General features: G+C 28.7%; 48 protein-coding genes and 1 pseudogene (2 of these 49 only partly in view). 44 read left to right on the top strand and 5 right to left on the bottom strand.

Features of this window, described 5'->3' with window-relative positions; all coding sequences use genetic code 11:
- The 4 genes from I2A66_RS06935 to I2A66_RS06920 all read right to left on the bottom strand — a co-directional run.
- Positions 1-361: the start of an NADH-quinone oxidoreductase subunit NuoF gene (locus tag I2A66_RS06935; protein ID WP_147516668.1), read on the bottom strand. 1,520 nt of this gene lie to the left of the window's left edge; only the first 361 of its 1,881 coding nucleotides appear in the window; its start codon is at positions 359-361; its stop codon lies off the left edge, out of view.
- Between the two features lie 13 nt (positions 362-374).
- Positions 375-872 (bottom strand): NADH-quinone oxidoreductase subunit NuoE family protein, encoded by a 498-nt coding sequence (locus tag I2A66_RS06930; protein WP_147516667.1) that lies wholly within the window; start codon positions 870-872, stop codon positions 375-377.
- Between the two features lie 346 nt (positions 873-1,218).
- A complete protein-coding gene (gene cls, locus I2A66_RS06925; protein ID WP_243238678.1) occupies positions 1,219-2,703 on the bottom strand; it encodes a cardiolipin synthase in 1,485 nt (494 codons plus the stop codon).
- 146 nt (positions 2,704-2,849) lie between these two features.
- Positions 2,850-3,716, bottom strand: a complete 867-nt coding sequence (locus I2A66_RS06920; protein WP_122638902.1) for a formate/nitrite transporter family protein — start codon at positions 3,714-3,716, stop codon at positions 2,850-2,852.
- 300 nt (positions 3,717-4,016) lie between these two features.
- Between I2A66_RS06920 and I2A66_RS06915 the strand changes: the two genes are divergently transcribed.
- The 44 genes and pseudogenes from I2A66_RS06915 to htrA all read left to right on the top strand — a co-directional run bounded on the left by I2A66_RS06915 (position 4,017) and on the right by htrA (position 55,965).
- Complete coding sequence (locus I2A66_RS06915) at positions 4,017-4,811, top strand: formate/nitrite transporter family protein (RefSeq protein WP_122638903.1); 795 nt, start codon at positions 4,017-4,019, stop codon at positions 4,809-4,811.
- 171 nt (positions 4,812-4,982) lie between these two features.
- The gene (gene murB, locus I2A66_RS06910; RefSeq protein ID WP_122638904.1) at positions 4,983-5,897 is read left to right on the top strand and encodes a UDP-N-acetylmuramate dehydrogenase; all 915 of its coding nucleotides are present in this window, start codon (positions 4,983-4,985) and stop codon (positions 5,895-5,897) included.
- A 2-nt stretch (positions 5,898-5,899) separates the two neighbouring features.
- Positions 5,900-6,613: a PHP domain-containing protein gene (locus tag I2A66_RS06905; protein ID WP_122638905.1), complete on the top strand. Its 714-nt coding sequence runs from the start codon at positions 5,900-5,902 to the stop codon at positions 6,611-6,613.
- Between the two features lie 17 nt (positions 6,614-6,630).
- Positions 6,631-7,488, top strand: a complete 858-nt coding sequence (gene rapZ / locus I2A66_RS06900; protein ID WP_122638906.1) for an RNase adapter RapZ — start codon at positions 6,631-6,633, stop codon at positions 7,486-7,488.
- A 13-nt stretch (positions 7,489-7,501) separates the two neighbouring features.
- A complete protein-coding gene (locus I2A66_RS06895) occupies positions 7,502-8,611 on the top strand; it encodes a gluconeogenesis factor YvcK family protein (protein WP_122638907.1) in 1,110 nt (369 codons plus the stop codon).
- A gap of 65 nt (positions 8,612-8,676) precedes the next feature.
- Positions 8,677-9,102, top strand: a complete 426-nt coding sequence (locus I2A66_RS06890; protein ID WP_122638908.1) for an NUDIX hydrolase — start codon at positions 8,677-8,679, stop codon at positions 9,100-9,102.
- A 15-nt stretch (positions 9,103-9,117) separates the two neighbouring features.
- The gene (gene whiA / locus I2A66_RS06885; RefSeq protein ID WP_147516665.1) at positions 9,118-10,071 is read left to right on the top strand and encodes a DNA-binding protein WhiA; all 954 of its coding nucleotides are present in this window, start codon (positions 9,118-9,120) and stop codon (positions 10,069-10,071) included.
- 83 nt (positions 10,072-10,154) lie between these two features.
- Positions 10,155-13,670: a DNA polymerase III subunit alpha gene (locus I2A66_RS06880; protein ID WP_122638910.1), complete on the top strand. Its 3,516-nt coding sequence runs from the start codon at positions 10,155-10,157 to the stop codon at positions 13,668-13,670.
- Between the two features lie 177 nt (positions 13,671-13,847).
- A complete protein-coding gene (gene pfkA, locus I2A66_RS06875; RefSeq protein ID WP_122638911.1) occupies positions 13,848-14,807 on the top strand; it encodes a 6-phosphofructokinase in 960 nt (319 codons plus the stop codon).
- Between the two features lie 17 nt (positions 14,808-14,824).
- Positions 14,825-16,585: a pyruvate kinase gene (gene pyk, locus I2A66_RS06870; protein WP_122638912.1), complete on the top strand. Its 1,761-nt coding sequence runs from the start codon at positions 14,825-14,827 to the stop codon at positions 16,583-16,585.
- 186 nt (positions 16,586-16,771) lie between these two features.
- The gene (locus I2A66_RS06865; RefSeq protein ID WP_122638913.1) at positions 16,772-18,337 is read left to right on the top strand and encodes a sodium-dependent transporter; all 1,566 of its coding nucleotides are present in this window, start codon (positions 16,772-16,774) and stop codon (positions 18,335-18,337) included.
- Positions 18,338-18,513: 176 nt separating this feature from the next.
- On the top strand, positions 18,514-19,209 hold the full coding sequence (locus tag I2A66_RS06860; RefSeq protein ID WP_122638914.1) for a hypothetical protein: 696 nt from the start codon (positions 18,514-18,516) through the stop codon (positions 19,207-19,209).
- Between the two features lie 225 nt (positions 19,210-19,434).
- Positions 19,435-20,793, top strand: coding sequence for a 23S rRNA (uracil(1939)-C(5))-methyltransferase RlmD (gene rlmD, locus I2A66_RS06855; RefSeq protein WP_122638915.1), 1,359 nt, complete (start codon positions 19,435-19,437; stop codon positions 20,791-20,793).
- A 200-nt stretch (positions 20,794-20,993) separates the two neighbouring features.
- Positions 20,994-22,049: a lysylphosphatidylglycerol synthase transmembrane domain-containing protein gene (locus tag I2A66_RS06850; RefSeq protein WP_122638916.1), complete on the top strand. Its 1,056-nt coding sequence runs from the start codon at positions 20,994-20,996 to the stop codon at positions 22,047-22,049.
- Between the two features lie 286 nt (positions 22,050-22,335).
- Positions 22,336-24,479: pseudogene (fdhF, locus tag I2A66_RS06845) on the top strand (formate dehydrogenase subunit alpha).
- Between the two features lie 23 nt (positions 24,480-24,502).
- The gene (gene fdhD, locus I2A66_RS06840) at positions 24,503-25,246 is read left to right on the top strand and encodes a formate dehydrogenase accessory sulfurtransferase FdhD (RefSeq protein WP_243238677.1); all 744 of its coding nucleotides are present in this window, start codon (positions 24,503-24,505) and stop codon (positions 25,244-25,246) included.
- Between the two features lie 33 nt (positions 25,247-25,279).
- On the top strand, positions 25,280-25,831 hold the full coding sequence (locus tag I2A66_RS06835) for a 4Fe-4S dicluster domain-containing protein (protein ID WP_122638918.1): 552 nt from the start codon (positions 25,280-25,282) through the stop codon (positions 25,829-25,831).
- A 20-nt stretch (positions 25,832-25,851) separates the two neighbouring features.
- A complete protein-coding gene (locus I2A66_RS06830; RefSeq protein WP_195251296.1) occupies positions 25,852-27,228 on the top strand; it encodes a [FeFe] hydrogenase, group A in 1,377 nt (458 codons plus the stop codon).
- Positions 27,229-27,747: a 4Fe-4S dicluster domain-containing protein gene (locus I2A66_RS06825; protein ID WP_195251294.1), complete on the top strand. Its 519-nt coding sequence runs from the start codon at positions 27,229-27,231 to the stop codon at positions 27,745-27,747.
- 93 nt (positions 27,748-27,840) lie between these two features.
- Positions 27,841-28,260, top strand: coding sequence for a DUF3783 domain-containing protein (locus I2A66_RS06820; protein WP_147516659.1), 420 nt, complete (start codon positions 27,841-27,843; stop codon positions 28,258-28,260).
- A gap of 180 nt (positions 28,261-28,440) precedes the next feature.
- Complete coding sequence (gene ligA, locus I2A66_RS06815) at positions 28,441-30,435, top strand: NAD-dependent DNA ligase LigA (protein WP_147516658.1); 1,995 nt, start codon at positions 28,441-28,443, stop codon at positions 30,433-30,435.
- Positions 30,436-30,780: 345 nt separating this feature from the next.
- Entirely contained in the window at positions 30,781-32,130 is a 1,350-nt protein-coding gene (gene rph / locus I2A66_RS06810; protein WP_195251292.1) for a ribonuclease PH, read from the top strand.
- Positions 32,130-32,600, top strand: coding sequence for a metallophosphoesterase family protein (locus I2A66_RS06805; RefSeq protein ID WP_122638924.1), 471 nt, complete (start codon positions 32,130-32,132; stop codon positions 32,598-32,600). The genes rph and I2A66_RS06805 overlap by 1 nt, the downstream gene beginning before the upstream one ends.
- A 141-nt stretch (positions 32,601-32,741) precedes the next feature.
- On the top strand, positions 32,742-34,028 hold the full coding sequence (tig, locus tag I2A66_RS06800; protein ID WP_122638925.1) for a trigger factor: 1,287 nt from the start codon (positions 32,742-32,744) through the stop codon (positions 34,026-34,028).
- A gap of 88 nt (positions 34,029-34,116) precedes the next feature.
- Entirely contained in the window at positions 34,117-34,707 is a 591-nt protein-coding gene (clpP, locus tag I2A66_RS06795) for an ATP-dependent Clp endopeptidase proteolytic subunit ClpP (RefSeq protein WP_122638926.1), read from the top strand.
- Between the two features lie 19 nt (positions 34,708-34,726).
- The gene (gene clpX, locus I2A66_RS06790; RefSeq protein ID WP_147516656.1) at positions 34,727-35,974 is read left to right on the top strand and encodes an ATP-dependent Clp protease ATP-binding subunit ClpX; all 1,248 of its coding nucleotides are present in this window, start codon (positions 34,727-34,729) and stop codon (positions 35,972-35,974) included.
- 292 nt (positions 35,975-36,266) lie between these two features.
- Positions 36,267-38,615 (top strand): endopeptidase La, encoded by a 2,349-nt coding sequence (gene lon, locus I2A66_RS06785; RefSeq protein WP_122638928.1) that lies wholly within the window; start codon positions 36,267-36,269, stop codon positions 38,613-38,615.
- Positions 38,615-39,226 carry a ribosome biogenesis GTP-binding protein YihA/YsxC gene (gene yihA, locus I2A66_RS06780; RefSeq protein ID WP_122638929.1) on the top strand — a complete coding sequence of 204 codons (612 nt, stop codon included), beginning with the start codon at positions 38,615-38,617 and terminating at the stop codon, positions 39,224-39,226. Before lon ends, yihA begins: the two co-directional genes overlap by 1 nt.
- 216 nt (positions 39,227-39,442) lie before the next feature.
- On the top strand, positions 39,443-40,795 hold the full coding sequence (locus I2A66_RS06775) for an APC family permease (RefSeq protein ID WP_122638930.1): 1,353 nt from the start codon (positions 39,443-39,445) through the stop codon (positions 40,793-40,795).
- A gap of 107 nt (positions 40,796-40,902) precedes the next feature.
- Positions 40,903-41,991, top strand: coding sequence for a PRK06851 family protein (locus I2A66_RS06770; protein ID WP_147516654.1), 1,089 nt, complete (start codon positions 40,903-40,905; stop codon positions 41,989-41,991).
- A gap of 164 nt (positions 41,992-42,155) precedes the next feature.
- Positions 42,156-42,836 (top strand): DUF881 domain-containing protein, encoded by a 681-nt coding sequence (locus I2A66_RS06765; RefSeq protein WP_122638932.1) that lies wholly within the window; start codon positions 42,156-42,158, stop codon positions 42,834-42,836.
- Between the two features lie 3 nt (positions 42,837-42,839).
- The gene (locus tag I2A66_RS06760; protein WP_147516653.1) at positions 42,840-44,210 is read left to right on the top strand and encodes a GspE/PulE family protein; all 1,371 of its coding nucleotides are present in this window, start codon (positions 42,840-42,842) and stop codon (positions 44,208-44,210) included.
- Positions 44,211-44,221: 11 nt separating this feature from the next.
- A complete protein-coding gene (locus tag I2A66_RS06755) occupies positions 44,222-45,409 on the top strand; it encodes a type II secretion system F family protein (RefSeq protein WP_330615453.1) in 1,188 nt (395 codons plus the stop codon).
- A gap of 28 nt (positions 45,410-45,437) precedes the next feature.
- Complete coding sequence (locus I2A66_RS06750) at positions 45,438-45,857, top strand: type II secretion system protein (protein ID WP_195251291.1); 420 nt, start codon at positions 45,438-45,440, stop codon at positions 45,855-45,857.
- Positions 45,858-45,864: 7 nt separating this feature from the next.
- Positions 45,865-46,704 (top strand): hypothetical protein, encoded by an 840-nt coding sequence (locus I2A66_RS06745; RefSeq protein WP_207734741.1) that lies wholly within the window; start codon positions 45,865-45,867, stop codon positions 46,702-46,704.
- Entirely contained in the window at positions 46,701-47,138 is a 438-nt protein-coding gene (locus tag I2A66_RS06740) for a hypothetical protein (protein WP_122638936.1), read from the top strand. The genes I2A66_RS06745 and I2A66_RS06740 overlap by 4 nt, the downstream gene beginning before the upstream one ends.
- Before the next feature lie 2 nt (positions 47,139-47,140).
- Positions 47,141-47,602, top strand: a complete 462-nt coding sequence (locus tag I2A66_RS06735; RefSeq protein WP_195251288.1) for a hypothetical protein — start codon at positions 47,141-47,143, stop codon at positions 47,600-47,602.
- Positions 47,603-47,759: 157 nt separating this feature from the next.
- The gene (locus I2A66_RS17600) at positions 47,760-48,794 is read left to right on the top strand and encodes a YecA family protein (protein ID WP_195251287.1); all 1,035 of its coding nucleotides are present in this window, start codon (positions 47,760-47,762) and stop codon (positions 48,792-48,794) included.
- A 207-nt stretch (positions 48,795-49,001) separates the two neighbouring features.
- Positions 49,002-49,379, top strand: a complete 378-nt coding sequence (locus I2A66_RS06725) for a hypothetical protein (protein ID WP_122638939.1) — start codon at positions 49,002-49,004, stop codon at positions 49,377-49,379.
- A gap of 5 nt (positions 49,380-49,384) precedes the next feature.
- Positions 49,385-49,705 carry a hypothetical protein gene (locus I2A66_RS06720; RefSeq protein WP_122638940.1) on the top strand — a complete coding sequence of 107 codons (321 nt, stop codon included), beginning with the start codon at positions 49,385-49,387 and terminating at the stop codon, positions 49,703-49,705.
- Positions 49,706-49,757: 52 nt separating this feature from the next.
- Positions 49,758-51,353, top strand: a complete 1,596-nt coding sequence (locus I2A66_RS06715; RefSeq protein WP_147516648.1) for an NAD(P)/FAD-dependent oxidoreductase — start codon at positions 49,758-49,760, stop codon at positions 51,351-51,353.
- Positions 51,354-51,520: 167 nt separating this feature from the next.
- Positions 51,521-53,149: a Na/Pi cotransporter family protein gene (locus tag I2A66_RS06710; RefSeq protein WP_122638942.1), complete on the top strand. Its 1,629-nt coding sequence runs from the start codon at positions 51,521-51,523 to the stop codon at positions 53,147-53,149.
- 207 nt (positions 53,150-53,356) lie between these two features.
- The gene (locus I2A66_RS06705; protein WP_122638943.1) at positions 53,357-54,709 is read left to right on the top strand and encodes a glucose-6-phosphate isomerase; all 1,353 of its coding nucleotides are present in this window, start codon (positions 53,357-53,359) and stop codon (positions 54,707-54,709) included.
- 173 nt (positions 54,710-54,882) lie between these two features.
- Positions 54,883-55,965, top strand: a complete 1,083-nt coding sequence (gene htrA, locus I2A66_RS06700) for a serine protease HtrA (protein WP_195251321.1) — start codon at positions 54,883-54,885, stop codon at positions 55,963-55,965.
- A gap of 56 nt (positions 55,966-56,021) precedes the next feature.
- Here the strand turns inward: htrA and feoB are convergent, their stop codons facing one another.
- Positions 56,022-57,671, bottom strand: partial view of a ferrous iron transport protein B gene (feoB, locus tag I2A66_RS06695; protein WP_195251286.1) — the 3' portion only. Its footprint extends 318 nt past the window's final position; only the last 1,650 of its 1,968 coding nucleotides appear in the window; the start codon falls outside the window, past its right edge — the gene reads right to left on this strand; it ends in the stop codon at positions 56,022-56,024.

Here is a 57,671-nt window from a genome sequence, read left to right as displayed (position 1 = left end):
ATCTTTCAACAACCCTATGATTAAGAATATGTTCTTGAACGATCTCTTTAGCATCTTCTGGTTTAACTTGAACATAGAAAACGTTATCAGGATAAACCTTAACTATTGGGCCTTTAGCACAGAAACCAAAACATCCAGTTAATTGAACATCTGCATGGTTAGAAAGGCCGGATTTTTCTAATTCTGATTTTAAATTTTCTATTATATCCATACTATCTGAAGATGAACATCCAGTACCACCACAGACTAATATATCTCTTTTAACTAAATTATCTTTTGTGAAATGTTCTCTTAATTGAAGAGATGGTTTATATTCACTAACTGCTTTTTTTAATTCATCAAATGATTTTATTTTACTCATTTTTTTATCCCCCTTAACAACTTAACTCTAGTTCTCTATAGTGATCTAATATCTCAGTGACTTGATCAGGTGTTGCATGTCCATGAACTTTGCCATTTACAACAACAACTGGAGCAAGGCCGCATGCACCAACACATCTTAAGCCTTCTAGAGTAAACTTAAGGTCTTTAGTAGTTTCACCAGCTTTTATGCCTAATTGTTTTTCGAATTCAGCTATTATTTTATCTGAGCCTTTAACAAAACAAACAGTACCTAGACAAACGCTAATTTTATATTCTCCGATTGGCTCGGTAGTAAAGTAAGAATAGAAACTTACAACTCCATAAACTTTAGCAGGAGAAACATCTAATTTTTTAGCTATGTGAAGTTGAACTTCTTTTGGAAGATATCCAAAAATTCCTTGGGCAGTGTGTAAAACTTGAATTAAAGCTCCTTTTTTTGATGGAAGAGATTCGATAAAGGTATCTAACTCTTCAAACAAATTTTTGTTTTTAGAAACAAAATCGCACATAAAAATCCCCCTTTTTCAATTTAAAGTTATTATATAAAATAATTAACTGGCTAAATAAAGTAAAAAATAAATTGATTTAAAATTTTGAGAATTAAACGAAGTTGATGAGTTTTATGAAATGCAAAGATGAGTTAAATTCTTTTGAGAAACTATATTTTCATTATAGTATAAAAGTGATTTTAATAGTTAAGATAATTAATAAAAAATTAATATAAATAAAATAAAAACTTAGATTTAAATTAATTAAATATATACTCTACAACTCATTATAATAAAAAATACTCTTAAATGCATTAAATATAATGATAATTAAGAGTATTTTTATTTTATTACATATTAAAAATATTTATAGAAGAGGAGATAATAGTCTTGAAACTGCTTCTTTAATTATTATTAGCTTAGGTCTAGAGTTGTACATATCTATTGTCATTTGTTTAGAATTAGTAATATCTTTTTCAAAAATATTTCTTTGTTTTATAGAAACTTCTTTAGAGTAAATAAATGCATTTACTTCAAAGTTTAGTTCAAAACTTCGAATATCCATGTTTGCAGTACCAATAGAGCATACTGCATCATCTATAACAATTGTCTTAGCATGTAAAAATGCATTCTCACCATAAGTGTATATTTTAGCGCCAAATTTTAATAGTTCACCTGCATATGAGCAAGATGCCCAATATACAAATGGATGGTCTGGCTTAGAAGGAATCATTATTCGAACATCTACACCAGATAAACATGCAATTTTTAGTGAGTCAATTAAAGTTCTATCTAATATAAGATATGGAGTTTGGATATAGATATATTTTCTAGCTTTTTGAATCATTTTTATATAGCCATATTTTATTTCATCTAGTTCAGTTATATCAGGACCACTAGAAACTATTTGTATACCAACGTTATTCGATGATTTATTATAGTATATATTAGAACCTTGGGATTTAGTAAAATACTTAGATAAATCTAGATTTTCTTGCGTTGTATATCTCCAATCTAGTATGAACCTAGTATTTAAATCTACTATGCAATCTCCAGTAAGCTTTAAATGTGTATCTCTCCATTCACCAAATTTAGGGTCTTTACCCAAATATTCATCACCAATGTTATTTCCACCAACATAAGCAATATTACCGTCAATAACTACTATTTTACGGTGATTTCTATAATTTAAATTAAAGTTTACAATTTTCATTAAAGATGGGAAGAAAGCCCCTGTTTTAACTCCGCTTTTTTTTAGTTTAAGTAATGTTTTTTCAGATAGTAATCTACTACCAACAGCATCATATATAAGCCTAACCTCTACGCCACTTTTTGCTTTTTCACAAAGAATATCAATTATCTCGCTTCCAATAACGTCATCTTTAAAAATATAAAATTGTATATTAATATAATTTTTAGCATTTTTTAATTCATATAAAAGAGAATCAAAGAAATCTCGTGATTTGTCGAATATATCGACACTATTATTATTAGTATAATGAGCATTATTTGAATTAGTAAGAGCATCTATCATATCTATATTATCTCTTAGATTTTCGTCTAACATAGAACTACATTTTAACCTAGCTTTAGTTTCTGCTATATTTTTTTTGATGATTTTATCTTCTTGTTCCTTAATTTTAAACATATTATCTTTACGTACACCTCTACCTACTAGTATGTACATTACAATACCTACAGCAGGGAGTGTGGTAAGTACTGCTGTCCAAGCTACTATTGTTTCGATACTACGTTTTTCTCTAAATATTAAGTTTAAAATAATTAAGAAATTGATTATATATATGGATGTTGCAATTATTTCATAAGCTGAATTTTGTAAAAATGATAACAATAAAGCACCTCCTAAAAATACATTTATTACCATTATATAAAATAAGTGGACAATAAAAAAGAATAATTTATAATCATAGAATAAACAATAAACAAAAAGAGATTGAACTATCTTGTATAGAACAATCTCTTTATTATATATTTCAATTAAGCAGCTTTATTTTCAGAAGCTACATTTTTATCTTCTTTTATATATAAGAAGTAGTATACACCAGCTACAAATATAGCTCCACCTAATATATTACCTATAGTAACAGGTATTAAGTTGTTCATGAACATACTAGGTATATTTAACTTAGCAGCTTCTTCTGCAGTTTTATGAGCAGCTTCTAAGTATACAGGGTTAGATTTAGCAAATAACCCAGCAAAGAAGTAAGCCATGTTTGCAACACAGTGTTCAAATCCAGTACATACGAATAAGAATATACCGAAGAATCCAGTTAAAACTTTTCCAGTAACATCTTTAGCACCATAAGTCATCCAAACAGTAGCACATACTATCCAGTTACATAATATACCAGAAGCTATAGCAGCACCCCAGCTGAATCCTAATTTACCGATAGCATTTTTAACTATAACACCACCGTATAAACCAGCACTCCAATCAAATACACCAGATAGACTTACTAACCAAGCAACTAGTGCTCCACCAATTAAGTTACCTATCCAAACTAAAGCCCAGTTCTTGAATGCTTGTCCCCAAGTAACTCTTTTCTTTAGAGCAGCTAAAGTTATAAGTATGTTACCTGTAAATAAATCCGCACCAGCTATTAAAACAAATATAAGACCTGCTGGGAACATAAGACCTGCTAAAGCTTTCCCTAATCCGTAAGTTGCAGGGTTTGCTAATAAATTGTAAGCTGCAGCTACTGAACCTAAAGCACCAAAAGCTATATATGCTCCTGCCATGAAAGCAGATGCTAAAACTTTTTTAGTAGGTGTAGTTGCTTTTTTTACACCAGCTTCAATAGTATATTGAGCTATTTCTGCTGGAGCTAACATCATTTTTGACATTATAATTCCTCCTAAATATTTTATTTTTTATAAATTTTTATAAATTTCTACTTGAATATATTTAATTTTACACAACTTTAATTATTATACAATAAAAGATATATTTTGTATACATTAAACAATGCATTATTTGTGTTTATAGATAAGGAAACTTTTTCAAATAAAGAAGTAGGAAAATGATTATATATGTAAAATGAAAATAATGTATACATGATTTGAATTTTAATATAATATAAAAACTAATGATATAATTAAAATGTATTAAAAATATGCCTAAGCTAAATAAAAGGGGGGAATTTTATGGACAAAAAATTCTTAACACCCGGGGAAGTAGCTAAAGCAACAATTAATGCAGGGGTAAAAAAGGCAAATCTTTCAACTAAGTCAACGATTCTTTTAGGTATGTTAGCAGGTTTTTTTATAGGCCTAGGAGGTTTAGCGAATATAATAATAAGTCAATCTATAACAGATATAGGAATAGCGAAATTTCTAGGCGCTGCTGTGTTCCCTGTTGGACTTATGCTTGTTGTGATTTGTGGTGCAGAACTATTTACAGGAAATAACTTAATGACATTAGCTGTTATGGACAAAAAAATAACATTAGGAAGAATGTTTAGAAATTGGGGACTTGTATGGTGTGCGAACCTTATAGGATCGTTAGTTTTAGTAGTACTGGTTTATTATTCTAATACATTAACTGGAGATGCAGCAACTAAAGCAATAGCTATTAGTGAAACAAAAGCAAATTTACCGTTGATAGATGCATTTTTAAGAGGGATATTATGTAATATAGTTGTTGTATTAGCAGTATGGTTTGCTACAGCAGGTCAAGACATAATATCAAAAATATTTGCATGTTGGTTTCCTATAATGCTATTTGTTTTATGTGGATTTGAGCATAGTGTAGCAAATATGTTTTTTGTACCGATGGGAATGGTTTTGGGGGCAAATATAAGTATACAAAGTTTTATTATAACTTTAATTATTGTAACTTTGGGTAATATCGTTGGAGGTGCCTTAATAATTCCATTAACATACTATAACTGTTATATAAAAAATAATGACCAAAAAGCAGTAGGCAATTTTATAAAATAAAATATAGAAAGTTTGGGCAATATCCTTGGATATATGCCCTTTTTTATTATTTTTACTTCTTTAATATATATTGTTATTTTTTTTTTAATACATTATTATATTAAATATATAAATTTAATATAGTTAAATATAGAAAAGATGAATAAATAGTGTAAACTAGGAGGAAATATAATGAATAAGCAGCATATATACGAAAGTTTATTAAATATAATAGATAAAAATAATATAAAGGTCGATGAACCTATGAAAAAACACATATCATTTAGAGTAGGTGGCCCAGCTGATATATTAGTTAAACCACAATCTGAAGAAGAATTAAGTGCTGTAGTTAAATTAATAAAAGAAGAGAATATACCATACCTAATAATTGGAAATGGTTCAAATCTTTTAGTTAAAGATGGTGGAATAAGAGGTATAGTTATAGAATTATCTGACAACTTTAATGATTTTGAAATAAATGGTAACTTAGTTAATATTCAGTCTGGTGCATTACTTTCAATAGTAGGTAAAGCTGTTTTAAGGGAAGAATTAAAAGGATTTGAATTTGCAGCAGGTATACCAGGGACTTTAGGTGGAGCATTAGCAATGAATGCTGGAGCTTATGGTGGAGAGATGAAGAATATAGTTAAGTCTGTTAGACTTATGGATATGGATGGAAATATACATGAGTTTTCAAATGAAGATATGGAATTCGAATATAGAAAAAGTATTTTATCAAGAGAAAGCTATATAGTTTTATCAGCAATAATAGAATTAGAAAAAGGTAATTATGATGATATAAAGAATACAATGGCTGATTTTACGCAAAGAAGAGTAACAAAACAACCACTAAGCTTACCTAGCGCAGGAAGTACTTTTAAAAGACCAACTGGATATTTTGCAGGAAAATTAATAGAAGATAGTGGACTGAGAGGGCTTACGTTAAGGGGTGCTCAGGTATCTGAAAAGCATTGTGGATTTGTTGTCAATCTAGGAAATGCAACAGCAAAAGATATTTTAGACTTAATGTATGTTGTTAAGAGTACAGTAAATTCAAAATATGGGGTAATGTTAGAGGAAGAAGTCAAAATACTTGGAGAGGATTAAAAATGCAAATACTAGCAGATTACCATACTCATACAATTTATAGTCATGGGAAAGGAACTATAGAAGATAATGTTAAGGTAGCTATATCAAAGGGAATTAAAACTATAGGTATATCTGATCATGGATATAAGCATTTAGCTTATGGCGTTAAATTAAATGATATAGCTAAAATGAGAGATGAGATAGATAAATTGAATGAAAAGTATAAAGATATAAATATTCTTTTAGGAATGGAATGTAATATACTAGATGATAAAGGAAATATAGATCTTAGCGATAAGTTTGAGAATAAATTGGATTATGTAATGGCTGGATATCATTTTGGATCAACACCTAGAGATTTAAGAGGTATGATTAATCATTGTGATAACTATATAATAAAAAGTGAAAAAGCTAAAGAACATAATACGAAATCAATTATAGAAGCTATGAGAAATAACAATATTTTTATAATTACTCATCCTGGAGATAAAGGGGATGTTTATATAGAAGAAATTGCAAAGGCAGCAAATCAGACTAATACTAGATTAGAGGTTAATAGTAGTCATGGTTATTTAAATGTAGAGCAGTTAAAGTTAATAAAACATTTAAAAAATAAACTGATAATTGGATCTGATGCTCATGTGTCTAATAATGTAGGTAATTTTAAATTAGCAATTGATATTCTAGAGAAAGCAGAAATAGATATGTCATTAGTGGAAAATATTAGATTGTGATAGGGGGAAGAATCAGCATGAAATTTGTAATAGTAACAGGTCTTTCTGGATCTGGAAAAAGTGAAGCAATGAGAGCATTAGAAGATATGGGATTTTATTGTGTAGATAATTTACCTCCTGCATTAATAACTAAATTTGCAGAATTATGTTATCAGCCAAACTCAAGCATCGATAAGGTAGCCTTAGGAATTGATATAAGGGGAAGAAAGTTTTTTGAAGCTCTTCATGAAAGTTTAAATTATTTACGCAGCGCAAATTATAAATATGAAATGATGTATTTAGATTGTTCTGATAGTGTTTTATTAAGAAGATATAAGATGACTAGGAGAAATCATCCATTAGCTAAAAATACTCAAATTCCAGATGGAATAAAAATGGAAAGAACTATAATGGAGCCATTAAAGGAAATTTCAGATTGTATAATAGATACATCTAATATGAAGCCAAAGGATTTAAAAGAAGAAATAGGTAAGATATATTGCGATGGTGATAACAATCAAAATTTAACTATATCTGTAGTTTCATTTGGATTTAAACATGGAATTCCTGCTGATTGTGATTTGGTATTTGATGTTAGATTCCTACCAAATCCATATTATATAGAAGAACTAAGACCGAAAACTGGTGATGATCAAGACGTAAGAGATTATGTAATGAATTCTAAGGTTAGTGAAGAATTCTACACTAAACTTTTAGACATGATAAACTTCTTAGTTCCTCAATATGTAGAAGAAGGAAAGCATCACTTAGTAATAGGTATTGGTTGTACAGGAGGAAGACACAGATCAGTAACTATATCAAATTTAATATATGATGATTTATTGAACAAAGGATATAGAGTAATTAAAAAACATAGAGATTCTATGCTTAGATAATTTGGAGGAGTTTATGGAAACCATAATAATGATAATAGGTATTATCGGATGGATTTGTCTATTTGTGTCTCTATATCTATATAAAAAGTTAAAAAAAGAAAAATATAAATTATTAAAATCGTCTGTTGAAGAAAGTAAAGGACCTAAAGTAGTTGTTATTGGAGGTGGAACAGGCCAATCTATTTTTTTGAGAGGCCTAAAACAATATACTCAAAATATTACTGCAATAGTAACTGTTGCAGATGATGGTGGAGGTTCAGGTGTTTTAAGAGAGGATTTAGGCATGTTGCCTCCTGGGGATATAAGAAACTGCCTACTAGCACTTGCAAATATAGAGCCAACAATGAATGAGGTTATGCAATATAGATTCACTGAAGGTAACTTAAAGGGACAAAGCTTTGGAAATTTATTTATTGCAGCGATGAATGGGTTATATGGAAATTTTGAAACAGCCGTATACAAAATGAGTGAGATATTTGCTATAACAGGACGTGTTCTTCCTGTTACCTTGCAAGATGTAAATTTGACAGCTAAATTAAAAAATGGAAGTGTAGTAAAAGGAGAGTCTAGAATACCGATAGAGGTTAAATCTCAAAAATCTGGTATAGAAAAGATAACCCTAGATCCACTGGATGTGACTCCTTTAGAAGAGGTAATAACATCTATAAATAATGCGGACATAATTGTTATGGGGCCAGGCAGTTTATACACAAGTATAATTCCAAATTTGCTCGTGAAAGATGTAGTTAAAGCTATAAAAAAATCTAGTGCACCCAAAATTTATATATCAAATGTCATGACACAACCTGGTGAAACTGAAGGTTATAATGTGTTAGATCATATCAATGCTATAGTTAAGCATACAGGTAAAAATCTAATAGATTATGTAATTGTTAATAATGAAATACTTCCAGATGATATTTTTAAAAAATATAAAAAAGATGGGGCAGAACAAGTTTTATTAGATGAAAATCAGATAAAGCAATTAGATGAAATGAGTATAAAAATTATAGAAGATAATTTGGTTGAAGTTAAGAAAAATTATATTAGACATGATGCACATCATATTGCTAATATAATTGTTGACTTGGCACTAAGTCATAATTATGACAATGATAAGTAAAAAAGGATTTTAAACGTTTATGTAGAAATCCTTATTATTATGTTAGTTTTAAGGAGTGAACATCTATGAGAGAAGAGGTTAGTGCCGGTGGAGTAGTATTGTTTGGAAATGCCATTCTTTTACTGAGGAAGTTTAATGGAGATTGGGTTTTACCTAAAGGAAAAGTAGAAGAAGGCGAAAATAAACAAGAGGCAGCACTAAGAGAAGTTTTAGAAGAAACAGGCGTTAAGGCAGATATATTAAAATATTTGGGTGAAATACATTACACTTTTAAAGAAAATTGGGATGAGAATAGAGCGGTTCACAAAACAGTTTTCTGGTACTTAATGAAAGCTAGAAATATGGATACTATACCACAAAAAGAAGAAGGATTTATTGATGCTAAATTTATTCATTTAGATAGAGTTGTTGATTTAGCTAGATATGATGATGAAAAAGAAATAATAAAGGTAGCCTTACAAGAAATAAAAAAAAGGTTAAAGAATGGATAATTTATAGGTGATGATATGTCATTTTCAACTGAAACAAAAAATGAATTAGCGAGAATAATGCCTGAGAATAAAGAATGTAGCTTATGTGAATTATCAGCTATAGTTAAATTAGCAGGTACCATACAGATTGTTGGCTATAAAAAGTTAAATATAAAAGTGATCACAGAACTAAATTCTATAGCAAGAAAAGTATTTAAATTATTAAAACAAAATTTTGCTATTAATACCACTATAAGTGTTAATAAAAATCAAATGCTAAAAAGAAATAATAGTTATGTTCTTGTTGTAAAAAATGAAATGGGATCTGAGAAGCTATTAAGAGAATTAGGTATTTTGCCATTAGAAGATGCCTTTTATCCAACAGATAAGGTTCCAGAACATCTTCTAAAGAATGATGAATGCATAAGAGCATTTTTAAGAGGAGCATTTTTAGGAGGAGGATCTATAAGTGATCCTGAAAAAAATTATCATATGGAGTTTGTAACTAATAGTGAAGAATTTGCAAGTTCTTTAAAAGATATTATAAACTCTCTAGGTTTTAACTCGAAAATAGTATCAAGAAAAAATAACTACGTGGTATATCTTAAAGAAAGTGAGCAAATATCTGATTTATTAAGTGTAATAGGAGCTCATAATGCACTTTTAAGTTTACAAAATACAAAAATAGTAAAAGAAATGAGAAATAATGTAAATAGAATTGTTAATTGTGAAACAGCAAATTTATCAAAAACAGTTAATGCAGCAGTCAGACAAGTGGAGAATATTAGATTTATACAGGAAACTATAGGAATAAATAGTTTACCAGAAAATTTACAAGAAATAGCAAGAATCAGAGAAGAATATGAGGATATGACATTGAAAGAATTAGGGGAAATGTTAAATCCACCTATAGGAAAGTCAGGAGTCAATCATAGACTTAGAAAAATTGAAGAGATAGCAAATAAGTTAAGAGAAAACACTTATAAATAAGGGGTTATATTTTATATAGCCTCTTTTTGTTTTAATAATAAGGATTTATGGTAAAATTAAAATTATCAGCGGGAGGTGATATAATGAGCAATAAATTTGTTCATCTTCATGTTCATACAGAATATAGCTTACTTGATGGTTTTTCAAGACTAAAGAAACTTATAAAAAGATGTAAAGAACTTAATATGGATGCAATAGCAATAACAGACCATGGATGTATGTTTGGGGCTATAGATTTTTATAAAGCTGCAAAAAAGGAAGGTATAAAACCTATAATAGGTTGTGAGGTTTATACAGCCGCTCGTAGCTTAAATGATAAAGATCCAAATTATGATAAGTCACAAGGACATCTAGTTTTATTAGCTGAGAATATGACAGGTTATCAAAATTTAATAAAGATGGTTTCAAAGTCATATGTAGAAGGATTTTATTATAAACCAAGAGTAGACATGGAGGAGCTTAGACAACACAGTGAAGGAATTATAGCATTATCAGCATGTTTAGCAGGAGATGTTTCTCAAGCTCTTATGGATAGAAACTATGAAAAAGCTAAAAAGCTTACACTTGAATATAGAGATATATTTGGAAAAGATAATTATTTTTTAGAAATACAGGATCATAACTTACCAGAGCAGAAAGAAGTAAATGCTGGAATTATAAAATTATCTAGAGAATTAGATATACCATTAGTTGCAACTAATGATTTACATTATGTAAATAAAGAAGACTCTAAAATACACGATATACTTATGTGTATTCAAATGGGGAAAACTGTAGATGATCCAACCAGAATGAGATTTGGTAGCGATGAATTTTATCTTAAGTCTAGAGAAGAGATGGAGGAAATATTCCCATATGCAATAGATGCACTGGATAATACAGTTAAAATAGCACAAAGGTGTAATGTAGAGTTTGACTTTAATACTATACACCTTCCTAATTATGATGTACCAGAAGGTTATACAACACACAGTTATTTAAGAGAGCTTTGCTTTAAAGGTCTAAAAGAAAGATATGATAACCCAAATGAAGAAGTAATTGAAAGATTAAATTATGAACTTGGTGTTATAGAAAAAATGGGATATGTTGAATATTTCTTAATAACTTGGGATTTTATAAATTATGCAAAAGAAAATAACATAATGGTTGGTCCAGGTCGTGGTAGTGCGGCTGGTTCCATTGTTGCATATACTTTGAAAATAACAGATATAGATCCAATTAAATACTCATTACTTTTTGAACGCTTCTTAAACCCAGAGCGTGTATCTATGCCAGATATAGATATAGACTTCTGTTATGAAAGAAGAGAAGAAGTTATAGATTATGTTAAAAGAAAATATGGAGAAGATCATGTTGCACAGATAATTACATTTGGAACAATGGGTGCAAAAGCAGCTATAAGGGATGTTGGTAGAGTATTAGATATACCTTATAATAAGGTTGATAGGATTGCAAAAGAAATACCTTTTGCACTAGGTATGACTATAGATAAGGCATTGGATACAAATCCAAATTTAAGGGAAATGTATGAAGGTGATGCAGAAACAAAAGAAATAATTGATATTTCAAAATCAATAGAAGGAATGCTAAGACATGCATCTACACATGCAGCAGGAGTTGTTATATCTAAAAAACCAGTTGATGAATATGTTCCACTATACAAACATCAAGATGCAATAACTACACAATTTACAATGACTACATTAGAAGAATTAGGTCTATTAAAGATGGACTTTCTTGGGCTTAGAACTTTAACAGTTATAAGAGATGCATTAGATTTAATAGAAAAAAACTATGGAAGAAAAATTGATTTTTCAAAAATGGATTATGATGACCCTAAAGTTTATGAGCTTTTATCATCAGGTAATACATTAGGAGTATTCCAGTTAGAAAGTGCTGGTATGAGAAGTTTCATGAAACAACTTAAGCCAGATAACTTTGAAGATATAGTTGCCGGAATTTCATTATATAGACCAGGTCCTATGGATTCTATACCAACATATATAGAAAATAAAAATAATCCAGATAAAGTAACGTATATTCATGAATCATTAAGGCCTATAATGGAGGTAACTTATGGATGTTTAGTTTATCAAGAGCAAGTAATGCAGGTTGTTAGAGATTTAGGTGGTTATACTTATGGTCGTAGTGACTTGGTTAGAAGAGCCATGGGTAAAAAGAAAATGGATGTAATGGAAGAGGAAAGACAATATTTTATTTACGGAAAGAAAGATGATAATGGAGAAACTGAGATAACTGGATGTATAGCAAATGGTATTCCAGAAGATGTAGCTAATAAAATATTTGATGATATGATAGATTTTGCAAAATATGCATTTAATAAGTCTCATGCTGCTGCTTATGGCGTATTATCTTATGAAACCGCATATCTAAAAGCTCATTATCCAGTAGAGTTTATGGCTGCATTAATAACAAGTGTTATGGGAAATACTGATAAAGTTGTTGAATATATAAGAGAGTGTAATGCTTTAGGAATAGAAGTTTTAAAGCCTGATATAAATAAAAGTTTTGGAAAATTTTCAGTTGAAGGTAATAATATTAGATTTGGATTAGCAGCAGTAAAAAATGTTGGGGTTAACGTAATAAATAACATAATAAATGAAAGAGAAATAAATGGTATATTCGGAGACTTTGTAGATTTAGTAAAAAGGTTAGACTCAAAAGATACAAATAAAAGAGTACTAGAAAGTTTAATTAAATGTGGAGCTTTTGATAATATAAGTCAAAATAGAGCGAGTTTAATGGCGGGGTATGAAAGTTTATTAGATAGTATTTCTATGGATAGAAAGAAAAACGTTCAAGGTCAAATATCTTTATTTGATGCATTTGGATCAAGTGAAGAGACTGAACAATTTCAGGAAATATATACTATGCCAAAGTATGATGAATATGAAGAAAGAGAGAAGTTAAGCTTAGAAAAAGAAGTTTTAGGTATGTATGTAAGTGGACATCCTTTATCTCAATATAAAAAAGAATTAGAAAGAAATACATCAATGGACAATGGAAAATTAAATTCTTTAAAAGAAGATGAAGAAACTTATTTTAGCTTAGACGAAAGAGAAGTTATAATGGGTGGAATGGTAGTGAACAAAACTATTAAAACTACTAAACGTAACGATATTATGGCATTTATAGAATTGGAAGATTTATATGGAACAATAGAAATAATAGTATTTCCTCAGATTTTACAAAAATATAATACTATGCTAAATGAAGATAATATAATATATGTCAAAGGACGATTAAGTATAAAAGAAGGGGAAAATGCGAAAATTATTGCTAAAGACTTTAAAGATATAAATGATAAAAGTAACTTTGCAGAAGATGGAAATTATAGAGCAAAAAAATCAACAAAAACAGGATTATATTTGAAAGTTGATAGTTTTAACAATAAAATATTAGTAGATAATATATTATCTGTAGTGGATAATTATAAAGGCAATGAATCCGTATACCTATATGCAGAAGATACAAAGCAACTATATAAGTGGAATGGCGTATTTGTAAATATAAATAAAAATGTAATAGATAAGTTAGAAAACTTACTATCGAAAGAAAATGTAAAGGTAAAAATGTAAGTAAAAAAATAAAAAAAAATAAATGCTTACAATAGTATAAAAAAATAATAAAGATATGGTATAATATCAAAAAATAGATATTTTTTGGAGATTTTTAATTTTTTTACTCATGATGGGATAAAAAAAGAAAATAGGGACATGTAATGTCCCTGTAAAAAGTAATCGGGAGGAAATACTATGAAAACTATAGGGATTTTAACAAGTGGAGGAGATGCTCCAGGAATGAATGCAGCTATAAGAGCTGTAGTAAGATCAGCTATATATTATGGTTGTAAGGTATATGGTATAAACAGAGGATATAAAGGATTATTAGAAGAAGACTTATTTGAAATGAATTTATCTTCTGTTGGTGATATCATACATAGAGGAGGTACTATCCTAAAATCTTCTAGATGTGAAGAATTTAGAACAGAAGAAGGAAGATTAAAAGGTGTTAAAGTACTTAAAAAATATAAAATAGATTGTTTAGTTGTAATAGGTGGAGATGGATCATTTAATGGAGCTCAAAAAGTAAGTGATTTAGGATTCCCTGCAATAGGTATACCTGGAACAATAGACAATGATTTAGCTTATACAGACTATACTATAGGGTTTGATACTGCTATGAATACAATAGCAGATGCTATAAGTAAAATAAGAGATACATCTTCTTCTCATGAAAGGGTTAACATAGTTGAAGTAATGGGTAGACATTGTGGAGACTTAGCTTTATACTCTGGGCTTGCAGGTGGAGCAGAAACTATAATAGTTCCAGAAGTAGATTTTAAAGTAGAAGATATATGTAATAGATTAAGAACTACACAAAAAAGAGGCAAAAGACATAGTATAATAGTTTTAGCTGAAGGTGTAGGAAATGCTAATGACTTAGGTAAAGAAATAATAAAAGAGACAGGTGCAGATTTAAGAGTAACTGTTTTAGGACACGTACAAAGAGGAGGATGTCCATCTGTATTCGATAGAATTCTTGCAAGTAGAATGGGAGTAAGAGCAGTTGAATTACTATTAGATGGAAAATCAGCTAGAGTTGTAGGTATAAGAGATAATAAAATTATAGATATGGACATAAATGAAGCGCTTTCAATGAGTAGAGAATTTGATAAAGATACTTATGAGATGGCTAAAATACTGTCTATATAATAATAGGAGGAATATATATGCTTAAGGATGTAAAAAGAACTAAAATAGTTTGTACACTAGGACCAGCTTCAGATTCTGAGGAAACATTAACACAGCTTGTAGAGAATGGGTTAAACGTTTGTAGATTTAACTTTTCTCATGGTTCACATGAAGAACATAAAGCAAGACTAGATGTAGCTAAAAAAGTTAGGGAAAAGCTAAATAAGCCAGTTGCTTTATTATTAGATACAAAGGGTCCTGAAATAAGAACAGGTCAATTTGCAGATCCAGAGGTTTTATTAGAAGAAGGAGATAAGTTTACTATAACAATGAAAGATGTTGTAGGAACTAAGGAAATGTGTACAGTAAGCTACAAGGACCTTGTTAAAGATGTTACTGTAGGTGATATGATATTAATAGATGATGGCCTTGTTGGGCTTAGGGTTCAAGAAATAAACGGAGATGATATAGTTTGTTTAGTTGAGAACTCTGGAATAGTTAAAAATCATAAAGGGGTAAATGTACCAGGTGTAAAAATAAACTTACCAGCGATAACTCCAAAAGATATAAGTGATATAGAATTTGGTATAAGTCAAGGTATAGATTTTATAGCTGCATCTTTTGTAAGAAAAGCATCTGACGTATTAGCTATAAGAGAAATATTAGAAAAAAATAACGCTACATATATACAAATAATATCTAAGATAGAAAATCAAGAGGGGGTAGACAACTTAGATGAAATATTAAAAGTGTCTGATGGTATAATGGTAGCTAGAGGAGACCTTGGAGTTGAAATACCAACTGAAGAAATGCCTATAGTTCAAAAAATGATGATAAAGAAATGTAAAGAATTAGCTAAGCCAGTTATAACTGCTACTCAAATGCTTGATTCTATGATAAGAAATCCAAGACCAACAAGAGCAGAAGTAACTGATGTTGCAAATGCAATATATGATGGAACTGATGCTATAATGTTATCAGGGGAAACTGCTGCAGGTAAATATCCAATAGAAGCAGTAAAAACTATGGCTACAATAGCTAAAAGAACAGAACAAACTTTAGAATATTCAAAGTTATTAAAAGAAAATGCAACTAATCATGAAACAGTTACAGATGCAATAAGTTATGCAACTTGTTCTACAGCAGTTTCATTAAATGCATCAGCAATAGTTACAGCTACATCTTCTGGATATACAGCAAGAATGGTATCTAAATTTAGACCTCAATCTCCAATAATAGCTGCAACTGCAGATGATAGAGTTATGAGACAATTAAATCTTAGTTGGGGAGTATACCCAGTTAAATCAGAATTAGCATCAAATACAGATGAGGTTATAGAAAACTCTATAGCTGCAGCTAAAGATGCTAAGTATGTAAATGATGGTGAATTAGTTGTAGTAACTGCTGGTGTACCAGTTGGTGTAAGTGGAACTACTAATTTAATTAAAGTTCATGTAATGAGTGAAGAAATAGTTCAAGGAATCGGTGTAGGTAACAAAACTATTGAAGGTAATGTTCGTATAGTAAAATCAGGTGAAGCTTGTGAAGAGTTTAATGAAGGTGATATATTAGTAACAACTATGACTGATATAGAAATGAATCCTTATATAGAAAAAGCTGGAGCAATAGTTACTGAAGAGGGTGGAATGACATCTCATGCAGCTATAGTTGGATTAAACCTAAATAAAGCTGTAGTTGTATCTGCATTTAATATACTTAAATTAGTTGAAAATGGTGAGGTTGTTACTGTAGATGCTTCAAGAGGAGTTATATACAGAGGTTCTACAAGAGTTTTATAGAGTTAACGGAATTGTCAGAAAATACTTGAAATAAATAGTAAATAATGGTAATATATATTTAAGTTGTTTAAGCCACTAGGTTGATAGTTAACTTAGTGGCTATTTTATACAAGTAATTTACAGAAAATTTAGAAAAATAAAAACAATTTTATTGTATACAAATAGTTTAAAAAGGAGGGATATATAATGACCGAAAGTAGAGAGAACTGGGGTTCAAAAATAGGTCTTATATTAGCAATGGCAGGTAATGCTGTTGGGTTAGGGAATTTCTGGAGATTTCCGTATGTAGCTGCTTCAAATGGTGGCGGAGCATTTATGATACCATATTTTTTCGCATTAATAGTTATAGGAATACCTGTAATGTTAGTAGAGTGGAGTATAGGTCGCTATGGAGGTAAACATGGCCATGGTACATTGGGGCCAATGATGTATATACAAGCAAAACAAGCAATGTCACCTAAGAAGGCAATTATAGTTGGTTCTTTATGTGGAATGATAGCATTTGCAGTAACAATATTAGTTAACTCTTATTATAATCATATAATAGGTTGGTCACTAGGATTTGCAGTACATTCATTACTTGGTACATATAAATCAGACCCGGGAGCATTCTTTGGGGCATATGTACAAGATCCAAAGATGTTAGTATTTTGGGTAATTTCATTATCAATACTAGCAATAGCAGTAATGAAAGGAATACAAGATGGTATAGAATCATGGGCAAAAATAATGATGCCAGTTCTTTATATATTTGGTATTATATTGGGGATAAGAGCTTTAACATTAGGATCACCAGTTAACCCTGACTGGAGTTCTTTAAAAGGTCTAAACTTCGTTTGGAATCCTGATTTTAGCCAACTATCATGGAGCTCAGCAATAGCTGCTGCAGGTCAGATATTCTTTACATTATCATTAGGAATGGGTATTATACAAAATTATGCATCATATTTAAAACCAGATGAAGATATAATAACAGCATCTGTAGCAACAGTATCATTAAATGAGTTTGCAGAAGTTGTATTAGGTGGTACAGCAGTTATTCCTATAGCATATGCATTTTTAGGTCCAGAAGGAATAAAGGGGAGTATAGGTTTAGCATTTATGGCATTACCGAATGTATTTAGTACAATGACTGGTGGAGGAATATTTGGAGCATTATGGTTCTTACTGTTATTCTTCGCTGGAATAACATCTGCAATAGCAATGTATAATTATTTAGTTGCATTATTAGAAGAAGATGCAGGTATAAATAGAAAAAAAGGTGCTTGGATAGTTTTCATTGGATACTTAATAGTTGGAACACCAATAGCTTTAGAATCGGTTTTAACTAAGAGTGCAAATCTAATGTACTTTACAGAAGTTGATAACTGGATAGGAAACTATTTATTAATAGTTTTAGGTTTAATAGAGATTATAATTATCGGATGGTGTGTAAAAGATACTGCATTAGAAGAAATGAATAGAGGTGGATTATGGAAGGTACCAAAGTGGTTCTTTAGGTTATTCCATCAGTTCTTAACACCACTAACAATAATAGCATTCTTATTCTTCTTTACAGTTGATTATGCAAAAGCTGGTAATTTTAATGTGATACCATCATATGTTGCGTCAACACCAGAGTTTATTCCTTGGGTAAACTTAGGGCGTGTAGTTGTATTTGTTGTTTTAGTAATAGGTTTTATTCAATCATATAAATCAATAAAAAGCAAATACACTAAAGAAATAGAAAGTAATAAAGCAACTAATTTATAAGGAGATGATAGATATGACTAGTTCAGCATGGCTATTTATGGGATGTATATGGGCTGCTGTATTTACATCAATAGGAATATCAATGAGAAGGATAATAAAAAATCAATAAAATAGTTAGGGGTGTATTTATAATACACTCCTTTTAATTATCAAATGATATTTAGGAGGTGGGTTTATTGAAGACAAATTTAATTTTAAGCACAATAAATCAATTACTAGAAGAGATAAATAAAACAAACATATTAAAATCAAAAAGTATCAAAAAGTATACTAAAGACTTAATAAAAGTAAAATCAAAATATGAGGTTTTAGAGATAGATGAAAAGCATAAAACTCAGTATAATAAAATGAATTCAAAGGGTATTGAATTATTAAAAGAAATGACAAATTCTAAAAATAAAGTAAATGATATAGAGAAAAATTTAGAGGTATACATAAGATATTTAAATGCATCATTATATGATTTCCAAGAAAAAACTTTATATTTAAGGAAATATATAACAAGTTTTTTATTTTGCTCAATACTATTTTTAGCATTATCACCGCAGTTTTATGGATTTATTCTTCCGGTATTATTCTTCTTACCTATATATATGGGATTAAAGGGTGTAAAGCAAAGATCTATGACTGGATTTTATATGACAATGAGTGTTGTACCAATGGGTATAATGACGGCTGTGACATGGATAAGGTATGGAATAAATGCAAAATCAAATTATGATGAATTTGTACAACTAATAGTTAATGATGGTGTATCTATAGAATTAGCAAGAAATTTAGTTTGGATAGGTCCTGTATTAGGAGTTTTATTATTAGGATTTTCTTTATTACAGATGTATAGAGGATTTAAAGCTAAAAATTTATTTATATAAGATATTACAATGTTTTTAGGTTAGGGATAAATCAAAAGTCACTAAAATAAATTTTAGTGACTTTTATATATATAAATTAATTTATATATAATGATTTGATTGTATTTATATATACAAAGGTATTAAAAGTAAAGATTTATTTATATAAGGGCTTTATAAGCCTTTGTTTTTTTGGTAAAATAAATTCTTGTAGTTTCTTAAATAATATGTACGGAGGATTAACCTATGTTGGCAAAAAATAAAGAGTATGTAGTAGATATAGTAGATATAGGTCAAGGCGGCGTTGGAATAGGTAAATACGATGGATTTACAGTATTTGTAGATGGCGGGCTAGTAAAAGATAAAGTAAGGGTAAAAATCAACAAATCAAAGAAAAATTATGCAGTTGGAGATATAGTTGAGATAATAGAAGCATCTCCATACAGAGTAAAAAGAAGATGCAATGATAATTTAAAAGAATGTGGAGGATGCCAAATTCAAGAGTTAGATTATCAAAAGCAACTTGATATAAAAACAAATGAAGTAAAACAAGTTATAAGTAGAATCGGAAAATTAGAAAATGTAGAAATTCATAACACTTTAGGTATGGAAAATCCAATAAGGTATAGAAATAAAGCTCAATTTCCTATTCAGAAGGTGGACTCGAATCCATTAATAGGTTTTTACAAAAAAAAGAGTCATGATATAATACCTACGGATAAATGTATAATACAGCATGAAATAAATGATAAGATTATGAAAATAATAAAAACATATATAAATGCTTACAATGTTAGTGTTTATGATGAAAAAACTCATACTGGAGTTTTAAGACATTTAGTAACTAAAGTAGGATTTACAACAAATGAAGTTATGGTGGTGTTAGTTGCAAATGGAAGAAAGTTACCATATTTAAAAGAATTAGCATCAGTATTATTAGAGAATGTTCCTGGTTTTAAAACATTAGTTGTAAATGTAAATAGAGAGAAAACTAATGTTATATTAGGAAAAGAAAACATAGTAATTTATGGAGATGGAAAAATAAATGATTACATCGGTGATTTAGTTTTCGAAATATCACCATTATCATTTTTCCAAGTGAATCCTATTCAAACGGAAGTTTTATATAATAAAGCATTAGAGTATGCGGACTTAAAAGAAAATGATACGGTATTTGATATATATTGTGGAATAGGAACTATATCTTTATTCTTAGCTCAAAAAGCTAAGAAAGTATATGGTATAGAAATAGTAGAAGATGCTATTAAAGATGCGAAAATAAATGCTAATTTAAATAAATTAGATAATGTTGAATTCTATGTTGGAAAAGCTGAAGAGGTTGTTCCTAAAATGTACAAAGATGGAAAGACTGCTAATGTAGTAGTAGTAGACCCCCCAAGAAAAGGATGCGATGAGAAAGTTCTTGATACTATAGTATCAATGGAGCCTGACAGAGTGGTTTATGTTTCGTGTAACCCATCAACTTTAGCTAGGGATTTAGCCTATTTAGATGAAAGAGGGTATAAGTGTGTAGAAGTACAACCTGTAGATATGTTCCCTCATACAATGCATGTTGAAAGTGTAGCAAAATTAATAAAAAAATAAATTTATAAAAAGCTATCTAAACATATTTAGATAGCTTTTTTACTTAGTTAAATAAATTATTAGAAATAAATATAAATAAAATATATATTGAAAATATAACGAAATTGTAAGGATATTTGTAAGATAAATTTAAGATTTATAGTGTATACTTAATCTATAATAGACGTAATAAATTATAAAAAATAGGTTAGGGGATTAAAATGAAGAATAATAAAACTAAGACCTTATTACAATATGTATTTTTAATTTTACTAATAGGAATAACAACTAGTATAGTTTTTAAGACTTTAGATATAAAATTACTATCCAGTGTTTTAAATATGGTAGATGAAAAGTATTTAGTCATAGGAGCTTTAGCTATATTTATAAATATAGGATTAGAGGGATTAGTAATTAGGATATTAATTGATGGAACGCATAAGGTTAAAGTAAAATTTAGAGGATTAAAATTAGCTACTATAGGATTTTATTATAATTTAGTTACACCATTTGCATCTGGAAGCCAACCAATGCAAATATATGTGTTAACTAAATATAAAATGCCATTAAGTAAAGCGGGAGCGATTATAACTAATAAATCAATACTTTATCAGTTTGTGGTAACTATGTATTGTTTAATATTAATGATTTTAAATTTTAAAGTAATAAAAAATCAAATGAGTACACTCTTACCTTTAGTTTCTATTGGTATAGCTATGAATTTATTCACTATATTTATGGCTTTATTAGTAATATTAAATCCTATTAAAGTAAAACAGTACATTAGAATAATTATAAATTACCTTTGTAGATTTAAAGTTTTTAAATTTATTGATGGAAAAATAGATAGTATTGATAGATTTATAGATGACTATAGTGAATCTATACAATTTTTTATTAAAAATAAAAAGTTAATGATAACGACAATTATGCTTACGATTGTTCAAATTAGTTTTTATTTTAGTATATCGTTCTGGATATATAAAGCATTTAATTTACAAGGTCATACTTATTTAAATATATTAACTTTACAAGTTCTTTTATATATGGCAATATCTCCAATTCCTACTCCTGGTAATGTTGGAGCTAATGAATTAGCATTCTTTACAATATTTAAAGGTGTATTTCCATCATATTTAATGGGGTATGCAGTATTTTTATATGGTGGATTTATGTATTATTTAATTTTAATTGGAAGCGGTATATTTACTATAATCACTCATCATAGAATGAAAGATAGTAGTGTAAATAAAATAAATTTAGTTACAAATGAATAATAGCAAAAAGGCTTATTTAAACTTATAATTTATATATATTTAAGTTTAAATAAGCTTTATTTATTAATTTAACAAAATAAAACAAGGGAAACTTAATATAGTATTGAATTAAAGTATATAAATAATCATTTCAAAAGAACATATCAAAATAACTTATATAGTACTCATAATTTAAATCAAATATAAATTTTATATCTTATAAGAATAAATCATAAAACTCATAATATTTATTTAGTAGGCACTTTTTAATATTTACCATGGAAGAAAATTTTAAGGGGAGATGAATATGGAAAAAAAAGTATTAACGGTGTGCCCTTACTGTGGAGCTGGATGTCAGTTAAATCTTGTAGTTGATAATAATAAGATTTTAAGAGCAGAACCAGCACAAGGCAGAACAAATGAGGGTAACTTATGTTTAAAAGGTCATTATGGATGGGATTTTTTAATGATCCAAAGATATTAACACCAAGATTAAGAAAACCAATGATAAGAAAAAATGGGAAGTTAGAAGAAGTAGAATGGAATGAAGCTATTGAATATACAGCTTCAAGGTTAAGTGATATAAAAGCAAAATATGGACCAGATTCTATTATGGGGACTGGATCAGCAAGAGGACCTGGAAATGAAGCTAACTATGTTATGCAAAAATTTATGAGAGCAACAATTGGAACTAATAATGTAGATCATTGTGCCCGCGTTTGACATGCACCATCTGTAGCCGGTTTGGCTTACTCACTAGGTAGTGGGGCAATGTCTAACTCTATACCAGAGATAGAGAATGCAAGTTTATTATTTGTATTTGGATACAATGGAGCAGATTCACATCCGATAGTTGCAAGAAGAATAGTCAGAGCAAAAGAAAAAGGAGCTAAAATAATAACTATAGATCCTAGGATTACTGAAACTGCTAGAATATCTGATATGCACTTAGCGTTAAAGGGTGGAACTAATATGATATTAGTTAATGCTTTTGGAAACGTTTTAATAGAAGAAAAATTATATGATGAAGAGTTTGTAAGAGAGCATACCCAAGGATTTAAAGAATACAAAGAAATAGTAAAAATATATACACCCGAGTATGCAGAAAAATATACAGGTGTGCAAGCTAATATGATAAGAAAATCAATGAGAGAATATGCAAAAGCAAAAGATGCGATGATACTTTATGGAATGGGAGTCTGTCAATTTGGTCAAGCTGTTGATGTTGTTAAAGGGTTAGCGTCACTAGCATTACTAACAGGAAACTTTGGTAGACCTAATGTAGGGATAGGCCCAGTTCGTGGTCAAAATAATGTTCAAGGAGCATGCGATATGGGAGCACTTCCTAATGTATTCCCAGGATATCAAAGTGTTACAGATCCTAAAATGAAGGAAAAATTTGAAAGAGCATGGGGAGTTAAATTATCAGATCATAATGGATATAGCTTAACAGAGGTACCACATTTAGTTTTAAAGGATAAGAAACTTAAAGCATATTACATATTTGGAGAAGACCCTGTACAAAGTGATCCGGATGCAACTGAGGTAAGAGAAGCTTTAGATGAATTAGATTTTGTAATTGTTCAAGATATATTTATGAATAAAACAGCACTTCATGCAGATGTAATTTTACCAGCAACTTCATGGGGAGAACATGATGGTATTTATAGTAGTGCGGATAGAGGATTCCAAATAATGAGAAAAGCAGTAGAACCAAAAGGTGATGTTAAAACTGATTGGCAAATAATAAGCGAAATATCAACTGCTATGGGTTATCCTATGGAATATAAAAATACAAAAGAGATATGGGATGAAATGAGAAGTTTAACTCCAAATTTTGCTGGAGCAACTTATGAAAAAATAGAAAAACAAGGTTGCGTTCAATGGCCTTGTAAAAGTGAATCTGCTGAAGATAAAGGAACAATGTATCTTCATAAAGGTGGTATATTTTCAACTCCAACGGGAAAGGGTAATCTATTTGCTACAGAGTGGAGACCCCCTATGGAATTAGAAGATGATGAATATCCATTTAGTTTATGTACAGTAAGAGAAGTGGGGCATTACTCTGTTAGAACTATGACAGGTAACTGTAGAACTCTTGCTAAACTTGAAGACGAACCAGGATATCTTCAAGTAAATGAAGAAGATGCACAAAATTTAGGTATAAAAGATAAAGAATTAATTAAGGTAAGTTCAAGAAGAGGAAGTGTGCTTACTAGAGCGTTGGTTACAGATAGAGTAAAACCAGGAGCAACTTATATGACGTATCAATGGTGGGTAGGAGCATGTAATGAACTTACGATTGCTAATCTAGATCCTATATCTAAAACACCAGAATATAAATACTGTGCTATTAAGATTGAAAAAATTGAAAACCAAGAACTTGCAGAAAAACAATTAAAAAAAGAATACCAAGATATAAAAGAAAAGATGTTATTAAAAAATATATAAATATTAAAAGGGGATATTCTCATATGAATACTTTAGATCATAATGATGAAATGAAAGCATATAGAAATACATTTAAGGTTCCTATAATAAAATTAGATGAGTTTAGTTATAGACACACCGAGGATACAATAATAGCAGAATATCCTCTTAGTCTTGTTTTAAATGGTAAATTTGAAAATACATTTTTATGTACTCCAACTAATTTAAAAGAATTGATAATAGGTTATTTATTAACTAAAGGTTGTATTACAAGTAAAGAAGATTTAATTAGTATGGTAATAGATAAAGAAAATAAAGTTGTGGATGTAAATATAAAAGATATTGAAAATATAAACTTAGATTATAATTCAATAAATTCTAAATCACATATATATGTAGATCATGTTTATGAAATCATGGAGTCAAGCCTAAATCATTCAAAATTATTTAAAGATACTGGAGGAGTACACAGTGTAGCTATTTTTGAAGGGAATAAAGAAACTATAAGTTACGAAGATGTTGCTAGACATAATGCTATGGATAAAGCAATAGGACACTGTATATTACACAATATTAATTTTGATAATAAAGCTATTGCAGTAAGTGGAAGAATATCATATGAAATGCTTTTAAAAGTAGCTAAAGCTAAAATACCGATAGTTATTTCTAAATCAGCTCCAACCAATTTATCTGTGGAATTAGCAAAAAAATCAAATATAACGCTTATAGGATTTGTTAGGGGAAAAAGAATGAATATTTATACTCATTCTTATAGAGTAAAGATATAAAATATACAAATAAAATTATAAAGGTGGAGGAATATGAGTAATAATTTAGGATCTTTTGTAATTGCAGATTCAAGCAAATGTACAGGATGTAGAGCTTGTGAACTTGCTTGTTTTACAAAACATAACAAAGATAATAATGTTGGTTATACTGTAGGGACTGTTGAAGTTCCAGTAATACCTAGATTATATTTAGTTAAAGATGAAGATGTATGTATGCCTATTCAATGTAGACATTGTGAAGATGCACCATGCTTAAATACCTGTCCAGTAAAAGCTATATCAAGAGAAGATGGAGTTATGGTAGTAGATAATGATAAATGTATCGGATGTAAAACTTGTTTATTAGCATGCCCATTTGGCGCCATAGATTTACAGACTCAATATAAAAATGGAAAAGAGGTTGAGCAAAGGGGAATAGATGAAAGTAATAAAGTAGCATACAAATGTGATTTATGTAAAGAAGATATCACAATTGCATGTATTAATGCTTGTCCTAATGAAGCTCTAAAGCTTATATCACCTATAGAAGATAAAAAATCTAAAAATATAAAAGCTGCACTTAGTTTATTATTAACTAATAAATAAATGTGAAAGGGGGAGCAATAATGATAATAAATATAGATAAAGATTTATGTACAGGATGTCAAGAATGTGTAAAAGTCTGTCCTACATCTGCAATTGAAGGAAATAAAGGAGAGCCACAAGAAATTAATTCACAAAAATGTGTAATGTGTGGACAGTGTGTTCAAGTCTGTAAATCATATGCATCCTTAATTGATAATGGTTATGAATTTATAGATGAAAAAAGAAAAGAAAGAAATCTACCTAAATCAATAAAAGAGCCAATATTTGCAGCTCATAATGTATGTGATGTAGAGAAAGTAAAAGAAGCCTTAGATGATCCTAATAAATTTACAATAGTACAATGTGCACCAGCAGTTAGAGTAGCTATAGGGGAAGAATTTGGATTAAGTTTAGGGTCTTTAACTCCTGGTAAAATGGCTGCAGCGCTTAAGAATTTGAATTTTGATAGGGTATATGATACAAATTTTCCAGCGGATTTGACTATAATGGAAGAAGGGAGCGAACTAATAACTAGAGTTACAAACGGTGGGACACTACCTATGTTTACATCATGTTGTCCTGCAGGGGTAAAATTTTTAGAAGATAATTATCCAGAATTAACAGACCACCTTTCTTCATGTAAATCACCTCAACAAATGGGGGGAGCAGTTTTTAAAACATATGGAGCACAAATAAACAATGTAGATCCATCAAAAATATATAGTGTATCTATAATGCCTTGTACATGTAAGAAATATGAAGCAGGTAGAGATGAGATGAATTCAAGTGGATATAAAGATGTTGATGTAGTTTTAACTACAAGAGAGCTTGCTTATTTGATAAAAGATATGGGGATAGATTTTAACAATTTAGATGATGAGAAGTTCGAGTCTCCATTAGGAACATATACTGGTGCTGGAACTATATTTGGGGTAACTGGCGGTGTTATGGAAGCGGCATTAAGAACTGGATATGAGCTAATAACTAAGGAAAGTATACCAAGCATAGATGTAAATGAAGTTAGAGGAAGTGAAGGTTTTAGAAGATTAGACATAACTGTTGGAAACTTAAATCTAAAGGTAGGAGTAGTAAGTGGATTAAAAAATGTAGTTCATATATTAGAAAGTTTAAAGAAGGGTAATTTGGACTTAGATTTTATAGAAGTAATGACATGTCCTTTAGGATGTGTAAGTGGAGGAGGCCAACCAAAATTATTATTAGAAGAATATAGAAATGTTGCTTATAAAAAAAGAGCAGAGTCAATATATGATCATGATAGAAGTTTGCAATTTAGAAAATCTCATGAAAATCCAGAAATAAAAAAAATTTATGAAGAATTTTTAAAAGAGCCTTTAGGTAGTATATCTCATCATTTACTACACACTGAATATTGTATAGGAAAGGAAGTGGCTAAATAAATGAATTGTTTTGTTATAGCTGATCCTAATAAATGTATAGGGTGTAGAACTTGTATGATAGCATGCGTAGTAGAGCATAGTGATGAAGAAATATTTCATGAAAAGTATGAATATATAAATTTTAATCCTAAGTTAGATGTAATAAAAACTGAAAAGGTAAGTGTACCAGTTCAATGTAGACACTGCGAAGATGCACTATGTGCAAAAGTATGCGCTAATAATGCTATTAAAAAGGTCAAAAATGGTATAAAAATAGATGAAAAAAATTGTATAGGGTGTAAGACTTGTATGGTAGTATGTCCTTTTGGAGCAATAGACTTATTTACTTTAAAAGAAGTATCTGATGATAAATTATATTTTAAAGAAAAAATGATTGCTAATAAATGTGATTTATGTATGAACTCTGAAGATGGTCCCGCATGTGTTAGAGTGTGCCCAACCAAAGCATTTAGAATTATTAAAGAAAATGATATAAAAGTAAATGTAAAAAATAAGAGAAAATCATCAATATTAATATAAGTAAGTTCATAAAACTATATAAATTAAAATATAGTTTTAAAATATCTCTATTGTGGTAATATAAGGTATGAGGATTAATAAGGAGTGAGATATATGACATTTACAAAAATAAATGATGTGGATAACAATACTCATAACAGAGATTGTATAATGATAGTTAATTTTAATAAAAAAGAATCTACTTTAATAAAAAATATATGTGGGTTTATTGGTGTTAGAGATTGTATATTTTTAGATAAAACAAACGGAAATGCAATAATTAAAAATATATTAGATAACGACATATCATCAGATTGTGAAGATGGTTTTGTAAATAAAGCTGTTATATTTAATAATATACATAATAAAAAGATAAATTCATTCTTAGAAAGTTTAAAGAAGATGAGAATAAATAGACCTTTGACAGCTATGGTTACAGAAACAAGTATAGACTGGACATTAAATAACTTACTTTATAACTTGATAGAAGAAAGAAAAGCTTTGTCTACTGGAAAAGACTTTTCTCATAAATAAAAAAATAAAATGTATCAAGAAGTCCTCTAATTTTTAGGGGATTTTTTTGTATAAAAAATTAATTTACTTTTAATAGATGGTTTAATGTTATACTAAAAAATATAAAATTTACATACGAATATTTGGAGATAATACATACTAAAAGAGGAAATAAGCAGATTTAAGTAGGAGGATAATTTTATGGATGTAAAATCTAGGATAGATGAATTAAGAAAAGAAATAGAATATCATAACAACAAATACTATAACGAAGATTCACCGGAAATATCAGATTATGAATATGATAAATTAACAGTTGAATTAAGAAAATTAGAAGAGGAACATCCTGAATTTAATATAGAAAATTCACCTACTAAAAAAGTAGGAGGTACTGTAAAGAGAGAATTAAGAAAAGTGGAGCATGACGTGCCAGTAATTAGTTTACAAGATGTCTTTAGTAAAGAGGATGTATATGAATACGTAAATAAAATGATAGCTGAACTTAAAGAACCTAGATTTGTAGTTGAGAAAAAGATAGACGGACTTTCAGTTGTATTAAGATATCATAATGGAGAGTTAACAGAAGGTATAACTAGAGGTGATGGTGTTATTGGAGAGTCAGTTTATGAAAACTTATTACAAATAAAGAATGTTCCTAAAACGATACCTACGAAACTACCGTACTTAGAGGTTCGTGGAGAGGTTTATATATCTAACAGAGAATTTGAAGAAGTTAATAAAAGACAGGAAGAAGTAGGAGCTAAGAAATATCAAAATCCAAGAAACTTAGCAGCAGGAACTTTAAGACAATTAGACCCATCAATAGTTAGAGATAGAAATTTAGATATATTTGTATTCAATCTTGAAATATCTGAGGGGATGGAATTTAATTCTCATTCAGAAACTTTAGAATGGCTTAAAGAACAAGGATTTAAAGTAAGTCCTGATTTTAAGGTATGTGAAACTGTAGAAGAAGTATGGGATTATATATCTAATGTAGGTGATCAAAGATGGAGTTTAGAGTATGCAATAGATGGAGCTGTTGTAAAAGTTGATGATTTAGCTGATAGAAAAAAATTAGGAATGACTATCAAGGTACCTAGATGGGCAGTTGCATACAAATATCCACCAGAGCAAAAAGAAACTATAGTAAAAGATATAATAATACAAGTTGGCCGTACAGGAAGGTTAACTCCTTTAGCAGTACTTGAACCTGTTAGACTAGCAGGAACTACTGTTTCAAAAGCTACCTTACATAATCAAGATGTTATAAATGAAAAAGATGTAAGGATAGGAGATACTGTAATAGTTCAAAAAGCTGGTGATATAATTCCAGAAGTTATAAAAAGTATTCCAGAAAAAAGATTGTCAGATTCTAAACCATATGTGATACCTAATATATGTCCAATATGTGGAGAATCAACAGTTAGAGATGCAAATGGAGCAGATACACGTTGTGTAAACCCAGCGTGCGATGCACAAGCAACTAGAAGTATATCGTACTTTGTTTCTAAAGATGCAATGAATATAGTTGGGTTTGGTAAAAGTAAGGTAGAAGCATTGATGGCAGCAGGGTATATAAAAGATATAGGTGATATATATCAACTTAAAAATTATAAGGATGAAATACTGGAGAAGAATGTTATAGGAAGAGATAAGTCTGTAAATAATCTTCTTAATGCAATAGAAGAATCAAAAACTAATAATATTGATAAGTTAATTACAGGTCTTGGAATAAAAAATGTAGGAAAACAATCAGCTAAAGTTTTAGCTGAAAACTTTGCTAATATGGATGAAGTAGCTAAGGCAGACTATGATCAATTAATAAATCTACCTGATTTTGGGGATACGATGGTAAATGATATAATTAAATACTTTAAAAGTGAAAAGTATCATACAATAATATCTAAGTTTAAAGAGTATGGTGTTAATGTAGTTTCGAAATCATCTGAAACAAAAGCTGAAGATAGTAGATTTGAAGGAATGACTTTTGTAATAACAGGAACACTACCAACTATGAAAAGAGATGAAGCTTCTGCACTAATTCAGTCATTTGGAGGTAAAGTTTCAGGAAGTGTGTCAAAAAAAACTAGTTATGTGTTAGCAGGAGAAGAGGCTGGAAGCAAATTAACTAAAGCTCAAACATTAGGTATAACAATTATTGACGAAGAGCAATTCAAGGAAATGATAAAATAAATAAAAAAATTAAGAGGTCTTTATTAAATAAGCATAAATATAGTCTTATTAATAAGGACTTTTTATTTAGAAAAATGAATAAGTTAGATGTAATATAATTTAAAGTTAGATATTAGCATAATATATTATGAATTGTATAATCATTACAAACTTAGAAAATAATAAATGAATGATATAGTATATTAATAAAGTTAATTTATATACTGTATTATGTGTAGTAAATTAATATAAATAGTGCTAGAATTATTTAATAAAGTGTAAATAATCTTAATTTGAATCTTAGACAGAAAAGTATATGCTGTCTTTTAGAAATATACAAGAAGGTAGATTTAAGAGAGGTAAAAAATGACTAGAATTGATAATAGAAAGTATGACCAAATAAGAGAGGTTAAAATAACTAGAAACTATACGAGATATGCAGAGGGATCTGTACTTATAGAAATGGGAGAAACTAAAGTTATATGTACTGCATCAGTAGAAGAAAAAGTACCTCCATTTTTAAGAAATTCGGGCACAGGATGGATAAATGCTGAGTATTCTATGTTACCAAGATCTACTCAACAAAGAAAGATAAGAGATGCATCTAGAGGAAAGATAGATGGTAGAACTCAAGAAATTCAAAGATTAATAGGTAGAGCAATAAGATCAGTAATAGATTTAAGTAAAATAGGAGAAAGAACTATCTGGATAGATTGTGATGTTATACAAGCCGATGGAGGAACTAGAACGGCATCTATAACAGGGGCTTTTGTGGCAGTGGTAGATGCTATATATAAATTATATAAATCTAAGGCAATAAAAGAAATTCCAATAAGAAACTTTGTATCTGCTATAAGTGTAGGTATTGTTGATAAGCAGTACATGATAGATTTATGTTATGAGGAAGATTCAACGGCTCAAGTTGATATGAACATAATAATGACTGATAATGGTGAGTTTGTAGAAGTACAAGGAACTGGAGAAGAAAGACCTTTCTCAAGAAAAGATTTAAATGCGTTATTAGAATTAGGAGAAAAAGGTAATAAAGAATTAATAAAGAAACAAAGAGAAGCTCTAGGAGAAATAGCTGATGAAATACTTGGTATGGAGTATGGAAATGATGTTGTAATTGCTACTAATAATGCTCATAAATTAGAAGAAATAGGTTCGATACTTGAGGATTTTGATTATAATATACATTCATTAAAAGATGTTAACTTAGATGGAATTGAAATCATAGAAGATGGAAAGACATTTGAACATAATGCACTTATAAAAGCAAGGCTAATAGCAAAGAAAACTAAAATGATAACAATATCTGATGATTCAGGATTAGAAGTAGATGCAATTGGCAAAAAGCCAGGTGTTTACTCTGCAAGATTTGCAGGTGAAAATGCTACGGATGAAGAAAACAGAGAAAAATTATTAAAAATGATGAAAAACATACCTTCTAGTCAAAGAAATGCAAGATTTGTATCAGCAATAGCAGTTGTATTCCCTGATGGTAAAGAATTTGTAGTAAGAGGTACTTGTGAAGGTACTATAGCATTTGAGGAAAAAGGAAACAATGGTTTTGGATATGATAATTTATTTATAGTTAATAAATATAATAAAACATTTGCAGAAATGCCTGCATCAATAAAAAATGCAATAAGTCATAGAGCGAATGCACTAGAAATAATGAAAAAGGAGTTTACAAAAAGGGTATCAAGATAATGAGAATTGGTATAGTTAGCGATACACACAGAATGGAGAATTTTATTAATAAAGCAATACCATATCTAAAGGAATGTGATTTAATAATACATGCAGGTGATAATTTTATAGATTCTAAGTACATACATAAAATGACAGGGATAGATATTATAGCAGTAAAGGGAAACTGTGACTTTGAACATATAGAAGATGAAATTATATTTTATATAGAGGATAAAACTATATTTCTATGTCATGGAGATAATTATGGTGTTAAATATGGACTTAATGAAATAGAGAGAGCAGCAATTAATTATGAAGCAAATATAGTTATATTTGGGCATACTCATATACCGTTATCTATTAAAAAAGACAATATCATATATATAAATCCAGGAAGTACATCAATACCCAGAGGTGGATCCTCAAGACAATTTGTCATAATGAATATTGATGAAGGAAAAATTAACTTAGAAGAAATAAATATATAATAGTATAAATAAACCTTCAAATAATAGGGAAGGCTTGTAAATACTTGTAAATAAAAAAACTTATGTGATATAATTAAATAGTTAAATAATAAGTATAATTAAATTACAAATCATTACATAAATTTTAGGAGGAAAAAGTTAATGAAAGCAGAATTAATAAAAAAAGAAGGTAATAAAGTAACTTTTAACTTAACTGTAGATCATGATAAATTTGAAGCTGCAGTAAATAAAGCTTACAATAAAAATAAAGGGAAATTCAACGTACAAGGGTTCAGAAAAGGGAAAGCTCCAAGAAAGTTAATAGAAGCTCAATATGGTAAAGAAGTATTCTACAATGATGCTATAGATTTAGTATTACCAGAAGTTTACCCACAAGCTATAGATACTTTAAACATAGATCCAATAGATAGACCATCATTAGATATTCAAGAAATAAGTCAAGATAATGGTTTAGTAATGGTTGTTGAAGTAGAAGTTAAACCTGAATTTGAATTAGGAACTTACAAAGGTATAGAAATATCTAAAGTTGATAATAATGTAAGTGAAGATGAGGTAGAATTAAGACTTCAAGAAATGGTAAACAGAAACGCTAGATTAGTAAGTGTTGAAGATAAAGCTATAGAAAGCGGAGATACTGCTGTTATAGACTTTGAAGGATTTGACAACGGTTTAGCTTTCGAAGGTGGAAAAGGTGAAAATCATAACTTAGTTATAGGGTCAAACTCTTTCATACCAGGATTTGAAGATCAATTAATAGGTAAAAAAGCTGGAGAAGAAGTTGAAGTTAACGTTACTTTCCCAGAACAATATCATGCAGAAAACTTAGCTGGAAAGCCAGTAGTATTCAAAGTAAAAGTAAATGATGTAAAAGTTAAAGAATTACCAGCTTTAGATGATGAATTTGCTAAAGATACAACTGAATTTGAAACATTAGCTGAGTTAAGAGCTGATGTTAGAGCTAAGGCAGAAGAAGAAACTAAAAACAAAGCTGAAGCTGAAATGAGAAATTCTATAGTTGAAAAAGTAGCAGATAACACAGAAGTTGAAGTGCCAGCTGCTATGGTTGAACATCAAATAGATAATATGATAATGGAACTTAACTACCAATTACAATACCAAGGATTAAACTTACAACAATTATTACAAATGACTGGTAGAAGTATAGAAGAGTTAAGAAATGAGAGAAGAGCTGATGCTGAGAAATTAGTTAAATCATCACTAGTATTAGAAGCAATAGCTAAATCTGAAGGTATAGATGCTTCTGAAGAAGAGCTAACTGAAGAATTAGAAAAAATGGCTTCTATGTACAATATGGAAGTTGAAAAATTAAAATCTTCATTAAGAGATACTGACTTAGAAGATATAAAAGGACAATTAAAAATAAGAAAAACGATAGATTTCTTAGTTGAAAATGCTAAAATAGCTTAATTTTATATAGCTTAAAATTTACAGTAGCCATTAGGCTACTGTAAATTATATATATAAGAATATAGAGGAAATTGAGGGGGTATAGTTTATGGCGTTAGTACCTACAGTCGTAGAACAAACAGGTAGAGGAGAAAGAGCCTACGATATTTATTCTAGATTACTAAAGGACAGAATAATATTCTTAGGAGATGAAGTAAATGATACTACAGCAGGGCTTGTAGTTGCCCAGTTGTTATTTTTAGAAGCCGAAGACCCAGATAAAGATATATATTTATATATAAACTCACCAGGAGGTAGTGTTACAGCTGGTATGGCTATTTATGACACTATGCAATATATAAAACCAGATGTAAGCACAATATGTATAGGATTAGCAGCTTCTATGGGTGCATTCTTATTAAATGCAGGTGCAAAAGGAAAAAGATTTGCCCTACCAAATAGTGAAATAATGATACATCAACCATTAGGTGGAGCAAAAGGTCAAGCAACTGATATAGAAATTCATGCGAAGTGGATATTAAAGATCAGAGAAAGACTAAATAAAATACTTGCAGAAAGAACAGGTCAGCCATTAGAAAAAATTCAAATGGATACTGAGCGTGATAACTTTATGAGTGCAGACGAAGCTAAAGAATATGGTCTAATTGATGAAGTAATTACAAAAGCAAATAGACCGTAGATGAAAAGAGGTGCTTAATATGTCTAAATACGAAGATAAAAGACAGTTAAAATGTTCATTCTGTGGCAAAAGCCAAGATCAAGTAAGAAGATTAATTGCAGGACCAAATGTTTACATTTGTGATGAATGCGTTGAGCTTTGTGACGAAATAATCCAAGAAGAAATAGAAGAAACTATTGATGAGGATACAACATCTTTACCAAAACCAAAAGAAATGATGGAAATCTTAAATGACTATGTAATAGGTCAAGAGAGAGCAAAGAAGGCTTTATCAGTTGCTGTATACAACCATTACAAAAGAATATACAGTAAAAAAGCTAATAGTAAAGATGTAGAAATACAAAAAAGTAATATACTTTTATTAGGACCAACTGGTTCAGGTAAAACTTTATTAGCTCAAACATTAGCTAAAACTTTAAATGTTCCATTTGCTATGGCAGATGCAACTTCTTTAACAGAAGCTGGATATGTTGGAGAAGATGTTGAAAATATACTTTTAAAACTTATTCAAGCAGCTGACTTTGATATGGAAAAGGCTGAAAGAGGTATTATATATATAGATGAGATAGATAAGATAGCAAGAAAATCTGAAAATCCATCTATAACAAGAGATGTTAGTGGAGAAGGAGTTCAACAAGCACTTCTAAAAATATTAGAGGGGACTGTTGCAAATGTTCCACCACAAGGTGGAAGAAAACATCCACATCAAGAGTTCTTAAAAATCGATACTACAAATGTACTATTTATATTAGGTGGAGCATTTGATGGTATAGAAAAAATAATCCAAAGACGTGGAGGAGATAAAACTCTAGGATTTGGAGCTAAAATTGAAAGTAAAAAGGAAGTTGATTTAGGCAAAGTATATGCTAAAGTTCTCCCAGAAGACTTATTAAAATTCGGTATAATACCAGAATTTATAGGTAGAATACCTGTTGTAGCAACTCTTGATTTACTAGATGAAGATGCTTTAATGCAAATACTACAACAGCCTAAAAATGCTCTTGTAAAGCAATATAAGAAATTATTAGAGTTAGATGATGTAGAACTAGAATTTGAAGATGATGCTCTTCGTGCTATAGCTAAAAAAGCTATAGAAAGAAACACTGGAGCTAGGGGTCTTAGAAGTATAGTTGAAAATGTTATGATGGAAAGCATGTATGAAGTTCCATCAAGAACAGATATCAAAAAGGTTGTAGTAACTAAAGAATCTGTTGAAGGAAAAGAAAATCCAATTATGATACTTAAAGATCAAGAAGAAAGTGCATAGATATAAAAGGAGCTAAGAAAAGCTCCTTTTTAAATTGTATAAATTTAATTAGTATAAATAATGTTTTAAAAATTTGCTTTTAGGTAAAATAATATAGTATATTAATATGATATAATTAAATTAAATATATTTTTAATTATATTCATATAAAATTGAATTAATATTAGGTTATTAAAACATACTAAAATAAAGTTAAAATATTCATTAGACAAAGTATTAATATTGAAAATTCTTTTTTGTAAATATATAATATAAAAAGCAATAAAATACAGCACTTTAAGGAGTGATAACAGTGGAAGAGAATTATACTAAGATAGATCGTGAATTACCGTTAATACCACTAAGGGGATTAGCAATATTTCCATATATGATATTAAATTTTGATGTGGGTAGAGAAATATCTTTAAAAGCATTAGATGAAGCAATGTTAGGGGATGAGTTAGTATTTTTAACATCTCAAAAAGAAGCTGAAACAGATGAGCCTACAGAAGAAGATTTTTATCATGTTGGAACAATATGTAAAGTAAAACAAATGATTAAATTACCTGGAGATACAGTTCGTGTACTAGTTGAAGGATTGTCTAGAGGTAAAATAAAAGAATTAAATCAAGATGATGGATTCTTCAAAGCAAAGATAGAAGAAATTGTTTGTGACCAAGAAGAATTAGAACAAGACATAGAAGTAGATGCTTTTGTAAGAAATGTATTTGATGCATTTGAAGAGTACATAAATATAGGAAATAGGGTATCGCCAGAAATACTTATATCTTTAGCTGAAACAGAAAACATAGATAGATTTGTAGATACAGTAGCAGCAAATATATTCTTAAAAAATAGCCAAAAGCAGTTAGTACTAGAAGAGTTTGATGCTAAGAGAAGATTAGAACTAATTTATACTATATTATTAGAAGAAATAGAGATATTAAAGATTGAAAAGAAGATAACTTTAAGAGTAAAGAAGCAAATGAACAAAGTTCAAAAAGAATATTATCTTAGAGAGCAATTAAGAGCAATACAAAAAGAATTAGGTGAAGAAGAAGATATAAATTCTGAATCAGATGAATATAGAGAAAAGTTAAAGAAGATAAAAGCTCCAAAAGAAGCAAAAGAAAAAATAGCTAAGGAAATAGATAAATTTTCAAAGATATCTCCAATGTCTCCAGATTTATCTGTAAGTAGGGCTTATCTAGATACAATATTCTCATTACCTTGGAATAAAGAAACTAGAGATAAATTAGACATTAATAAAGCTAAAGAAATATTAGATAAGGATCATTATGGTTTAGAGAAAGTTAAAGAAAGAATATTAGAGTATTTAGCAATTAGAAAATTATCTAAATCTATGAAAGGGCCTATAATATGTTTAGTAGGACCTCCAGGTGTTGGTAAAACATCAATAGCAAAGTCAATATCAGAAGCTTTAGGTAGAAACTTTGTTAGAATTTCTTTAGGTGGAGTTAGAGACGAAGCTGAAATAAGAGGACATAGAAGAACTTATGTAGGTGCAATACCAGGAAGAATTATAAATGGATTAAAGGAAGCTCAAACTAAAAATCCGGTATTCTTATTAGATGAGATAGATAAAATGGCATCTGATTATAAAGGTGATCCGGCAGCTGCAATGCTTGAAGTACTAGACCCAGAACAAAATAAAACATTTGTAGATCATTACTTAGAAGTACCTTTTGATTTATCAAAAATATTATTTGTAACAACAGCAAATAGTTTAAGCTCTATACCAGGTCCTTTATTAGACAGAATGGAAATAATAGAAGTATCAGGATATATAGAAGAAGAAAAAGTAAATATTGCTGAAAAATACTTACTTCCAAAGCAAATAAAAGAGCATGCATTAAAAGAAGATTTTGTAAAGATGGATGAAGCTACTATTAGAGATGTAATAAACTATTACACTAGAGAAGCTGGGGTTAGAACTTTAGAAAGAACACTAGGTAAGATTTGTAGAAAAGTAGCTAAACAATATGTAGAAAATCCAGAATTAGAAGGTATAGAAGTAAATCAAAATAATTTAGAAGATTATTTAGGAAAAGATAAATATAGATATGATATTGCAGGAACAAAGCCAGAGGTTGGTCTTGTTACAGGTTTAGCATGGACTTCTGTTGGAGGAGTAACTCTTACTGTAGAGGTAAATGTACTTCCAGGAAGAGGACAAGTTGTATTAACTGGTAAACTAGGTGATGTAATGAAGGAATCTGCGCAAGCAGCTATATCTTATATTAGATCTATAGCGGATAGATTTGATATAGATCCAGAGTTCTATAAGAATAAAGACATACATATTCACTTACCAGAAGGAGCTACTCCAAAAGATGGACCATCAGCTGGTATAACTATGGCACTTGCTGTAATATCTGCATTAACTAGCATACCAGTTAGAAATGATGTTGCTATGACAGGTGAGATAACTTTAAGAGGTAGAGTTTTAGCTGTTGGAGGAGTAAGAGAAAAATTACTAGCTGCTCACAGAGCTGGTATAAAAAAGGTATTATTACCTAAAGAATGTGAAGCTGATTTAGATGAAATACCTGAAAATGTAAAAGGACAAATGGAGTTTGTTCTTGTTGAAAATATGGACCAAGTGCTAGAAGAAGCATTAGTAAGGAATGGTGACAAATAATGAAAATAAGAAGCACAGAAATGGTTGTAAGTGCAGTAAATAGAAATCAATATCCGACTGAGGGGATACCTGAAATTGCGTTAGTTGGTAGATCTAATGTAGGTAAATCATCTACTATAAATACATTATTAAATAGAAGAAATTTTGCTAGAACAAGTCAAACTCCAGGTAAGACAAGAACTATTAACTTCTTTCTTATAAATAATGAATTTTATTTTGTAGATCTTCCAGGATACGGTTATGCTAAGATTGCAAAATCTGAAAAAGAAAAATGGGGCGTTATAATGGAAAGGTATTTACAAGATAGAGAAGAACTTTGCGCTATATTCTTACTTGTAGATATAAGACATGAACCTACAAATGATGATGTTATGATGTATGAATGGATAAAGCACTTTGGATATAACTGTGTTGTAATAGCAACTAAAGCAGATAAAATATCCAGGGGACAATATCAAAAACATCTTAGTATAATAAGAAAAAAATTACAATTAGAAAAAGATGAAAAAATAATACCACTATCTTCTTTAAAAAAGACAGGTGTTGAAGAAGTTTGGAATGAGATGATAAATCAATATAATCAAGCTGGATATGAAATAACAGTAGATTAATTATAAATAACTTATGGCTATATATTTGAATAAATTTTATAAAATATAAAATTTTATTTGAGTATATAGCTATTTTATAATAATAATATAAAATGATCTTTTAGAAATATCAGAAAATTAAAAAAAGTAACGGAGGATTATTTCAAAAAACAGAAAAATGTGGTAAAATGTCTAAACATAGAAAGAATCTGTGGAATTATAAATGAGGAGAATAATATGAGTAATAATCAGACATTAAGAAAAAGTATAGGACTTAGTGCAGCTCTTTCTACTGTAGTTGGAATATTAATAGGATCTGGGGTATTTTTTAAACCTCAAGCTATATATACAGCTACTAATGGAGGTCCTGGACTAGGTATACTGGCTTGGATAATTGGAGGTATAATGACAATAGCAGCTGGGCTTACAGCTTCAGAAATATCTGCAAGTATAACAAAACCAGGTGGAATGACAGTATATATGGAAGAAATTTATGGAGAAAGAATTGGATTTTTAACTGGATGGGTACAAGGAATATTATTTATACCAGCAATAGCTGCGGCTTTAGGTATAATATTTGCACAAGAAGTAGTTTCATTGTTAGGATTAGATAATAATTTATACGTAATAATTATAGCAATAGCTACAATAGTGTTTATAGCATTTTTAAATTCATTAGGAGCAAAATTTGGTGGAGGTATACAAACTGTATTAACTTTATGTAAATTAGTTCCGTTAGCTATTATAATAATATTTGGGTTTATTAAAGGTGATTCAACATCATCAATAATGACACCTATGGTAGGTGAAGGAATTAATATAGTATCAGCTATATCTCAAGTTCTTTTAGCAACATTATTTGCATATGATGGATGGATATTTGTTGGAGCTTTGGCTGGAGAAATGAAAAATCCATCTAAACATTTACCAACAGCAATAGTAGGCGGTATATCTGCTGTTATGGCAGTGTATTTACTGATTAATGTAGCTTACTTATATGTTGTTCCAGCAGCAGAATTATCTATGTCAGCTGCACCTGCAACACTAGTTGCAAGTAAACTATTTGGAAGTGTTGGAGCTAAGGTAATAAGTATAGGAATACTTATATCTGTATTTGGTACACTAAATGGATTTATATTAACAGGAGGTAGAATACCTTATACAATGGCATGTGAAGGTAAAATACCTTTTTCAAATTTATTTTCTAAACTAAATAAAAATGGTGTTCCTATAAATGGAATATGGATGATAGTTGGATTAGCAGTATTATATTCTTTAACAGGACAATTTAATTTACTATCTGATTTAGCTATGTTTACAATTTGGATATTCTATACAATGCTGTTTGCTGGAGTAATAAAACTTAGAAAAACTAGGCCTGATATGAAAAGACCATATAAGGTGCCTTTATATCCAGTAGTACCGATAATCGCAATTATAGGAGGGGCATTTATAGTTATAAGTACACTTATGAGTCAGACACAAAACGCTGTATTAGGAATATTTATAACATTACTTGGTTTACCAGTATACTCGATTACAAAGATGATTAAAGCAAAAAATGGAGAACTATCTAACAAAACTGCTTAATTTTAATTATATATCCCCTTAAGATTTTACTAAGATATTTTTATTGAGTAACAAAAGTTATATAAAAATAATATCTTATAAGGAGTAAAGTCTTAGGGGGTATTTATATGTCAGGGAAAGTTAGAAAAATATTTCCAGGAGGAAATACATCAAATGGATCAAAACCACTATTTGAGTATATAATACCTGAAAATGTAAATAGAATTTTTTGTTTAAAAGGTGGTCCAGGAGTAGGGAAATCATCAATGATGAAGAAGATAGCTAAAGAATTTATAGACAAAGATTATGATGTAGAGCTTCATCATTGTCCATCAGATCCAAGTTCACTAGATGCACTCGTAATAAAAAAATTAGGTGTAGTATTTTTAGATGGTACATCTCCACATATTGTAGATCCTAAAAATCCAGGTGCAGTAGATGAAATAGTTAATTTAGGAGATTATTGGGATTCGGTTGAATTAGAAAAAAATAAAGTTGAAATTATAGAATGTGGGAAAGAAATAAGTAGTTATTTTAGAAGATGTTATAAATATTTAAAAGCAGCAGAACCTATATATTATGATATTGAAGAACGATACACATATGCTATGGATTTTGGTAAAGTAAATGAACTTACTGAAAGCTTTATTAATTATGTATTTAAAGATACTATAAATAAAGGAGTGTACAAAAAGCCTAGACATTTATTTGGAACGGCTATAACTCCAATAGGTCATATAGATTATTCTGATAGCTTACTAAGTGAAGCTAAAAAAATATATTATTTAAAAGGAGAAATTGGATGTGGTAGAACTACTTTCTTAAAAAAAGTGTATGAAAAAGCAGTTGAAAAAGGAATGAAAGTGGAAATATATCATTTTCCATTGATACCAGAAAAAATAGAAACTATATGGATAATTGATTTAAATATAGGAATCACAGTAAGTAATTTATTTAGTGACAGAGAAACAATAGATTTAACTCAATATTTAGATAAAAGTAAATTAGATAAATATGAAGACGTGATAATTTCTGATAAACATGTTTTTGATGAGCTAATAAATTATGCAATTTCAAATTTGAAAAAAGCAAAATCTAAACATGACATAATAGAAGCATATTATATTGACAATATGGATTTTGAAGGAATTGATAAATTAAAAGATAAATTAATTGAAAGATCTTTAAAATATGAAACAGAATATGATTTGAATTAGTTAGGAAAAGGGCGTATAAATTTATATGCCCTTATTTTATAATAAAAAAGAATATTAAAGATTAATAGATATTTTATTTAAATTCAAATAAAATAGAAATTGAGAAATAAAATAAATAAAAATAAAATTAAATATAAAAAATAATTTATAGGTGGTTATGCTGTATGAAAAAAAGATATGTGTTGATAATACTAGCAAGTACAGTTTTAGGGGTATTAATAGGTAGTATGATAAAAGATTTTAAATCTAAAGCTGAATTATATGTGAGTAAGGATGATATAGTAAAAAAAGAAATTAAAATAACTAAAAAAAATATAAAAAGCTTAAAAAAAGAGAAAGAAAATATTGATAAAGAATTACAAGATTTAAAAGATACATATACAGATAAAAGTGATATTGATAAGATTGAAAAATTAAAACAATTATTATCTTACACAGACATAAAAGGTAGGGGAATAACAATAAAAATTGATGCTTTAAATGAAGAGACAGGTAATATTGCTAATAGTGTAGATTATAACAAAATACTAATTAATTTAGTAAATGAGCTTAAAAAAAATGGAGCAATATTTATAAGTATAAACAATCAGAGAATAAACCAATATTCAGAAATTACATTGGCAGGAAATCATATAAATATAAATTCAACTCCTATAGCACAACCTTATGAAATTAAAGCTATTGGAAATATCAATAAGCTATCTACATATGTTAATAAAAGTAATAATTACTTAGAACGTATTATAGTTAATTATCCGATGAAAGTAGATTATAAAATTGAAGAAAATATAAATATGTTAAAAATAGAAGTACCAAATAAACTTAAGTACTTAAGGGAGGGGTAGTATATAAATAAAGTAGATATATTAGATAATATTATTCCAGAAAAATTAGCTAGAAAATATAACTTATTTCCTATAAAAATTGAAAGTGATACTTTAGTGGTAGGTATAGAAAAAGAAAATATACATGCTATGCAAGACTTAAAATTAGCTACAGGAATGGATATTGTATTGAAAAAAGTCGAGTCAAATTTAGTAAAATTAAAAATAGATAAGTACTATGGAGAAAATAGAAATTCAGATGAAGATTATGCAAAAAAATTATTTAATAACATATTGGAAAAAGCAGTTTATGATAGAGCTAGTGATGTTCATATAGAACCATTCAATGATTATATAATAATTAGGAATAGAGTGGATGGTGAATTGAGAGAAGTTTTTAGACTTATGATAGAGTTATATCCGGCACTAGCTACAGTAATTAAATTAAAAGCTCATATGGATATTACAGAAAAGAGGTTACCTCAAGATGGTAGAGTTGACTTGAAAGTTAAAAATAATTTAGTAGATATTAGAGTTTCAACTATACCAACTATATATAAAGAAAAAATAGTATTAAGAATTTTAAATAGAAATTCATTTTTGAAAAGTAAAGAAGAATTAGGATTCTCGAAAAATGCAATAAATATTATTAATAAAATAATTAATAAAAAATCAGGTATTTTACTTGTAACTGGTCCTACTGGCAGTGGAAAGACAACTACAGTTTATTCAATATTAAACGAACTACAAAGTAAGAGCAAAAATATTATGACTATAGAAAATCCTGTTGAATATAAGATGGAAGGAGTTAATCAGATACAAGTAAACTCTAAAATTGGTTTAACATTTGAAGAAGGATTAAGAGCTATTTTAAGGCAAGATCCAGATATAATTATGATAGGTGAAATTAGAGATATTGAAACAGCTAAAATTGCTGTAAGAGCAGCAATAACAGGACACTTAGTAATTAGTACAATGCATACAAATGACTCAGTATCATCTATTGCTAGGCTTATAGATATGCAAATACCACCCTATTTAATAAGTGCATCATTAATAGGTGTTATATCACAAAAACTAGTAAGAAAATTATGTAATAATTGTAGCCATGATATAACTATATCGGATGATAATGGTAAAAATATAGAGACTAAAGTTGCAATAGGGTGTAATAAATGTAAAGATGGATATATTGGAAGAACTTCAATTTATGAAATACTAGAAATTAATGATGATATAAAATTATCTATAAGTCAGATGAAAGATGCTCAAAATATTAAAACTACAGCTATAAAAAATGGAATGATAACTTTTGATGATACATATAAAAGACTAGTCAAGGAAAAGATTATCACATTAGAAGAGTATTTATGTTCAAATTATATTGATATATAAGGTGGTGTTCAGTGAGCATATATAAATGTGTACTATATGATAAAAATAATGATAGAGTAATTAAAAAAATAGATTGTGTATCAGAGAAAGAGGTTCTTGAATATGCAAATAAAAATAACTTTATGGTAGCATCTATACAGAAATATGATCTACAGATTTGGGATAAAGATAAGATAAATTATAAAGAATTAAGAATTCTATGCAATGAAATAGGTATTCTTTTGGAATCAGGATGTGAAATAACTAAATTATTTGAAATGTTAAAATCTAATTCAAACAAGAAGTTAGTTAAAGTATTGAATCAAGTATTGAATAACATACATAATGGAAATTCTATCAACCAGTCATTTCAAAAAACGAATAAGTTCTCTAAATTTTTTGTAAGCATGGTTAAAGCAGGTGAAATAAGTGGAAATCTAGATGCTGTAATGAGTCGACTATCAGAATACTATGATAAAGAGTATAAATTAAAATCTAAAATAAAATCAGTTTTGATATATCCAGTAATATTAATTATTTTATCTATAATAGCATCTATATTTATGCTTATAGAAATAATACCAAACTTCCAAATGATATTTGAAAATAATGGTACTGAACCACCGTTTATTACAAATCTCTTAATAAATTTATCTGCATTTTTAAAAAATAATTATTTAATATTGATAGTGCTTAATATTCTTATAATAACATACTTACTTTATAAAATAAAAACAAGTCCAAAAATCAAAATTTATATAGAAAAAATGCAGTTAAAAATTCCAATCATAAAAAATCTCATAAAAATAATTATAACAACTAAATTTTCTAGAGCTTTTTATATACTCAATAAAAGTGGAATAGAAATTACAGAAGCAATAGAGATATCCTCGCAAGTCGTAGATAATCACATTTTATATAAAGAAATATTAAGTTGTAAGGATAGTATTATAAGAGGTAATGCTATTGGGCAATCATTTAAAAGGGTAAAAGCATTTCCTACTTTATTTTTAGGTATGATAGAAATTGGTGAAGAAAGTGGATGTTTAGACAAAACCTTACTTAGTATAAATAAGTTTTATGAGCAAGAATTAGACAATAAAATCGAGTACAGTATGAAGCTAATAGAACCAGTAATTATTGGGATTGTAGCAGTAATTATTGGAATTGTAGTTATATCAATGCTATTGCCGATGTTTGATGCAATAGCATCAATATAAAAATTAAAAAATAAAAGGAGATTTTATTATGGTAAATTTAAAAAAGTTTAGAAGTAAGAAGAAAAAGGGATTTACATTAATTGAAATGGTTATGGTTGTAGTAATTTTAGGTATATTGTCAAGTATGGCTATGATGAAATATGGCGAAGTTCAAAAAAATGCTAAGATAAAATCGGATTGTGCAACTGCATCTACTTTAGCAACTGCAATAACTATAGCTAAAAATGATGGAAAGATTAGTTCAAGTGAATCATCAGGAGTAATAGATGATTTGGTTAAAAATGGATACTTACAATCTAAAGTACAATCTAATTCGACAAATAAGGATTTTGATATATTAATAAAGGGAGACTCTATAACAATTAGCTCAATTGGTGATGATGGAACTATACAGTTTTATCCTAAGCTAGAATTGCCAAGTAAACCTAATAATCAGCCTGAAAATTAATTAAAGTATGATAGGATGTGATTATATTAAATATATAATAAATATAAATATTAATAATAATTATACTAGAATTATACTTTTAAAAAAGAACAATAAAAGAATAACTATTGAGCATGATTTTATTGAAAATATAAGTATAAACAATATGAAACAGCTATGTGAAAATATTAAATTAAATATACATAGTATTGAAAATACATATAAACGAGACTGTAAGCTATTATTCAATATACAAACAGAAGATATAATTATTAGGAATATTGAGGATATAAATATTAGCAAAAAGAGAGATATACTAGGTATTATAAAATATAATATAAATCAATATATGCCGATAAACTTAGAAGATTATAAAATTAGATATAAAATTTTAGAAAAAAATCATAATACGGGCACAGTACAAATTGTACTGTGTCCTATACACATAATTAAACTATGTAATGATATAGCTCAAATACTAGATATGAAAGCTAAAATATTAAATGTTAATTTTGATATACTTCAAAAATTAATTAACTTAGGTACTATAACTAACTTGGACTCAACTAATTTATTTATAGAATTAAGAGATAAAGAATTTTTATTAAATAAAGTAATCAATAGTATCGTATATGAATCATATATTCTGCCTAGAAATATAGCAACCTTACAGCATATAAGACTTATAAGTGAAAATTATAATAATATTTACTATTATGGAGATAGTGAAATAAAAGAAGATATAAAAGAACTTAATCTAAATTTAAATTCAATAATACTAAACATGGGAAAAGTAACTTTAGATATATCAAAAGATTTAAATAAAGACGTAAATAGATATATAAATGCAATAGGTATAGTAATATGAAGAAATATACAATGATTAATTTTTTAAAAGAAGATTTTAATTTAATAAAGTTATCAAAAATAATAATTTGTTTATTTACAATATTAAGCATTTTTCTTATGGTAAATATTAAACAAAAAGATAAAGAAAATAAAGAAGTACAAATAAATCAAGATATAGAACGAAATTTAAACCTAGATATTGAAGATAGTACATATAAAGAGATATATGTAAAAGTTAAAGATATAAAATTAGCCTATAAAGTAATAGGCAAAGAAAATATAAAAAGGCTACTAATAGAAAATAATAATGTAGAAATTGAAGGTATATGTGAAGATTTAAATATGCTAGAAAAATTAAAAACTCAGTCAGGTGCTAAAGATTTTTCTATAGAAAGCATAGTAAAAGAAGAGGAACATTATATGTTTAAACTAAAGTATAATGTAGGAGTATAGATTTGAGTAGAAAACTAAGTAAAAGAGAAAAAATATTAATAATAATTTTTGTAATAGTTTATATATATGGATGTGTTAATCTAATACAAAATAATAAGAAAAATAATATACAAATAGAACTAGAAAGTTTAGATAAGAAAGCTAACACTATTAATAAAATTAATGATAATTATGAAAAAGATATAATATTAAAAATTGAAAATGAGATAAAAAACATAGTAAATATAAATTATATAAATAAAAATTCATATTCAGATGAAAATAATAATTATAAATATATAATAGAAATACAAGTAAGTGGAAGGATAGATAATATATTTTATATAGAAGGTGGACTTAAAAATATAGGTCTAGAAAATAAAATTAGTAAATTTGAAATTATTAAAAATACCTCAAATTTAAATGATGAAAATGAAATAATCAAAGATTATGTTAATTGTATAATACAAATTAAAGGGATATAAACAAATATGTCATAATAGTTATTAAAGTACAAATTAATTCCAAAACTTAACATTAAGTATCTTAAATAAAATACCAAAGAATTGTAGAATACTCGAGAAAAAAATGGTATAATATGATATTGTACTTTAATTTAGAAATAAAGGAGTGAACGTCACCTTGCTAGGAAGAAATGATTTATGTCCATGCGGAAGTGGTAAAAAATATAAAAAATGTTGTTTAAATAAAGATATGGCTTCAGAAAGATCAAGTAGAAAAGTAGGTCTTTCACAAAAGCAATATTACGAACTATATTCAAAGATATCTGAATTCTCTAGAGATGAGAAATTCAAAGCAGAATACGATAAAGCTAGAGAAACATTCTTCATAATGGAAGATGAAGAAATAAACTCTAAGTTTGAAAGATTCTTTAATACTTATTTCATACAAGACCATATAATGGAAAATAAAAAGGTTATGACAGTTGAATTTTTTGAAGCGAACAGAGATAACTTAGATATGGTTGAAAGAGATATACTAAGAAGCTTATTTGAATCTTATGTAAGTGTGTATGAAGTAAAAGAAATTCAAGATGAAAAAATATTATTAAAAGACTGCTTAAATGATGTCGAGTTATATACTGAAGATATCAACTTATTAAAAGATTTTAAAGTTGGAAGCCCAATGATAGCGAGAGTTGTAAAGGTAGGAGATATAAATATACTAATAGATATAACTATAAGTATATCAGAAGCAATTAAAGATACAATCGTTAATGATATAAAAGCTTTATTTGCTCAATATGAAGATATATACAAAGATATGAAGACATTCTTAATACATCATACTCATATACTATACAAATACATACAACAATTATTAGAGCCAAGTATAGCTGAATATTTAAAGAATCAAAGAGCGGAAAAAGCTAGTAAAGCTGAAGCAGTTGAAGTATGCGAAAGTGATGATAAAGTAATTACTATGTTAAATCAAAATATAGAAGAAGACTTATTACAATCAGGTATAGACTTCTGGAACGGATATAAGGCTGCAAATGGCGAAGTAAAAGGTGCTGAGAACGGATGGGCAGCTGGAGTTGAATACTATGTTAAAAAAGAAGCTGGTCAATCAATAACTCAAGCTCAAATAGCTAAAAAATATGAAATAAGCCCAAGTACTTTAGGTAAAAGATATAAAGATCTTAAGGCTGAGTAGTAATATATAAAAAATTAGAGGGATTATATAGTAATAGTTCCTCTAATTTTTTATGTTTGACTAAATTTTACATATAAGTTTACTTAAAAATTTTGAGGGTATATTAAATTATATATAAATTTACATTTAAATTATGAAAAAAAGGTTTTAATATATAGAAATAATGTATAAAATAGAATTATATAATATACAGAAAGAGGTATAAATATGAATCTTAGTTTAGGAAATGCAATCGCAGTATCAACAAATTTTATAAAATCTAATCCAGCGGTACCTGTATATAGTGGAGAACAAACTCCAGAAAATTTATATGCAGTTATCTATCATATAGAAATAGGGTATAATCAAGGTACTACTCAAGAAGTTAAACAATACATAATAATAGATTATAAAGAGTTTGATTTATCAGCAGAGTCAAAAAATAAACTAATAGAGGTAGCAAAAGAATATTGTTCTTCTAGAAGTATACCAGAGGATCATAACTTAGAAATAGCATTATTAGATAATGAAGAAGCTGAAAACTTTTTAGAAAAAGTATTTAATAATATGAAGGTTATAAGAGGTCTTATAACTAAAAAGGACTAGATAATATGAATTTAGTGGGAATTGAAGAAATAACACCATATAAAGATTCATTTGAATTTAAACTTTTTAAGTATGATGATAAAATTGAGTTAGGAAATGAAAACTCATTTATATGTGATTTAAAAGTAATTGTGGAAAAAATCGATGACATTTATATTAAGAAGTTTAATAGGAGTTTTAATGTTATCGCTTTAGTAAAAAATCTAAATAATAAAGATATCTCCGTAGATGATATAAAAGAATTCATTTTAGATGAAATTTTGATAGATGATCTAGAGAATAATGATATAGATGTTATGTTTATAAAAGGGGCTGTCTCAAAATAAATAATTTTGAGACATTCCCTTTTATGCTATATAGTAAAAGAAAGGTGAAATTATGTTAAGAATATCTAATATAAAAATGACTATAGATGAAAGTCCATCTATAATAGAAAGTCTTGTAATCAAGAAGTTAAAAATAAAATCAAGTGACTTAGTTAAATATTATATTTATAAAGAATCAATAGATGCTAGAAAAGGGAAGATAAACTTTGTCTACACTGTTGATGCGGAAGTTAAAAATGAAAATAAAGTATTAGAAAAGAATTTAAAAGATATAGTAAAAATAAAAGAATTAAGGTATGAAGATGTACAATCAGGAACTAAAAAACTAGACAAAATGCCAGTAATCATAGGTAGTGGTCCAGCAGGTTTATTTGCAGCTTTATTATTAGCTCAAAGAGGATATAATCCACTTTTATTAGAAAGAGGTTTAGATGTTGACAATAGAACTAAAGATATAGAGGAATTTTGGAAGGAAAGAAAGTTTAAAAACAGCTCTAATGTGCAATTTGGAGAAGGGGGAGCAGGTACTTTTTCTGATGGTAAGTTAACAACAAGAATAAAGGATATAAGATGTAGAAAAGTATTAGAAGAGCTTGTTAATTTCGGATCTCCAGAAGAAATATTATATTCTCATAAACCTCATGTTGGTACAGATATATTAAAAGATGTAGTTAAAAATATACGTAACGAGATAATTCGACTTGGAGGAGAAGTAAGATTTGATTCTAAAGTAACTGATATATGTAGGGTAAATAATGAAATAGAGTCTATAACAATAAATAATGAAGAAGTAATAGAAACTAATATAGTAATTTTGGCTATAGGACATAGTGCAAGAGATACTTATGAAATGTTACATGATAGAGGTGTAAAAATCACTCAAAAACCTTTTGCAATTGGAGCTAGGATAGAACATCCTCAAGAGTTAATAAATAAATCTCAATATAAAGAGTATCATAATCACCCGAGACTAGGTGCAGCAGATTATAGACTTATTGAGCATACTTCAAATGGAAGAACAGCATATACATTTTGTATGTGTCCAGGGGGGAGTGTTATAGCATCTGCATCGAATGATGGACAAGTGGTTACTAATGGTATGAGTGAGCATGCTAGAGATAAAGACAATGCAAATAGCGCATTCTTAGTAAATGTAACTCCAGATGACTTTGGAAGTGAGCACCCATTGGCAGGAATGTATTTCCAAGAAAAATATGAGCGATTAGCATATGAATTAGGTGGTAAAAATTACAATGCACCTGTTCAATTAGTAGGAGATTTCTTAAATGATAGAATATCTACAAATATTGGAAGTGTAAAGCCTTCTTATGAGCCTGGGTATACATTCGTAGATTTGAGAAAGTGCTTACCAGGCTTTGTTATAGAAACTATGAAAGAGGCTTTAGTTGGATTTGATAGAAAAATAAAAGGTTTTGCGATGGATGATGCAGTTTTAACAGCAGTTGAAACAAGATCATCAGCACCTATAAGAATAGTTAGAGATGAAGAAACATTAGAGTCTACAAATACTAAAAAACTATATCCTTGTGGAGAAGGAGCTGGATATGCAGGTGGAATAGTTACTGCTGCTGTTGATGGAATTAAATGTGCTGAAAAAATAATTAGTCAGTATGCAAGTATGAAATAAGATTAATTTTAAAATACATTATGAAAAATTTAACTTAAAATAAACAAAAACTTAATACAAATTTAATATTTAACATATATTTAACACTAATGTTCTGTTGTATTTGGTAGAATACAATAGGACATTAAATTTTTAGACAAGATAATTATCCTTAAGGAGGAAAACAAGTGGAGATTGCAGTAAGTCTTATGGGAGGTTTAGGGCTATTCTTATACGGAATGAACCTTATGGGAGAAGCTCTAGAAAAATCAGCTGGATCTAGATTAAAGAAAATCATAGAGCTGTTAACTAGTAATATTATAATGGGAGTTATAGTTGGAGCTTTAGTTACAGCTGTAATACAAAGTTCTAGTGCTACAACTGTTATGGTAGTTGGTTTCGTAAATGCAGGAATAATGACTTTACCTCAGGCAGCAGGAGTTATAATGGGTGCCAATATAGGTACTACAATAACTGCGCAGTTAGTATCTTTCGACTTAAATGGTCTTGCACCAGTAGCGTTAGGTATAGGTATAGTAATGTACTTATTTAGTAGTAAACAGAAAGTAAAGCATATAGCAGAAATATTAATAGGATTTGGGATACTATTTACTGGTATGGATTTTATGAAGGATGCAGTAAAACCTCTAGCAGAGTATAAAGGGTTTACGGATTTATTATTAACATTTGGTACATATCCTTTACTAGGTCTTTTATTAGGATTTGGTATAACAGCAATAGTACAAAGTTCAAGTGCTTCAATGGGTATGCTAGTTGCTTTAGCATCTCAAGGATTAATACCATTATCATCAGCATTACCGATATTATATGGTCAAAATATAGGTACTTGTGTTACATCATTAATATCAAGTATAGGTGCTAGTAAAAATGCAAAACGAGCAGCTATGATACACTTAATATTTAATATACTGGGAACAATAGTATTCTTAATATTCTTAAACAAGCCAGTGGTAAGTATGGTAACATCAGCAGACCCTGGAAATGTTGCAAGACAAATAGCTAATACTCATACATTATTTAATATAATATCAGTATTACTATTAATACCATTTAATAAGTTTATAATAAAGCTTGCAGTTACATTAGTTCCAGACAAAAGTAATGAACATGAAAATGATGAAAGTAAAGTAATAAAATATATAGATGAAAGAATGATAGAAACACCTTCAATTGCATTAGCAAATACAGTTAAAGAAACTTTAAGAATGGGTGAAAAGGCTAAAGAATCTTTAAACCTAGCTATGAGTGCAATTTTAGAAGATGTAACTGAAAATATAGATGCTTGTAGAAAAAATGAGAAGCAAGTTAATATACTACAAAAAACAATATTAGATTATTTATTAAAACTTTCTAAGGCACCATTAAACGAAGATTCTAGAGAAGTTGTAGATGCTTTATTTAATACAGTAAATGATATAGAAAGAATCGGAGACCATGCAGATAATATATCTGAATTAGCAGAAGCTGCTAAGAATTGTGGAGCTGAGTTTTCTAAAGAAGGTAAAGATGAGTTAAATGAAATGTATAATAAAGTTATTTCAGCTTATACATATGCATTAGAATCTATGAGAACTTCAGATATAGATTTAGCTTGTAAGGTTATAAAAATGGAAGAACAAGTTGATGTTATGGAAAGATCATGTAGAATTAGCCATATGAGAAGACTTAATGAAAGCTCATGTAGTATAGATAGTGGAGTGATATACTTAGATATGATAATGAACTTAGAGAGAGTTTCGGATCATGCTGTTAATATAGCTCAACAAGTTATATCACATCAAGTAACACAGAATTAATTTATAATTTTTAATATATAAAGAATATGGTTTTGTATCTAACTTATAAATGATATATTACCATACTCTTTTTTTATAAAGAAATTATACCTTATTAATATATATAATACGTAGAGTGGATAAGCGGGAAATTGATTTTTTTAGTAAAAAGTAGTATAAAATATGTTATAATTTGGTTAGACTATTTTTTAAGAAAGAGGTAAAGTTATGGGAAAAATAAAATTTGACTATAGTAAAGCAGTTAATTTTTTCAATGAAGAAGAAGTGTTATCTATGCAACCATACGTAGATTTAGCTCATGATATGGTTCATGAAAAGACTGGTTTAGGAAATGATTTTTTAGGGTGGGTTGAATTACCTAATAATTACGATAAAGCAGAATTTGATAGAATAAAAGAAGCTGCAGAAAAAATAAAATCAGATTCAGATGTTCTATTAGTAATAGGAATCGGTGGATCTTACTTAGGGGCAAGAGCTGCTATAGAGATGTGCAGCCACTCTTTCAGAAATAATTTAAGTAAAGAAGATAGAAATGCTCCAGAAATATACTTTGTAGGAAATAACATAAGTTCTACATATATGATGGATTTATTAGATATTATAAAAGATAAAGATGTTTCTATAAACGTTATATCAAAATCTGGAACTACAACAGAGCCTGCAATAGCGTTTAGAATATTTAAAGACTTCTTAGAAAAGAAATATGGTAAGGAAGAAGCAGGAAAAAGAATATATGCAACTACAGACTCTAAAAAAGGAGCTCTTAAGCAATTAGCGGATGAAGAAGGTTATCAAACTTTTGTTATACCAGATGATGTTGGAGGTAGATTCTCAGTTTTAACTCCTGTAGGACTATTACCAATAGCAGCAGCAGGACTTGATATAGATGCAATGATGGCTGGTGCTAAAGAAGCTTGTGAAGAATATAGAACATCAAATTTAAAAGAAAATCAAAGTTACCAATATGCTGTAGTTAGAAATATATTACATAGAAAAGGTAAAGACATAGAATTATTAGTAAATTATGAGCCACAATTACATTATGTAAGTGAATGGTGGAAACAGCTATACGGTGAAAGTGAAGGGAAAGATAATAAGGGCATATTCCCAGCATCTGTAGATTTCTCAACTGATTTACATTCTATGGGACAATATATTCAAGAAGGTAAGAGAATATTATTTGAAACAGTTATAAATGTTGAAAAATCAAGAAGAACTGTTGCTATAGAAAAGGAAGATGTAGATTTAGATGGGTTAAATTATTTAGCTGGAAAAAGTGTAGACTTTGTAAATGAGAAAGCATTCCAAGGTACTTTACTTGCTCACACAGATGGACAAGTTCCTAATTTATTAGTAAGTATGGAAGAATTAAATGAATATAACTTTGGATATCTAGTTTACTTCTTCGAGAAAGCGTGTGCTATAAGTGGATATTTATTAGGGGTTAATCCATTTAATCAACCAGGTGTTGAAGCATATAAGAGAAATATGTTTGCATTATTAGGAAAACCTGGATTTGAAAAAGAAAGAGAAGAATTAGAAAAAAGACTTAATAATTAAGGTTTAATTAAGTTACAAATTATATAATGAAATCATCAAAAGATAAATATAATATCTTATGGTGATTTCTTTTTTATTTTACATAGGTTAGTTTCGTATTAAAAATAAAAAAGTGAAAATAATAAAAGTTAGAATATTTTTAAACTTAAATAATTGAAATTTGGAGGAGAGATATTATGTCGAGAAAAAGAGGCATAGGATTAGTTGTAATAGTAGCAATAATTTGCTCAGCTTTAAGCTCTTTATTAACTATAGCTATAGTAAGAAATAGTATAGGGGTTAGTAATTCAGGGACAACGAACTCAGAAATTGTAGTTAATGATAGTGGAAAAACTCAAAATGTATATCATGCAGTAACGGAAAAAGCAATGCCTTCAGTGGTTGGGATAACAACTACAACTATTAGTACAAATAATAGATTTGCAATACCAACTCAATCAGAAGGTGTTGGTACAGGAGTAGTAGTTGATGCAAATGGATATATATTAACTAACTCACATGTTGTATCTGATGGAGAAGCAAATACTGTTAATGTATTATTTAATGATGGAACTACATCAGAAGGTAAGGTTGCCTGGTATGATGCTCAATTAGATTTAGCTATAGTTAAAGTGGATAAGACTGGATTAACTCCAGCTGAATTTGGAGATAGCGATGAAGTTAGAACCGGTGATATATCAGTAGCAATAGGTAACCCATTAGGACTAGATTTACAGAGAAGTGTTACTCAAGGTATAATAAGTGGACTAGATAGAACTATAGAAACAGAACAAGGGACAATGACTGGTCTTATACAAACTGATGCAAGTATAAACTCAGGTAATAGTGGAGGGCCTTTATTAAACCAAAATGGTCAAGTAATAGGTATAAATACAGCTAAAGCCTCTCAAGGTGAAGGTTTAGGATTTGCAATACCTATAAACACAGCAAAACCTATAGTTGAGTCAATTATAAATAGTGGAACTTATGATAAAGTTACTTTAGGAATAAAAGGAGCAGATGTATCAACATATGAATCAGCTACTAATCAAAGTCTTGGTGTTGATGCAGGTGTTTATGTTGCAGAAGTTATAGATGATAGTGCTGCAAAAACAGCAGGGGTACAAGTTGGAGATGTAATAGTGAAATTAGGAGATACAAATTTAACTGGTATGTCAGATTTAACTAAATCTTTATATACTTATTCATCAGGGGATAGCACAAAGGTAGTTGTATATAGAGGTGGTAAAGAAATAACTTTAAATGTTAAATTTTAAAATATAAAAGCTATAAGTAAAAAGGTGAGATTAAAAATTTAATCTCACCTTTTATATTAAACTGATTTTTTTACAGCGTCTTTTTTCGCTTCATTCGATTCTATTTTTTCATCAGAACAACAGCTAGAGTTTGATGGACAAGATGAACAGCTAGAACATGAAGAACAACCATTAGATTCTTTTCTCATCATTTTAAATAGTATAACTATTGCTAAACATATTATAGCCCCACCAATTAAAAGTTCTATCATTGAACTGTTAGAATTACCAACTATAGAACTTCCTATAATATTTACAATAAAAGCTCCTACCCATGCAAGAATAAATTGATAAGATAAAGATATCATCATCATTTTATTTCCATATTCTTTTCTCATAGTAGCAAGGGCTGCTATACAAGGAGTATAAAGCGCTGAGAATATTAAGAATGAATATGCACTAACTCCTGTAAAAACAGTAGGTAAAACTTCGTTTAAGTTTCCAAAAAGAACGCTTAGGGTATTTACAACTATTTCCTTAGCCCCTAATCCTGTTAAAATTGAAACTGATATTCTCCAATCTCTAAATCCTAAAGGAACGAATATTGGAGCAATTAGTTTTCCTATTGAAGCTAAGAAACTATCATTTATATTTTCAGTAAATCCAGAGAAGTTAAATGATGAAAGTGCCCATATAACTACAGACATGGCAAACATTACTGTAACAACTCTTATTAAGAAGCCTTTTGATTTATTCCAAGTATTTTTCAATAATCCGCTTAATGTTGGAACTTTATATTCTGGAAGTTCTAATATAAATGGTTCTATTTCTGTTTTATAAGCTGTTTTATTTAAAACTAATGCTACTAAAATAGCTACTATTATACCAGTTAAATATAAAGACATAGTAATAATAGCTTCTTTACCAGGGAAGAATAAGGCAGCAAATAAAGCGTAAATAGGAAGTCTTGCACCACAAGTCATAAGGGGTGCTATTAAAGCTGTTATTTTTCTATCTTTTTCACTTTCTAATGTTCTTGTAGCCATTATAGCAGGAGATGAACAACCAAATCCCATAACCATTGGTATAAAAGCTTTACCAGATAATCCAACCTTACTCATTATCTTATCCATTAAAAATGCAGTTCTAGACATATAACCACTATCTTCGAATAAAGATATTCCTAAGAATAAAGTGAATATTAATGGGAAAAATGGTAATGTTCCACTTATACCACCTAATATACCGTCTATAATTAAAGACTTAAACCATGGGCTTGAGTTAGATAGTGTGATATCTAAAGGAGCCATTACATAGGTCTCTATAATTCCAGCTAATCCCTCTTGAAGAGGACCCCCAACCCAATCAAATGTAAATTTGAATAGGAGTAATAATAGTCCTATAAAAATTGGATAAGCAAGTATAGGATTTAAAACTATATCATCGATTATATCACTTATACTTTTTTTTCTAAATGTAGATGATTTACTACACTTATCAAGTATATTATCTAATTTTTTATATGTTTCAATTTCATTCCCGAAGTTATTACTATAATTTATTGTTTTGCCAGATACACTTCTAATAGATTCTTCAATAGAAGAAAGATTATCTTTCTTTTTAGCTATTGTTGTAATTATAGTTATGTTAAGCTCTTCGCTTAACTTTTTAGTATCAATATCAATACCTTTTGATTCAGCAACGTCCATCATATTTAATAAAACTAT

This window comes from Romboutsia sp. 1001713B170207_170306_H8 (assembly GCF_015550495.1).
Lineage (GTDB): Bacteria > Bacillota > Clostridia > Peptostreptococcales > Peptostreptococcaceae > Romboutsia_E.
This window is presented reverse-complemented; position numbering and strand designations above follow the sequence as displayed.

Excerpts from the sequence above, each read along its gene's own strand:
- I2A66_RS06750 (WP_195251291.1), top strand. The coding sequence starts at position 45,438 with ATGGTAAATTTAAAAAAGTTTAGAAGTAAGAAGAAAAAGGGATTTACA.
- I2A66_RS06740 (WP_122638936.1), top strand. The coding sequence starts at position 46,701 with ATGAAGAAATATACAATGATTAATTTTTTAAAAGAAGATTTTAATTTA.
- I2A66_RS06820 (WP_147516659.1), top strand. The coding sequence starts at position 27,841 with ATGACATTTACAAAAATAAATGATGTGGATAACAATACTCATAACAGA.
- I2A66_RS06920 (WP_122638902.1), bottom strand. The coding sequence starts at position 3,716 with ATGTCAAAAATGATGTTAGCTCCAGCAGAAATAGCTCAATATACTATT.
- I2A66_RS06805 (WP_122638924.1), top strand. The coding sequence starts at position 32,130 with ATGAGAATTGGTATAGTTAGCGATACACACAGAATGGAGAATTTTATT.
- I2A66_RS06745 (WP_207734741.1), top strand. The coding sequence starts at position 45,865 with ATGATAGGATGTGATTATATTAAATATATAATAAATATAAATATTAAT.
- I2A66_RS06890 (WP_122638908.1), top strand. The coding sequence starts at position 8,677 with ATGAGAGAAGAGGTTAGTGCCGGTGGAGTAGTATTGTTTGGAAATGCC.
- I2A66_RS06770 (WP_147516654.1), top strand. The coding sequence starts at position 40,903 with ATGTCAGGGAAAGTTAGAAAAATATTTCCAGGAGGAAATACATCAAAT.
- I2A66_RS06850 (WP_122638916.1), top strand. The coding sequence starts at position 20,994 with ATGAAGAATAATAAAACTAAGACCTTATTACAATATGTATTTTTAATT.
- I2A66_RS06715 (WP_147516648.1), top strand. The coding sequence starts at position 49,758 with ATGTTAAGAATATCTAATATAAAAATGACTATAGATGAAAGTCCATCT.
- fdhD (WP_243238677.1), top strand. The coding sequence starts at position 24,503 with ATGAATACTTTAGATCATAATGATGAAATGAAAGCATATAGAAATACA.
- murB (WP_122638904.1), top strand. The coding sequence starts at position 4,983 with ATGAATAAGCAGCATATATACGAAAGTTTATTAAATATAATAGATAAA.
- I2A66_RS06930 (WP_147516667.1), bottom strand. The coding sequence starts at position 872 with ATGTGCGATTTTGTTTCTAAAAACAAAAATTTGTTTGAAGAGTTAGAT.
- whiA (WP_147516665.1), top strand. The coding sequence starts at position 9,118 with ATGTCATTTTCAACTGAAACAAAAAATGAATTAGCGAGAATAATGCCT.
- I2A66_RS06880 (WP_122638910.1), top strand. The coding sequence starts at position 10,155 with ATGAGCAATAAATTTGTTCATCTTCATGTTCATACAGAATATAGCTTA.
- I2A66_RS06905 (WP_122638905.1), top strand. The coding sequence starts at position 5,900 with ATGCAAATACTAGCAGATTACCATACTCATACAATTTATAGTCATGGG.
- I2A66_RS06705 (WP_122638943.1), top strand. The coding sequence starts at position 53,357 with ATGGGAAAAATAAAATTTGACTATAGTAAAGCAGTTAATTTTTTCAAT.
- I2A66_RS06835 (WP_122638918.1), top strand. The coding sequence starts at position 25,280 with ATGAGTAATAATTTAGGATCTTTTGTAATTGCAGATTCAAGCAAATGT.
- rapZ (WP_122638906.1), top strand. The coding sequence starts at position 6,631 with ATGAAATTTGTAATAGTAACAGGTCTTTCTGGATCTGGAAAAAGTGAA.
- pfkA (WP_122638911.1), top strand. The coding sequence starts at position 13,848 with ATGAAAACTATAGGGATTTTAACAAGTGGAGGAGATGCTCCAGGAATG.
- I2A66_RS06825 (WP_195251294.1), top strand. The coding sequence starts at position 27,229 with ATGAATTGTTTTGTTATAGCTGATCCTAATAAATGTATAGGGTGTAGA.
- pyk (WP_122638912.1), top strand. The coding sequence starts at position 14,825 with ATGCTTAAGGATGTAAAAAGAACTAAAATAGTTTGTACACTAGGACCA.
- rph (WP_195251292.1), top strand. The coding sequence starts at position 30,781 with ATGACTAGAATTGATAATAGAAAGTATGACCAAATAAGAGAGGTTAAA.
- ligA (WP_147516658.1), top strand. The coding sequence starts at position 28,441 with ATGGATGTAAAATCTAGGATAGATGAATTAAGAAAAGAAATAGAATAT.
- clpP (WP_122638926.1), top strand. The coding sequence starts at position 34,117 with ATGGCGTTAGTACCTACAGTCGTAGAACAAACAGGTAGAGGAGAAAGA.
- I2A66_RS06775 (WP_122638930.1), top strand. The coding sequence starts at position 39,443 with ATGAGTAATAATCAGACATTAAGAAAAAGTATAGGACTTAGTGCAGCT.
- yihA (WP_122638929.1), top strand. The coding sequence starts at position 38,615 with ATGAAAATAAGAAGCACAGAAATGGTTGTAAGTGCAGTAAATAGAAAT.
- tig (WP_122638925.1), top strand. The coding sequence starts at position 32,742 with ATGAAAGCAGAATTAATAAAAAAAGAAGGTAATAAAGTAACTTTTAAC.
- I2A66_RS06895 (WP_122638907.1), top strand. The coding sequence starts at position 7,502 with ATGGAAACCATAATAATGATAATAGGTATTATCGGATGGATTTGTCTA.
- I2A66_RS06725 (WP_122638939.1), top strand. The coding sequence starts at position 49,002 with ATGAATCTTAGTTTAGGAAATGCAATCGCAGTATCAACAAATTTTATA.
- I2A66_RS06830 (WP_195251296.1), top strand. The coding sequence starts at position 25,852 with ATGATAATAAATATAGATAAAGATTTATGTACAGGATGTCAAGAATGT.
- clpX (WP_147516656.1), top strand. The coding sequence starts at position 34,727 with ATGTCTAAATACGAAGATAAAAGACAGTTAAAATGTTCATTCTGTGGC.
- I2A66_RS06865 (WP_122638913.1), top strand. The coding sequence starts at position 16,772 with ATGACCGAAAGTAGAGAGAACTGGGGTTCAAAAATAGGTCTTATATTA.
- rlmD (WP_122638915.1), top strand. The coding sequence starts at position 19,435 with ATGTTGGCAAAAAATAAAGAGTATGTAGTAGATATAGTAGATATAGGT.
- I2A66_RS06915 (WP_122638903.1), top strand. The coding sequence starts at position 4,017 with ATGGACAAAAAATTCTTAACACCCGGGGAAGTAGCTAAAGCAACAATT.
- I2A66_RS06720 (WP_122638940.1), top strand. The coding sequence starts at position 49,385 with ATGAATTTAGTGGGAATTGAAGAAATAACACCATATAAAGATTCATTT.
- I2A66_RS06765 (WP_122638932.1), top strand. The coding sequence starts at position 42,156 with ATGAAAAAAAGATATGTGTTGATAATACTAGCAAGTACAGTTTTAGGG.